This window comes from Micromonospora sp. NPDC049049, assembly GCF_040649115.1.
Classification (GTDB): Bacteria; Actinomycetota; Actinomycetes; order Mycobacteriales; family Micromonosporaceae; genus Micromonospora.
Map to the genome: position 1 here is coordinate 95360 of NZ_JBEZEX010000002.1, position 55216 is coordinate 150575.

Consider the following 55216-nt stretch of genomic DNA (forward strand, 5'->3'; position numbering starts at 1 on the left):
CCTGGCGGATCCGGCGCACGGAGGCCGACATGGACCGGCTCGGCGAGACCGAGTCGATCTTCGCGTTGGGCAACGGGTGGATCGGCTGGCGTGGGGTGCTCGACGAGGGTGCCCCGTGCGGGATGCCGGGCAGTTACGTCAGTGGCTTCCACGAGCGGCGTGAGCTGAGCTATCCCGAGGAGGGGTACGCGTTCCCGCCGGCCAGCGACACCGTCATCAGCGCACCGAACGCCGCACTGATCCGGCTCTGGGTCGACGACGAGCCGTTGGATCTCCGGACCGGGTCGCTGCGCAGCCATGAACGGGTGCTCGATCTTCGTACCGGCGTGCTGCGCCGGGAGACCGAGTGGATCTCACCGGCCGGGCGGGGCGTACGCATCCGCAGCACCCGGTTGGTGTCCCTGCCGCGTCGCCCGGTGGCTGCCGTCCGGTACGAGGTCGAGCCGTTGGACACCGCCGTCGAGCTGAGGGTCAGCTCGGACCTGCTGGCCAACGAGAAGGTGCCGGAGCGTTCGGACGACCCTCGGGCCGCCTCGGTGCCCAGCGACCCGCTGACCGCCGAGACGTACCGTGCGACCGGCCACGACGGCGTGCTGGTGCACCGTACCGAGCGCAGCGGCCAGCGTGTGGCGGTGGCGGTCAGTCACCTGCTGGAAGGTCCGAGCACTGTGACGACCAGCGGCGACTGCACCCCGGACCGGGTACGGCTGACCGTGGCGGGTCGCCTGCACCCGGGGGAGCGGTTGCGGCTGACGAAGTTCGCCGCCTACGAGTGGGCGACGGTCGACGCGACGCCCGCCGACGAGTTGGCCGCCCTGGTCGCCGCCGAGGCGGACGCGGCGCGCGCTGACGGCTTCGACGCCCTGCTCACCGACCAGCGCGCCGCCCTCGACGCGGCCTGGCAGGTCGCCGACGTGCGGCTCGACGGCGATCCGGAGCTTCAGCAGGCCGTTCGGTTCGCGATGTTCCACCTGATCCAGGCCGGTCGCCCGGACTCCGACCGGACCATCTCGGCCAAGGGGTTGACCGGCAACGGCTACGACGGGCACGTCCTGTGGGACACCGAGAGTTACGTCCTGCCGGTGCTCACCTACCTGGCCCCGGCGGTGGCCCGCTCGGCGTTGAGGTGGCGGCACGCCCACCTGCCCGAGGCGCGGGAGCGGGCCGCCGAGCTGCGGTTGACCGGCGCGACCTTCCCGTGGCGCACCATCGGCGGCCGGGAAAGCTCCGGCTACTGGCCGGCGGGCACCGCAGCGCTGCACGTCAACGCCGACATCGCCGACGCGGTGCTGCGCTACCTGGCGGCCACCGACGACCAGCGGTTCCTGGCCGAGGCGGGGCTGGAACTGCTGGTGGAGACCGCCCGGCTCTGGCACGGCTTCGGCCACTGGTCGGACGAGGGCGGCTTCCACCTGCACGGGGTGACCGGCCCGGACGAGTACGCCGCGCTGGTCGACGACAACGTGTTCACCAACCTGATGGCGAGGCGCAACCTGCGCGGCGCGGCGGACGCCGCCGAGGGGCATCCTGAGCTGGCCGACCGGCTCGGCGTGGACCTCGACGAGGTGGCCGGCTGGCGGGCCGCCGCCGACGCGATGGCCATTCCGTACGACAGCGAGCGCGGGGTGCACCAGCAGGCCGCCGGCTTCACCGAACAGCCCGAGTGGGACTTCGCGAACACCGGTGACGACGACTACCCGCTGCTGCTGCACTTTCCGTACCTGGAGCTGTACCGCAAGCAGGTGGTGAAGCAGGCCGATCTGGTGCTGGCCATGCAGCTCTGCCCCGGTGAGTTCACCGCCGACGAGAAGGCCCGCAACCTGGCCTACTACGAGGCCCGCACGGTCCGCGACTCGTCGCTGTCGGCGGCCCCGCAGGCCGTACTGGCCGCCGAGGTCGGGCACCTGGATCTGGCGTACGACCTGTTCGCCGAGTCGGTCCTTCAGGACCTGGCCGACCTGGGCGACAAGACCGCCGACGGTCTGCACCTGGCCTCGCTGGCCGGCGCGTGGCTGGCGCTGGTGCAGGGCTTCGGTGGGCTGCGCGACGACCGGCGGATGCTCTCCTTCGACCCCCGGCTGCCGCGCCGGATCGACAGGCTGGCGTTCAGCCTGCGCTGGCGCGGCAACCGGCTGCGGGTCACGTTGACTCCGGCCGAGGCCCGCTACGAGCTGCCCGACGCCGCCGCGGATGCCGAGGTCGAGCTGTTGCACCACGGCGAGTCGCTGCGGGTCACCGGCGCCGAACCGGTCACCCGACCGATGCCGCCGGTGCCCGACCCCGGTCCGGAACCGCCCTCCCCGCCCGGCCGCCGCCCCACCCGCCGCTCAGCCGACTGAGTCGCCCCGACCGGTTCGGGCCGGCGCGGCTTCGTCCCGAGTCGGCGCGGGCTCCAGCTCAGGTCGGGGCGGGACCGCCGGTCATCCGCTCGCGGACGGCCTCCAGCGCCTCGAAGGCGTACGCCCAGTTGTGGCACTTGAAGCTGCGCAGACCGTCGATCGCTGTGTGACAGTCGGAGCAGCGCACCCCGGCGATGGCGTCCGGGATCTCGGTGTTGACGTACTTGCGCTCGCCCAGGATGACCGTGGCGATCATGGCTTTGTCGTGCAGGCCGGAGAGCGCCGACGAGACGATGTCGTACCAGGTGACCCGTCGGCGGCACTTCGGGCAGTCAGGTTCGTCGCCGCTGACCCAGAGCGGGGCGCCGATGCTGCGCGCCGGCATGCCGAGCAGTTTCTCCAGCCGCCGGACGTCCGACTCGGGGGTGGTCCAGCGGTGTCGGCCGGGCAGTGATGCGGGCGAGTCGTACACGGCGCGGAACAGGTCGTTGTCGACCTGCACGGTCTCGCGCTGAGCGGTCATCGGCGTCCCTCCTCGTTGAGTCGGCGCCCTCACCGTGGCCAGCGGTGACCATGGGCGCAGCCGGATCAACGACACGAGGGGGCGGTGGGTCGTCGCTCCGCCGCTGACCGCTTTCGCCTCCGGTGGCCGGCCTCGGGTGGTACGACGGACGCAGGGCGTGCGTCGGCGGGAGGAGCGCCGATGGCGAGCAGACCCGAGCGGTTGCTGCGGGGCGGCAACTCGCCGCTGAGCGCCTCGTTCCTGGAGCTGTTCTTCGACCTGGCGTTCGTGCTCGCCCTCAGTCAGTTGGCCGCCCACCTGCTGCACGACCTCAGCCTGGCCGGCGCGCTGCGTACCGCCCTGCTGTTGACGGGCGTCTGGTGGATCTGGGTGCCCACCACCTGGTTCGCCGACTGGTACGACCCGGAGAGTCCGGCGGTGCGGTGGTTGCTGGTGAGTGCCGCGCTGGGCAGCCTGCTGGCCGGGGTGGCGATCCCGCAGGCGCTGGACGGGCGGGGCCTGCTCTTCGCCGGGGCGTACGTCTCGGTGCACATCGCCCGGGGCGTTGTCACCGCCGTCGGGTTGCGCGGTCATCCGCGACAGATTCGAACGCTGCGCATCCTCTGCTGGTTCAGCGTCTCCGCCGTACCGTGGTTGGTCGGTGGGTTTCTGCCGCAGTGGCGGGTGCCGCTCTGGCTGCTCGCCCTCGCCATCGACCTCACCGGCCCGCGGCTTCGCTGGCCCACGCCGGGGATGGGCCGGACCGGGCGGCAGGAGTTGCACCTGGCTGGCGAGCACTTCGCCGAGCGGTACCAGCAGATCATGATCATTGCGCTCGGCGAACTCGTCCTGGTCGCCGGCCTCTCGTACGCCGACACCGATCTCCACTTCCCGCAGACTGTCGCGTTCCTGTTGGTCTTCGCCACCGCCGTGCTGATCGGTCTGCTCTATGTCACGCCCGCCGGTCAGCGCCTCGGCCCCGCCATCGAGCGTGCCGATCCGGCCAGTCTCGGCGTCATCACCGGATATCTGCACCTGGTGATGATCGCCGGGCTGGTGGTCACCTCCGTCGGCGCCGAGCTGAGCATCGCGCACCCTCTGCGAACTGGTGACATCACAACGGTCCTGTTCATCCTGAGCGGCCCGATGCTGTTCCTCCTCGGGCGGATCCTCTTCTCGGCGGCGATCCACCGGCGACTCTCCTGGCCCCGGGTCGCCGCCCTGTTCGTGCTGGCCGGCGCGGCGGTTGTTCTGCGGATGCCGCTGCTGGCAGTCAGCGCGGTCGCCACCGGGGTAGCGCTCGCGGTGGTCGTCCTGGACCACGCCGGGATCGGCTCGTACCGACACCGAGCTGACGCGTAGCCAAGAATCCTGACTAAAGTCAGGTATATGGACTCGGCTCTCATCGCCGCCGTACGGCGCTTCAACCGGACGGTCACCCAACGAGTGGGCGCGCTCGACGACGAGTACATGGCCCAGGGGCGCCCTCTCGGGCAGGCTCGGCTGCTCTGGGAGATCGGCCCCGCCGGCGCCGAGGTCGCCACGCTACGGGCCCGGCTCGGCCTGGACTCCGGATATCTCAGTCGACTCCTGCGCACTTTGGAGCACGGCGGCCTCATCACCGTTGGACCGGCGGACCAGGCCGGTGGCGACGGACGGGTACGGGTCGCCACGCTCACCGACGCCGGCCGAACCCGGTGGGCCGACCTCGACCAGCGGTCGGACGAACTCGCCGCCTCGATCCTCGAACCGCTCAGCGAACACCGCCGCGAACGACTCGTCACCGCCATGGCTGAGGTCGAACGGCTGCTCATGGGCTCGATGGTCGTCATCGAGCCGTGCCCACCGAGCGACCCGCGAGCCCGTGCGTGCCTGCGGGCCTACGCCCGCGACATCGCACGACGATTCGACGACGGGTTCGACCCCGCACTGAGCAAACCGCTCCCCGACGAAGCGCTCGTCCCGCCCAACGGGGTGCTTCTGCTCGCCACGCTCAACAGCGCACCGATCGGCTGCGGCGCGGTCAAACTCCACCCCGACGCGCCCGCCGAGATCAAACGCGTCTGGGTGGCCGACACGGTACGCGGGCTCGGCGTCGGGCGGCGACTGCTGGGCGAGCTGGAACGGTACGCCGCCGAGCGCGGGGCGACAGCGGTCCGGCTGGACACCAACCGCAACCTCACCGAGGCCATCGCCCTGTACCGGACGACCGGTTACCGGGAGGTCGAGGCGTACAACACCGAGCCGTACGCCCACCACTGGTTCGAAAAGCAGCTGGGGCACTGACGGCCGCGGTCGTCCGGTGATCGGGCGTCGCGTTCGCGGCGGCTACAGCCGCTCGAAGCTCTCCATGCCGGCGAGTTTCAGCACCTCGGTCCGGGTCGCTGGGCATTCCTTGCGGGTCTGATTGTCGATGTCACGGCCGTTGGGCACCGGGCCCTGTTTCTCGTACCAGGAATAGAGGTTCACTGTGAGGTTCGCCATCGCGCCCGTCTCGGACCCGATTACCTTGAGCGTCGGCACCTGGCCGTCCAGGTAGGCGCACACGTCCTTCGCCGACACCGGAGAGCCGTCGGCCGGAGCGGATCCGGCCGCGCTGGTCGGTCCTGTCGTGTCTTGCACCGCAGTGGGCTCGGGCGCGTCGGCCTCGGTGCACGCCGTCAGGGCGAGCACGAGGCAGATTGCTGGTGCGAGCGGTCGGAACGTACTCATTGGATCTTGTCCTCACGGGGTTCGCGGTGGGTAGGGGTTCCGGCGGCGTTCGCGGCGACGAGCCAGAGGCCGGTGGGCAGCCGGTAGCCGACGCCGGGCTCACGGAACCGGTCGAGCAGCCGGGCGACCCCCGCCCGGGCCGAGGCCTGACCAGCCGGCGGAGCCGCCCGGTAGGCGGCACCGGCCGGGCCGACCTCGATGAGCCATTCGGCCACCGCGTCGGCGTCGTCTGGAGGTTCCAGGGCGACATCGCACGGTGTGATCGTGATGGCGGTGAAGCCGGCGGCGGTGAGGATCCGGGTGAGCCGCGCCGGGTCGGCCAACGCGAACGGACCGGGCTCGTCACCGACCGGGAGTGGTGGTAACGGCCCGAGATGCGGTGCGGCGCCGAGCATCGCCGCGGACAGCCACGGGTTGGCACCACTGTCGCGGAAGACGGTCGCGGCGAGGCGCCCTCCCGGGCGCAGTGATCGCCGGATCGTGCGGCAGCCGGCAACCGGGTCCGCCAAAAGCATCAGGGCCATTCGTGAGAACGCCGCGTCGAACGGGGCACCAGGCACGACATCGAGAGTGTCGATGTCGGCCACGTGAAATTGGATGCCTGGGTACCCGTCGGTGGGAAATCGGCGTCGAGCGGCGGTCACCATCGCCTCGTCGATGTCGACACCGATCGCCGCGCCGGTCTCGCCGACTGCGACGGCGATCTCGGCCGTGGTGCCGCCGCAGCCGCAGCCCACATCGAGGATTCGCTCGGCGGGTCGTGCGGCCAGTCGATCCATGGCAGCCGCGCCCAACGGCCGACCGGTCTCGTCCTGCCGATCGGCGTGGCGAATCCAGCCAGCTGCCGCGCCCGCCCAGAAAGCGGCGCCGCGAGCCCGCAGGCTGGCGGTGTCGGCCATCAGAACGGCATCTCGGCGCCGTCGACGCTCATCGAGCGGAAGTGAGCCGCCTTCGTCGGGTCGAAGCCGTCCTCCTGTGCCGCCAAGCCAGCAGCCCGGACCAGCCGTTCGGACTGGAACCGGCGGAATGCCGCCTCGTCCTGCCAGATGTTGATGATCCGCCAGCCGTCCTCCGTCGGCCCGGCGACATGCGCGAGAAGACCCGGCGGTCGGTCCGGTCCGAGGTGTCGTTCCACCTGCCGGTACTCCGCCTCGCTGACGCCGGGCATCTCCTGCAACACACCGAACGGCATGGCCGCCACCTCTCGATAGAGTTAGACTCTATCCAATAGAGCACTACACTGGAGAGGTGGTTGTCAAGAGACGTTATGACTCTTCCCGCCGACAGGAGCAGGCCCGACAGACCCGGCGAGCGATCCTCGAAGCGGCTGGCCGGCTGTTCGTCGACCCGGGCTACGCGGCCACACCGCTGACCGCTGTCGCCGTGGAAGCCGGCGTCGCGGTCCAGACCCTGTACGCGGTGTTCGGCAGCAAGCGGCAACTGCTCTCCCAGCTGGTCGACGTCACCCTGGCCGGCGACGACGAACCGGTGGCCCTGCCGGACCGGCCCTTCGTCGCCGAGATCCGCGCCCTCACCGACCCCCAGGCCAAGCTCGCCCGCTACGCACGTCACCTTGCCGAGGTCAACGCCCGGCAGGCCCAGGTGATGCTCGCGCTGGCCGGCGCGGCCACGGCCGATCCGGACGCCGCCGAGATCTGGCGCAAGAACGTCGACGACCGCCGTCGCGGCATGGCCATGTTCGCCGCCGAACTAGTCGGCACGGGAGGCGTACGCCCCGACCTGAGCGTCGATCAGGTGGCCGACATCCTCTGGTTGGCCCAGGACGTTCGCAACTTCGACTGGCTCGTCCGGCAACGCGGTTGGGCGATCGAGCAGTACCAGCGGTGGTATGTGGACACGGTCAGCGGCGCGATCATCGCCGGCGCCGAATAGCGGAGAGCGCCGGTCATGGCGTGCTGCCGAAGCTGTGGCCCCTTGGCCCGCCGACGCGGCGGGCTATTCGACGGGGTGAAGACCCCGCGCGTTGCTGGCGAAGGAGCGGATGAGTTCCGTCTCGCTGCCGGTACGCCAGATCAGCGCCCACCGGGCTGGAGGAGCGTCGTGGATGGGCACGTAGGCGATGTCCGGCCTTGCGTAGTAGCGCGCGGCCTGGGCCTGCACCGGCGAGACGGCTTCGCCCGTGACGAGGATGGGGATCATCTCCTGGAAGTTGGAGACCGACGGGCCGATCGGGATCAACCGTCCGCTGGGTGTGCGTACGGGCACCAGGATCTCCCGCCAGTAGTCCGGCCGGGCCCCGCCCATGACCGTCTCGTCCGCCAGATCCTCGTAGGAGACCGATGTCCGGCCGGCCAGCCGGTGCGTCGCCCCTACGGCCAGCACGATGGGCTCGGTGTAGATCACCGGGCCGACGGTGAGGTCCGGTTCCCTCACGGGCAGCCACAGGATCTGCACGTCGATGTCGCCTGCGCGCAGCCGACCGAAGGGATCGCTGAAGTCGACATGCCGGAGCTGCACCTCACACTCAGGGTGCTCCTTCGCGAACCCGTCGAACAACTCGCGGAAGTCATGGAGGTTGACGGCGATCGACCCGACCCGCAGCACCCCGGTCTTGCCGCGTGCGGCGAGCCTGGCCCGGTCCATGCCCTCGTGCAGTCCCCGGTACATGGGCTCGATGTCGTCGAAGAGCCGTTTGCCGATCGGTGTGAGTGCCACCTGCCGGTTGTTCCGCTCGAACAGCGCGGCACCGATCCGACGTTCCTGCTTCTTGATCGCCTGGCTGACCCGCGCCTGGGTCACGTGCAACCGCTCGGCGGTGCGGGTGAAGTGCAGTTCCTCCGCCAGGGTCAGAAAGATCTCGATATCGCGGAGTTCCATGTGCCGTTCCCGATCCACCTATTAGCGAAGGGTTATGGCACGTTACCAGTTGTGATCTTGTAGCCCGGTGTCTTGCCGGGCAGGCTGATGGACGTCGTCGCCGAACAGCGACCGGCAGCCTGAACGAGGAGATCGTCGTGCGCAAGCTCGTGTATTACATCGCCGCCACCCTGGACGGCTTCATCGCCGGCCCCGACGGCGCCGACCCGACCGGCCCCGGCGGGTTCTGGCCCATTCCGGACGACTACCTGCGCCACCTCGTCGCGGAGTACCCGGAGACCCTCCCCGGTCCGGCCCGGCAGGCGTTCGGCATCACCGATCAGGGCAGCCGGTTCGACACCGTAATGGAAGGGCGCAACTCCTACGAGGTGGGCCTGAAGGCCGGTGTGACCGACGCGTACCCGCACCTGCGCCACCTGGTGTTCTCCCGGACGCTGGGCAGCAGCCCCGACCCGGCCGTCGAGGTCATCGGCCAAGACCCGATCGCAACGGTACGGGAGCTGAAGCGGCACGACGGCAAGGACGTCTGGGTGATCGGCGGCGGCACGCTGGCCGGTGCCCTCTACCCCGAGATCGACCAGCTGATCATCAAGCTTGCCCCGTTGACCATTGGTGCCGGCATCCCGCTCTTCGGCCGTGACGCCGTCTTCGCACCTCGCACCTGGCGCCTGACCGACCACACAGTTCTGGACAGTGGCGCGCTCTTCCTCACCTACGCCCGCGCACAGACCGGAACCGAGACCGCGTGAGGGCACCGCACCCATGACCAACGTCCTCGCCCTGGCCATCAACATGACCTGGACGTGAGCGGCGGCCACGCATCCCGGCACCCGTTCCTGCTCTCCGCGGCGAGGTAAAGGTGCGCGACGACTCGGGGCTTGGCTCTACGCTCCGCACCATGTTCGCACCAGTGAAGATCATCTCGGGTGGTCTGGAGATCCGTGAGTTCGGCCCGCAGGACGCCACCCAGCTGGCGGCGTTCGTGGCCGCCGATGATCGGACCGGACTGCCGCCAGGCTCACCGCAAACCGCCGCCGACGTGGACGAGTGGCTGACCGGGATATCGCGCCAGCGGCTGGCCGGCGACGGGGTGCGGCTGGCGATCGTGGACACGGCCGAAGGCGAGATCGTTGGCAGCATCGGGTTGCGGGACATCGACTGGAGGGCGGGACGTGGCGAAATCGGCTACGGGGTGCGGGCCAGTCGTCGCGGCCGAGGCTATGCGACCACGGCCGCCCGTGAGGTCGGCCGATGGGCGCTCACCGATTGTGGGTTGCGCCGTATCCAGTTGCGCGCCCGGCTCGACAACATCGCTTCTCTGCTGGTCGCGGAGAGGGCCGGATACCAGCGGGAGGGCACCCTGCGAATGGCCGACTGGGATGGCGAGAAGGCACATGACATGGCCGTCTTCTCGATGATCGCGGCAGACGTGGAAGCGGTCCGAGTCGCTGGTTGACCCGACGCTCGCCGGAGCCGTCGGGGGGACGGTCCGTTGTCGGGCCGCTGGTGCGCGACGGCACCAGCGGCCCGTCGGCTCACCCCTTCACCGCGCCCGCGGTGAGCCCTTCGGTCAGGAAGCGCTGCCCCAGGGCGTACATGATCACCACGGGGATGCTGACCAGCAGCGACGCCGCGGCGAGTTGTCCCTGCGGCACGACGTCTCCGGCGATCATGGATTGCATCCCCACCGGGAGCGTCTTGTACTCGTCCTTCGTGATGAACACGAAGGCGAAGAGGAACTCGTTCCAGGCGTTGGTCAGGGTGAAGAGCGCGACCGCCAGCAGCCCTGGCTTGGCCAGCGGCAGCACCACCCGGCCGAACGCCTGGATGCGGCTGCAACCGTCGACGAGGGCGGCCTCCTCCAACTCGATGGGGATCGACGAGAAGTACCCCACCAGCAGCCAGGTGGCGAACGGCAGCGTGAAGGTCGGGTACGTCACCACCAGGGACCACAACGAGTCGGTGAGCCGGGCACCGATGAGCATCTGGTACAGCGGGATGAACAGCAGCGCGCCCGGCATCACGTAGGTGAGCAGCACCGTGACGGTGAAGCCCTGCGCCCCGCGGAACCGCAGCCGGGCCAGCGCGTAGCCCGCCAGGGCGGCGCAAACCAGTGCCACAGCGGTCGACGCCGCGGACACCAGCAGGGTGTTGAGATACCAGCGGCCGAACGGTTGGTTGTCGAACAGGGCACCGAACTGCTCAAGCGTCCACGGCGTCGGCCACAGGTCGTCGGTACGCATGACGACCTGACCCTCGGACTTGAAGGCCGTGACGAAGATCCAGTACAGCGGGCCCAGCACGAAGAAGAGCAAGCCAGCCAGCGCGGCCCAGGAACCCACACCCGAGACCGCTGTCGACGAACGGCGACCACCTCGGGACTGGAGGGTCGAGACCACCCGGCCGACCCCCGCCGCGATCAGCAGGATCACACCGAGGACCACCGCCGCCTTCCAGAAGATCTGCGGTGATGCCCAGAGCAGCAGACCGGTGACCAGTGCGGTGACGACCCACGGCAGCGCCCGCCGCGCCGTCCCGGCCCACCGCTGTGCCCCGATCCGCAGCGCTGTGCGGCGTCGCCGGGGCAGTTTGATGTTGGTGTCCTGGCGCAACAACCGGACCAGGACGAACACCAGCCCGCCGATGATCGGCAGCATGACGAGCGTGACCGCCGCGCCCGCGCCGTACTGCAGCTGCAGGATGGCCTTCGAGTAGGCGATGAGCACGTACGGCGCCGTCACGTCGCCCGGGCCGCCCTGCGTCAGCAACCAGACGAGGTCGAAGTTGTTGAACGTCCAGATCGACGACAGGGTCACCGTCACGGTGATCACGTGGCGCAGTCCGGGCAGCGTCACGCTTCTGAACCGCTGCCACGCCGAGGCGCCGTCGATGGTCGCCGCCTCGTAGAGGTCCGCCGGGATGGCCTTCAACCCCGCGAGGAAACACACGGTGAAGAACGGCACCCCCTTCCAGACATTGACGAGGATCACCGACGGCATGGCCAGCGACGGGTCGGACAGCCAGCCCGCGGGCCAGCTGTCGACAAGGTGCGCGCTGGCCAGGAGGGGCCCGATCCCGGTGGCGGTGAGCAGCGTGTTGACGCTGCCGAAGATCGGGTCGAGCAGCGCACGCCAGCTGAACGCCGTCACCACCGTCGGCACCACCCACGGCACCAGGAGCAGCCCGGCCAGCACGGCCCGCCCACGTCGGCGATGGTGCAGCAGCAGGGCGGCGGCCAACCCCAGCACAACCTTGAAAATCTCGGCGTACGCGGTGAATACGAACGAGTTCACCACGCCGGTGTGGAACTGGTCGTCGCCGACGAGCGCGAGGTAGTTGTCCAGGCCGACGAAGACGGTGTCCTGCCCGTGCCGTTCCGTGGTGCTGGTGATTATCGACCGGGCGATCGGCACGAGGACGAGCCCACCGACCAGCACCGCCATCGGTGCCAGGAACAGGGCCGCCAGTCGCCAGTCGCGACCCAGCCGCCGCTGGACAGCGGTGAGGGAGCCGGGCCCCGACGGCGAGGATTTTCTCGCCGCCGGGACCCGGGCAGGACGGACAGACCTCACTGCGGCAGCCCCTGCTGGTTGAAGATCTGCACCATCTTCGCGTGGGCGGCCGACACGGCCTGCGCCGGCGCGGTGCCCTGCACGACCTGCTGCATCATGTCGGTGAGGACGTACGCCGACCCCACCGCCTGCTGGCCCGCGCTGGCCTTCTGCGGGAAGGTCAGGCCGTTCTTCGTGTTCAGCGGCAGCTTCAATTCAGTGATTCTGCGCAGCATGGGGAACGCCGGGTCGCCACTGGTGAAGAACGGGTCGGCGTCCCAGACCTTCTCCCAGGCGGGCATCACCAGGCCGGGCGCCTCCTTCGCCACCCCGAGCAGCGCGGGCGCGCTGACCAGGTACTGCGCCAGGAGCTTGGCGAGCGCCGGGTTCTTGGCACCCTTGAAGACGACGAAGCCCTGCGACTGGCCGAGCAGCAGCGGATTGTCGGTCGCCGGCCCGATGCAGTCGGAGAACACGTGGGTGTTCGCGTGCACCGGGTTCTTCTTGGTCCTGGAGTCCGCGTACACGCTGAACTGGTTGCGGGTGTAGCCGAGGATGCCGGCGAGCCAGTTCTCGTTGTTGCTGGTGTCGGTCCAGCTCGCGATCCCCGGTGGCAACATCGGCTTGTACTTCGGGTTGGTGTAGATGTCGCCGAGGAAGGTCACCGCCTGCACGGTCTCCGGGGAGTTGAAGGTGACCTTCCGGCCGTCGTTGGCGGCGATCGACCCGCCGTAGGCGTTGATCAGCGCCTCGATCATGCCGTTGCCGTCACCGGACCGGTTCACCGTCATGCCCCAGCCGAACCGGCGCTTGGCCGGATCGGAAATCTCCAGGCACAGGTCCCGCAGCTCCTCCCAGCTGTAGATGTCCTTGGGGGTGATGCCCTTGTCCTGCATCCAGTCCTTGCGCAGGAACGACCCGATGCCGATGAAGTGGTACGGGATGGCGAACCACTTGCCGTCGAAGACGCAGAAGTTCTTGGCCTCGGCGCAGGGCTCGCCGTACTTGGCGGTCAGCGCGTTGACGACGTCCGTCACGTCCTCCAGGTCGCCCAGCGCCTGGAACTGGGCGACGAACCGCGAGTCGGTCATGAACGCCAGGTCACGGGCCACCCCGCCCTTGACCTCGGCGTCGATCTTGGCCACCACGTCACCGGCGTCGGCCTGGACCAGACTGTTCTCGATCTTCGTGCCGGTGGTGTCGGCGAACTTCTTGATCGAGCTGTCGAGGGCTTCGTTCGCCGCCGTCGAATACAACTTCTGCGACAGCATGCCCATCGAGGAGCCCTTCATCGCCGCCGCGGCGTCGATGAGCTCCTGCGGAACCTCCGGCTGCACCTTGCTGGGCGGATCGGAGTCGCCACCGCACGCGGCCAGACCGGCCGCGCCGAGCACCCCAACCCCCATCCCCAGAAAGCCGCGCCGTGACCACCCCGACTTGTCCTCCATGGACACTCGCCTCCTTCATCTCCCCGCGCACGGCTGCACGCCGAAGGCACAGCTGGCGGACACCGCGACGGTTGTGTTCCAGTTGGTTTCTGCCGGCGACCACCGAGGGCCGCCCGTCGAGATCAGTGCGTCGGTGGACCGCCATGGTGGTGAGCGGGCCCGCCCGTCACAGTGGGACGGCCACTGCCGCGCGCTTCGTCGGAGCCACCCGAGACATGTCGGGTGCCGCTCGTCGGATGGCGCGACGGGGTCGAGGCGATCGGCGACCGGGCCGAGGCAGTAGCGCTGACGTTCCAGTTCGGTCGAGCCACGGGACCACCGCCGTTCGAGATTTCGAACTAGGTTCGATATACCGGATCGAGTGGTCGCGACGCTAGAACAGTGCGAAGAGCGATGTCAATGTTTCGATGTTGTTTCGAACCGAAAGCGGGAGGCGGCCTATCGAGGCTGCGCGCGGTAGCCCATGCGAGCCGACAACGCGGCCGCCCCCTCGCGAACCAGCCCGGTCCATTCCACCTGCACCTGAGGCGTCCAACGGATGATCGGCGCGGACAGGCTCATCCCAGCGATGATGGCTCCGGTGTGGTCCCGGATCCCCGCGGCGACGCAGCGCATCGCAGTGTCCGACTCACCGATATCGACAGCGACGCCCTCCACCCGGACCCGGTCCAGATGCTCACGAAGAAGATCCGGAGCGGTGATGCTGTCCGGCGTCATGCCCGGCAGAGGGTCCTTCAGCAGGACGGCATCCAGGTCCGCCTCATCGAGGGCCGACAGCAGCACCTTGCCCACTGCCGTGCAGTGCGCGGGCAGCCGCAGCCCGACCCCGGAAACCATCCGAACCGGGTGGGTGCTGTCGAACTTGACGAGGTAGATGACATCGGCGCCGTCGAGCACCGCCACATGAACCGCCTCATCGCACGCGGCGGCCACGTCCCGCGCGACGCCCTGCGCCTCGCGTACCAGATCAAGCCGGCCCGCGAACGCCGCGCCCAACTGGAACAGCGGCATGCCGAGCCGATACTGCACGGGCTGACCCGGTATCGAGATCAGGTACGCGCGAGCCTCAAGCGTCACGAGCAACTCGTGGACGGTCGTGCGGGGCAGATCGAGTCGCTCCATCACCTGGCGGGCCGACAGTTGAGGGCAGTCCAGAAACAGTTCCAGGACGTCGAGTGCGCGGATGACCGCCGGTACCACACGGGGCATGTTCGATAGTCCCTTCGCAGTGCCGGACCCGTGTCAACGATCTCCACACGAGCCAGCACCTGAAGAGGATATCTACGTCAGCCCGCCGCGCCAGGTGCCAACCTCGTCGTTGATCCCCTGCAACGCGCCCGGATTCCGGGGCGTTCAGGACCCGGTCGTCTGGAATCTGTGAAGCGCGGCCTCGGTCACCCGGGTGAGGTGTTCGGCGCCCCCGGGCTTGTTGCCCTCCGCCTGAACCACCACCAAGGTGGTGCCGGTCCGGACGAGGATGACGTCCCACCCCAGGGTTTCAGGACCCGATGTCGTGGCGTTGGTGACGTGAAGGCTGTCATCGCCCAACTGCGGCCCGGCCGCGACCGCGAAGCGATAACTGCCGCCCTGGTCGGGCAGCACAACGGTCGGGCAACTGCCGATGAACGTCCGCAGGTCCGCCATCGCTCGCCGTGCACCGTCGTCGGTGTAGGTCCTGAGGACCTCCGTTCCCACCCACAGGTCATCGGGACCCGCGTCGAAGCTGAGGGTGGCTGCGGCTATCGCTGACGGAGTTCCGGTCAGCCGCCTCGCCGACAGCAGCGGGATCATGCTGCGCGAACACGCTGCGCCGACGTCTGGACGTCGATCGCCAGCATCGAGTGCCATGGTGGTCGCGATCTCCACGCTGAAGCCGGGCGGTAGCGACTCCGGGGTCACCAGGCGTGCGGACAGCGCGGCGGAGTACCCGGGCCCGCCGGTCGCCGGAACTGTTGGGGAAGGCGACTCCGTGACTGTCGCCTGCTTCCTTGCCTGCGCGGATTGATCCGGTGCGGGAGCCGCCGGAGAACCGCAGGCGGCCACCACGGAGACGGTCGCCACCGCGACCAATCCACGCAGCAGAATCCTGTGCACCGGACAGATTCCGCCTCTCGCCGAAAGGCGTCAGGCTACCAGCGCGACTTCAGCCGTCGGGCAGCGAATGTGGCCCACCGCGGCGCTGTCGATCAAACTGACGTTACACACGGCCGGTGTCAGTTGTGCCTGTCCCCTATGCTGCGCCAGGCAGTTGGTGTGAGCAGTCCACTCAGGGGGCGCGGAGCCGCATGGCCGACGAGATCAAGTACGAGTACAAGACGGTACGGCCAGTTCGCGGCACCGACGGCTGGGTCATCTCGAAGATGCAGAACGATGGCTGGGAGCTCGTGCAACAGGTTCCAGGCACGCTCCGCTCCACAGTCAACTTCCGTCGGCCGAAAAAGCCACAGCCGTGGCTCCTGATCGGCGCGGCAGCCGCCGTCCTCGTGATCCTGGCCATCGTCATCGGCACCGCCTCGGCACTCAGTGGCGGAGACGAAAAGAAGGACGGGTCGGAAAAATCGACGGCTGCGGTGGGTGAGAAACCATCTGCTACGCCGGCTCCGACCGCTGTCGAGTCGGCTGCCACTGAGGTAATCACGCCGCAGAACAATCCGGAGTTCGCCGCGCTGCTGAAGGCGGACGATTGCGACGACGCGAATCTGGCCTTCGCGACCAGGTACGAGGGCAAGACGGTCGCGTTCAACGGCTCGATCGTGAACATGGCGCCCCACGGTGACTACGACACCCGCTACGACTTCCTCCTGGGCCCAGGCGACATGGGACCGAACACGACGGTCGGCCCGGCCTTCAAGTACGAGGACGTCAACATCCTCGACCTGAAGCTGACCGGCAAGAAGATCCCCGCCACCGTCGGCGTAGGCGACAAGTTCCGCTTCGTCGCCGAGGTAGGTGAGTTCAACCCCGCCCAGTGCCTCTTCTTCCTCGACCCGGTCTCCACGGAAGCCCGGTAGTCAAGATGGACAGCCGTACCCTGCCGACTCCTTTGTCCGAAGCTCATGAAGTCGGCTTCGACTACAGGGACGGCGTCGGCGTCGACTTCGAGCCGTACCCGCACTTCCTCGACTCGGGCGAGATTGCCGAGTGGTGGAGGGCGTGGACCGGAAACGCGGAGCTGGACGGTTCCGAGTTCCGGGTCTTCGGGCAGGACGGCACCGGAGGCCTCGCCGCGTTCTGGCTGGTGCGTCACGGTGAGCCGATCGAGCAGCAGCCGGTGGTGTTTCTCGGTTCGGAGGGCGAAACGGGGGTCGTGGCGCAAACCCTGTGGGACTACCTGTGGCTCATCGCCGACGGTTTCGGCCCGTGGGAAGCGACGGCCTATCCCGATCACGAACACGAGCCTCGTACAAATGCCCGCCTCACGGAGATCGCCCAACGCTGGGCACCGTCGCGTCGCAGGTCGGCGGATGACGTCATTACCGCAGCGCGGGAAGAGTTCCCCGGCTTTGATGAGCTGATCGGCTCACTGTGCCGGTAGTTGGCGTGAGGGGTGCTCGACAAGATTGGGCAGGCGCTCCACCGCATCCGATGCTATGCCGACCACCGGTTTCCCGGAACGGCCGACCGAACGCCGGGGTAGGCGCGACGCTGGAACCGAACGGCAGTCAATCGGCTGACACGTGTGGAGGTGGCAACGCATGCCTGACGATCCCCGATACCAGCAGGCCCTCGACACCGCGGAGCGCCTCCTCGGCCAACCGTTGACCCTGCCGCTGGCCGACGGGGAACCCGCGGTCGGTCAGGACTTCCGGCGGCTGGCGACCGAGCACACCTTCGGCGACTCGTGGCCGCGACCGGGCCTGGACCTGCGGAGCCGCTGCCTGATCTCGGTGGCCGTCGCGGCGGCGCTGGGCACCCACGAGCCGCTGCGGGGGCAGTTGCGCATCGCGCTGACGTCCGGCGTGACCAAGGAGGAGATCGTCGAGCTCTTCATCCACCTAGAGGCGTACGCCGGGGCGGCCCGGGCGTTCGACAGCTACCAGGTGGCCGCGGCGGTCTTCGGCGAGCACCGCTGACGACGCTGCCACCATCCCGTCTGCCGCAGAGGAACTAGCCGCCTAACTCGTCACGCCTGAGTTGTGCCCTGGCTGTGCCCGATGATCTCCGGTCGGAGTTGTCGCAGCTCAGAGTCGGTGAATGGTGGGCCGCCAGGGACTCGAACCCTGAACCTATGGATTAAAAGTCCACAGCTCTGCCATTGAGCTAGCGGCCCGCGCGCTCAGGTTACCCGACCGTCTGCGGCCCGGCTGATGTCCGCCCCCGGTCCGGCGGAGCGATGCCGGTCTACGCCCGCGCCACAGGACCTCCGTCTACGGTGCAGGGCTCAGCGACCCGCTTGCGCACCGGCCTGACGTCTCCGCCAAACTTCCACACCGCTTTGTCGCCGGTATAGCTTCATCACCGATATATTGACGTCATGCCCACACCCACGCCGCTGCGGGAACCCACCTTCCTGATCCTCACCGCGCTCGCACGGGAACCCATGCACGGCTACGGCATCACCAGCGACGTCGCGGCCCTCTCCGGTGGGCGGTTGGCGCTGCGGCCCGGCACCCTCTACGGCGCACTCGACCGCCTCGCCGACGAGGGGCTGGTCGAGCGGGACCGCGAGGAGGTCGTCGAGGGTCGGCTGCGCCGCTACTACCGGCTCACCGAGGTTGGCCGGTCCGTGCTCACCGCCGAGACCGAACGACTGCGCCGCAACGTCGAGGCCGCCACGCAGCGGTTACGTGCTCGACCTGCGGGCACCCGCGCCGCCGGCGGCACCTCACGCGGCCCCCTGACGGTCGCCCGTCCCATCCTTCGACCGACCGGAGGCCCGGCATGAACCAGCCCAACGCCGCAAAGGATCAGGCCGGGTCGCCGCTGGAGTCCCGCTACCGGCGGCTGCTGTGGGCCTACCCGCGTAGCTACCGGGCTGAGCGGGGCGACGAGATCGTCGGGACGTACCTCGACACCGTGGATCCGGGGCGGCGCTGGCCATCCCCACACGACGCCGTCGACCTGCTCGGGGCCGGGCTCCGGGAGCGACTGCGCGGGTACGGCGCTCTCGGGCTGGTTGCGGCTCTCCCGCTGGCCGCGACCGCCGCGCTGAACACCCTGGTCGCGGTCTCCGTCTTCCTGCTCCTGCAGGTCGAGTTCGAAGATCCCCGCTTCGCCGGGCTGGATCCGGTCGGCCCGTTCCAGACCCTCGGGGCCGTGATCTGGCTGGGCTGGCTGCTCGTCGCCGTCACCGCCACGGCGCTGCCAGGGGCCTGGGCCCGCTCTGTCGCGGCCGGCGGTCTCCTGCTGACCGTCGTCGTGCCGCCCGTGGCCGCCGTCACCGGGCAGCCGGGGCCACCGCTGTTCGTGCTGGTTCCCGCCGTCGCGCTCGGCCTGGCCACGCTTGCGCTGCCCTCCCATCCCGGCTGGGTGGCGCGTGGCCTGCCGCCGCTCACTGCCGGTTGTGTGACTGTCGCATCGGTGGCATTCAGCGCCGCCGAGCACGGCGGGAACATGTTCACCTCGTACGGCTCGATCCCCGAACTGTTGGCGATGGTCGGGGGGTTGATGTTCGCGCTGGTCCTGCTCGTCGGCCTCGGTCGCGCCCTGCGAGCGGACGACGCCGGCCTCTGGGCGACAGTGCTGCTCGCCACCCCGGCCGCCCTGTTCGGCGCCAACCAGCTCAGCCAAGGGATCTGGGGCAGCCAGGGAGGTGGACCGACCTCGGCGGCCTACGCCACCACGACCGGGTCGATCCTTCTTGTCGGCGCGGCGCTGCTGGCAGCGGCCCTCGCCGGCCAGGCCGCACGACACCAGACCGTACGTCGGCGAGTGCTCGACGACGCCTGCCCGACCTGCGGACACCGCTCGACCGCGACGGCACGGGCCTGACTTCGGGCAGGACCTCCGGGTGGGCGGGGTCCGAGGTGTGGGGTCGGTGATCTGGAGTGGTCCGCACGGTGGCGCATGGGTGGCGGCCGGTGGGGAACCAGGACCCGCATGGGATCGAGCCGACTGCCGGCCGTGGCGGCCTCCGGGGAGGAGGTCGGGCGCGATGGCGTACGCCAGCCGGGTGGCGAGGTGCACGCCTGGTTGCCCGGCCAGAACCAGACGGTCTGCGGCCTGGCGTTGAGCCGGACCCGTCTGCGTCGCTTCCCGCATGTGCGCTTCGACTACTCGGGTACCGACGTGCTCACCGAGGCGGACGCCGTGGGCTGGATCTGCCCACGCTGCCTGGCCGCCACCGCCGGTAGGCGGGGCAAGGAAAAGCACGGCTGGGTACGGGAGTCTCCTCGCCCTTGATCGACTCGGGATCCCGGTAGTCGGGGTGTCCTGGGCGCGCGGATGCCGCGACTTTCAGGAAGTCGAGTGGATCAAGCGGCGGGTCACCGCGCTGGTGGGTGGTTGAGCTGCTGCTGGGCGGGTACGGGGTCGGGCATGCGGATCGTGGTGGTGGGGGCGAGCGGCAACGTCGGTACGGCGCTGCTGCGGCGGCTGCGCCGGGAGCGGGGCGTTGAGCTGGCCGGTGTCGTTCGACGGTTGCCCGGCCCGGATGCCGGCGAGCCGTACGACCAGGTGGAGTGGCACTCCTGCGACATCGGCGCGCCGGGCGCGGCCGGGCAGCTCGCCGAGGTGTTCGCGGGTGCGGACGCGGTGGTGCACCTGGCCTGGCAGATCCAGCCCAGCCACGACCAGCGGGTGCTGCGCCGGACCAACGTCGAGGGCAGCCGGGCGGTGATCAACGCGGTGGTCCAGGCCGGCGTGCCAGCCCTGGTGTACGCCTCGTCGGTCGGCACCTACGCGCCCGGCCCGAAGGACCACCCGATCAGTGAGCGCTGGCCGGCCACCGGTGTGCCCGGTTCGTCGTACAGCGAGCACAAGGCGGAGGTGGAGGCGCTGCTGGACGGGCTCGAACGGGATCACCCGAAGCTGCGGGTGGTACGGATGCGCCCCGGGTTGATCTTCCAGCGGGCCGCCGGTGCCGAGATCACGCGTTACTTCCTCGGCCCGTTGGCGCCGGTGCGGCTGCTGCGCTTCGGCCGGATCCCGCTGGTGCCGGCGAACCGCCGGTTGCGGATGCAGGCGGTGCACGCCGATGACGTGGCTGACGCGTACACCCGGGCGGTGTTGGGTGATGCGCGCGGAGCCTTCAACGTCGCCGCGGACCCGGTGCTCACCCCGGAGCTGGTGGCCCGGCACTTCCATGGTTGGACGGTGCCGGTCGCCGCGCCGGTGCTGCGGGCGGCGGCGGCGCTGACCTGGCGGGCGCGGCTGCAACCGGTCGACGCGGGCTGGGTGGAGCTGGGTCTGAACGCCCCGCTGATGTCCAGCGAGCGCGCGGAGACCGAGCTGGGCTGGCAGCCGAAGATCAGCGCGCTGACGGCGCTCAAGGAACTCTTCGCCGGAATGGCCGACGGCGACCACACGCCGAGCCCGCCGATGTCCGGCGCACCGAACCTGCCCGGCCGCCCCGCTGCCCTCCTCCACGCCCGCCCCCCAGGCGAAGGAAACCCCTACTGACCCCACCCCACCCCGCCTGCTCCGCCCCTCAGCTCGTTGATCAAGAGCTTTCGGTCAGAGAACGCCGCTCCGATGACCGAAACCTCTTGATCACCGGCGCCGGGGCCACGAGGGCAGGGGCGGGGTTGGGTTAGGAGAGGTTGGAGTTGGTGAGGGTGGGGTTGCGGGCGCCCAGGAAGAAGATGCCGGGGAAGCCACGGGTCTCGAACGTGGCGCTGGGGTTGCGCCGCAGGGTCGAGTTTTCGACCCTCATCGTGCCGGTGCGGTTGTTGCTCACGAAGAAGACCGCGCCGCCGCCCTCGTTGGCAGTGTTGTTCTCGATGATCGTGCCGGCGATCCGTACGGTGAACTCGTTGCCGTCGCAGTAGATCGCGCCGCCGCTGCCGCCGCCGGGCGTACCGGACTTGGCCGGGTTGGCGCCGCTGCCGATTGCCTCGTTGTTCCTGAGCAGGCTGTTCAGCACCACCCACGACACACCGATGCTGCTCAGCGCCCCACCGTTGGAGCAGGAGCCGCCGTCGAAGGTGCTGCCCACCACGTACACCGGCTTGTTCTCGTACTGGCTCAGCACCCGGACGGCCGCGCCACCCAGGTCGGGGCCGGTGCGGTCGCAGCGGTTGCGGACGAAGCGCGAGTTGATCACCTTCAGCCGGCCGCCGCGTACGAAGATCGCCCCACCGCCGCCGCCCTCGGCCTTCTCGCCTGTGGAGTTGCCGTCGGCGAAGGTGAGGTTCTGCACGGTGAGCTGCGGGTGATCCTGGTTCTGGCAGTGCGAGGTGGTGAAGCCCTGGGCCTCGTCGCAGGTGTTCATGTAGAGGATGCGGCGCTGCCCCTGGCCGCTCAGCGTGACGGTGCCGCCGCCGTCCAGCACGATCTTCGGCCCGTTGGCGTTGCGGACCTTGGCGGTGGCGGCCATCTTGATCGTCACCGGGGCCGGTCCACAGTTGAACGTGATGACTCCGCCGGCCGCGACGGCCTTCACCACCGCCGCGGAGGTGCAACTCGCCGGGGTGCCAGTGCCGATTCTCCGGGTCGGCTTCGAGGTGTCCACCGCTCGCGCCTCGGCCGGCACGGTGGCCCTGCCGTTCGGGTTGCCGGCGGCGAGCACCTTGCTGGCGGGCTTCGGGCTGGCGCTGACCCCCGGGCCGCCGAGGCCGTCGCGAGCCCCCGGCGTCTCACCCTGACCGCCGGTGGGCAGGGCCGTCGGCGAGGCGGTCGAGCCGGCCTCGAAGGTGGGGGCCGGGTCGTTGGGCGCGCAGGCGGGCAGGGTCGCGGTGGCGACACCGAGGACGAGGAGAGCGGCAAGCGACGTCATGCGCACCCCGTGATGCTAGGAGCCGCTACGGCGTCGCGACGAATCCGCCGGGCCGGTTTAATGCACCGCTAAGACGCCGTCATCAGGTGTGGGAGAGGGCGAAGGCGGTCAGGAAGCCGGCGACGGTGATCAGACCGACCAGCAGGTGCGCGTTCTCGAACGCCTCCGGGACCATGGTGTCGGTGATCATGGCGAGGATCGCGCCGGCGGCCAACGCGGTGATGGCGGCCATCACCTCCGGCGGCGCGCCCCCCAGCAGCGTGTTGCCGACCAGCGCGGCGACGCCACTGATCAGCGCGATCCCGGTCCAGAGCAGGAACACGTACCGTCGGGTGCGGCCGGCCTGGCGCATGCCGGCGGCGCTGGACAGCCCTTCCGGGACGTTGCTGAGGAACACCGCCGCCACCGTGACCAGGCTGACCGCGCCGCCGCCGAGCAGGCTGGCGCCGATCACGACCGATTCCGGTACGCCGTCGAGCAGCGCGCCGACGGCCAGCGCCGAGCCGGAACCAGGCTGCTCGCTCTCGGAGGGTTGCTGGTCGCCGGACCGCTTCCGGTGCCGAGCGCCGTGCCGGGCGAGAGCCAGGTTGGCCACTGTGTAGACCACCGCGCCGGCGGCAGCGCCGAGAGCGGTGGGCAGGAGCCCGCCCTGCGCGTGCGCCTCGGCGATCAACTCGAACGACACGGCGGAGAGCAGCACTCCCGCGCCGAACGCCATGATCGACGCGATGAGGCGCTGCGGCACCCGGGCGAACCAGCCGACCGCCGCCCCGACCAGCAGAGCCGACCCGGCCAGCAACCCCCATCCACCCGCCTGTAACCACTCCGGCATTCGCGGGACCGTACCCACGCTCGCCGAGGCGACAAACCCGTTTGTGAGGAGGGCTCAGAAGTCGGCGAAGAGGTACGGCACCCGGCGGGGGAAGAGGCCGCGCAACTCCGTGGCGGCGTCCACCGGCACCTCGCCCAGACCGCGCAGTGGCAGCTCGGCCGGGTCCAGCACCCCGTACGCGAGGGCGGAGAGACCGGCGGCGGTGAGCGTGGCGGTCGGCGCGCGGCCGGTGGTGTCGTCGACCAACTCCAGCGCCCCGGTCGTGCCGTCGAGCAGGTGGGTGCCGGCCAACCAGCGGTCCCCGGTCAGCTCGATCCGCACCCGGCCCGGGCCGGCGGGCAGCCCGCTCAACGCGTCCAGCGACAGCAGCCGGGCCATCGGCGCGGACGAACCCGGCACCTGGGTACGGGCCTCGACGTGCACGTCCAGGTCGGTCAGCCACAGCTCGGGCAACTCGTCCGGCGGAACCTGAACGGTGATCCGCTCGATCTGGTCGACGTGCCGGGCGAAGAACTGCAACAGCAGCGCCCGCGCGAGCGGGTCGGTGACCAGCAGCTCGTTGCCGTGCAGCGTGCCGCCGTAATCGTCGATCCGGTACGTCACCGCGCCGGTGACCTCCCCGCCGACCCGGGCGGTGAGCAACCAGTACTCGTCGCGGTCACGCATCCCGACCGCCCGGTTCTCCGGGAAGATCGCGAAGCCGTGTCGTTCCTGGAGGTTGCGTTCGGTGAACGCCCGCCACGCCGGATAGCCGGCGGCAACGCGCTCCCAGCCGACCTCGCCGGGCAGGTCCACCCGGAGCAGCGAACCCAGGTTGGCCGGGGTGAAGGTGACCCGGCGCGGCTTGGGCAGCCCGATGTAGCCGAACCGGGCGTAGAAGCTGGGCCGGAACGGATAGAGCGCGCTGAGCGGATGGCCCTCGTCGCGCATCTCGTCGAGGAGTTGGTGCAGCAACGTCCGGACGTGTCCCTGCCGGCGGGCCAGCGGATGGGTAGCCACCCCGGCGACACCGGCCATCGGCAGCACCACCCCGCGCAGGTTCTGTCGCATCGGGATGGCCGAGACGGCGGCCAACGTGGTGCCGTCCTCCTCGGCGATCAACGTCCGGTTGCCCTGGTTGTAGGGCAGGTAGTCGCGAAACTCCGCCGTCCGGGCGGCGCTGAGCGGCGAGGACTCGAAGGCGTACGCGGCAAGCGGAAAGCTGGTGGTGAGACGGTCGTCGTCGGTCACCCGGCGAATGGTCATTCGCCCATCTCAACCCGCCGCGCGGGTCGCAGCAACCGGATTGGCCCGATCCGCGGCCGGCCCGGCGTCAGCCGACCGGCAGGTGCCGCAGGTGGCGACGGCGGCGCAGGCGGACGCTGGCCACCGCGGCCACGCCCAGAGCCAGCAGGGCGGTGACGGCGACCCCGTGCAGCAGGCCACGGGAGAGGTAGCCCTGGTCGGTGTTGTCGACCGTCCAGGTGGCGATCTCCCGGCTCGACCAGAACGGCGTCAATCTCGCCCCCGACCCGGCCGGGTCGATCAGCATCTGCACCGTCACCACTGTGAGCAGCAGCAGCGTGCCCTCCAACTCGCGGGGCAGCAGCGCACCGATCAGCATTCCGAACGGCGCCGCCACCGCGACGGAACAGAGCAGCGCCGCCGCCAGGCCGCCGTACCGCAGGTCCGCGCCGTCGATCATCGGGAGCAGGAAGAAGGGTACGGAGATGACCAGCCCCACCGTCCACAGGCCGAGCATCCGACCGAGATAGAGATGGTGTGGGCGGTAGCCGGCCAGCCGCAGCCTCGGCTCCAGCTCGCGGGCCGCGGTCGTGGCGAACAGCGCGGCGGTGCTCACCGCCCAACCCACGCCGAGCAGCAGCGAGCGAACCGACTGCCCGAGGTAGGCGTCCCGCCGGATCAGGTAGAAGGTCAACGGCATCAACAACAACAGCAGGAGTACGCCTCGACGCCGCAGCAGCTCCCGCAGGGTCATCTCGGCGACGGTGACGAGCCGGTTCACGGGCGGCCTCCCTGGATGCCGGGCGCGTGCCACCCGGACTCGTGTGCCGGGGTCAGGTCGAGCACGATGTCCACCCGGTCGAGTTGGTTGAGCAGGTGGGTCACCACGACGATGGCCGCGCCGGCGTCGCGCAACCTGCTGAGCTGGTCCCAGAAGTTGACGTACGTGCCCTGGTCGAAGCCCTGGTACGGCTCGTCGAGCAGCAGCACGTCGGGGGCGCTGAGCGTGGACATGGTCAGGTTGAGCTTCTGTCGAGTGCCGCCGGACAGGTGGCGGGCCTGCACGTCGCCGCCCGCTTCCCAGCCGAGCTGCCGTGCCGCCGCCCGACCGGCGCGGCGGGCCGGGCCCCGGGCCACACCCTGACCGGCGCCGACCAGCACGAAGTGCTCGTCGGCGAGCAGGAAGTCGGCGGTGCCGCCAGACTGCGGGCAGTAGCCGAGCCGCCCGGAGACGGTCACCTCACCGGCGTCCGGTGACATGAGGCCGGCGCAGATCCGGAGGAAGGTGCTCTTGCCGCAGCCGTTCGCGCCGACGACGGCGGCGATCTGTCCGGCCCGGACGGTGAGCGTGGCGTCGCGCAGCACGGTTCGCCGTCCGTACCGCTTGGTGATGCCTGCCGCGTGCAGCCGGACCGGCCCGGGGCGCGGGCCGGGCGCGGTGCCGATGCTCTCCACGACAGCGCCCGCGTACTGCTGGGGTGGGCCGAAGACGACCCAGGGGTCGCCGCCGCCCTCGCGTAGGTGCGTGGCGGCCTCGGCGACCACGTGCCGTGCGGCGTCCGCCGCGACCCGGCGCTGGTGCAGCTCGGCTGTGAGCGTGCGCAGCCAATCGTCGGCGTTCACCGGGTGACCCCCTTCGTGACGATGTCGTTCACCGGCCGGACGAAGGTGAGCCAGGCGCTGCCGCCCGCGTGGAGCGCCGCGTGCCCGTCGTCGGTGAGCCGGTAGTACTTGCGGGCCGGCCCGGCGCTGCCCTCCCGCCACTGCGCGGTCACCAGGCCGGTCTTCTGTAGGCGCAGCAGCACCGGGTAGAGCGTGCCGCCCTGGATCGGCCCGACGCCCGCCGCGTCGAGCGCCTGGGCGAGTTGGTAGCCGTAGGACTCGCCTTTGGACAGCAGGGCCAGGACGCAGATGTCGAGCACCCCCCGCAGCCACTGCCCGCGCCGGTCGGAATCCACGCGTCGGACAGTAGCGGCGCTAGCTAGATGGCACAACCACCTACTGTGGCAGCGGTACCCGAACCAGTCGGTTCGGGTGAGCCGCCGAGGGAGCCGTACGGGTCAGCGGGCGACGACGTCGGAGACCACGACTGTGACGTTGTCCGGTGCGCCGGCGTGGTGAGCCAGCTTCACCAGCTGCTCACCGCACTGCTGGCGGTCGGCGTACATGCCCAGGGCCGCGGCGATGGCCTCGTCCTCGACGTAGTCGGAGAGCCCGTCGCTGCACAGCAGCAGCCGGTCACCGGCGACCACGGTGAGCACCCCGACCGCCGGTGGGGTGTCGGCGCCCTGCACGGCCCGGGTCACCAGGGACCGCTGCGGGTGGTGGCGGGCCTGCTCGGGAGAGAGGGTCCCCTGATCGACAAGCGCCTGCACGAACGTGTCGTCCCGGGTGAGCTGGGTCAGCTCCCCCTCACGCAGCAGGTAGCAGCGGGAGTCGCCCACCTGGGCCAGCACCAGCGTCTCCCCGGCCAGTAGCGCCGCGGTGAGCGTCGTACCCATGCCGTCCCGGCTCGGGTCGACGGTGATGGCGGCGTGGATGCGCTGGTTGGCGGTGCTGACCACGGCACGCAGCGCGTCGGCGGCGCCGTCGGGGTCGGTGGGGGGAGCCAGCTCGTCCAGGATCCGGATCACGATCTCGCTCGCCACCTCGCCCGCAGGCAGCCCACCCATGCCGTCGGCGACCGCGATCAGGCGGTCACCGGCGAGGGCGGAGTCCTCGTTGTTGGTGCGCACCAAGCCGATGTCGTTGAGGATGACCGAGCGGAGGATCAGCGTCATGGGGTCAAGCTTGCCAAGAACAACCGGCATTCGTCTCTACGCCTCCTACCTAGGTCGAGAAATGATTGCGATTATCGTCGACGAGGTCGACGGTCCGTGACCGATCCGCGCGGTCTCAGCGGCGCGGATAGCGCAGCAGCAGGCTCGCGGCGACCTCCTCGTCGCCCACCGCCGCGTAGCTGTGTGGCACGTCCGACACCCAGCGGAGGTGGCCACCGGCCGCGGCCGTCAGCGGTGCGTCGGCCGGCCCGGCGCGCAGCACCCCGGCGAACACGGTGACGTGTTCGGTGACTCCCGCCGGGTGGGCGGGCGAGAGCTGGCCGGCGCCGGGCGCGACCCGCATCCGGTACAGCTCGTAGGTCGCGTCGGTGTCGGTGAAGACCTCCAGCAGGGTGGCGGTGACCGCGGTGCCGTGCACTGTGGGCCCGGCGGCCGGCTCCGCCAGCACCGCCGTCAGCGGTACGCCGAGCTGCGCGGTGACCGCCCAGAGCGTCTCCAGGGTCGGGTTGCGGGTGCCGTGCTCCAGGCCGGAGAGGGTGGCCTTTCCGACACCGGCGAGCCGGGCGAGTGTGGACAGCGACATCCCCTGCTCCTCGCGCAGGGTGCGGACCCGGCGCCCGACGACGGCGGGATCCACGTCGAGGCCCGGGCGCGGGGCTGGTGGTGGGTGCGGCACCCGGCTATCGTGCTACACGCTTCCGTTCCGTAAACGGAACAGTCGGGAGGAGTGTGGTGGCCGGACGCGTGCAACCGGTGCTGGCAGGGGCGGTGACCGCGCTGGTGGGCTTCGCCAGCTCGTTCACCGTCGTGCTGGCCGGGCTCCGAGCGGCGGGCGCGTCGGACGCACAAGCCGCCTCCGGCCTGCTCGCTCTCTGCGTGGCATGTGGGTTCGCCGCCGCCTGGCTGGGCTGGCGGTACCGGATACCGATGAGCGTGGCCTGGTCCACTCCGGGCGCGGCGCTGCTGGTGGCGACCGGGCCGCCGCCGGGAGGATGGCCGGTAGCGGTGGGCGCCTTCCTCGTCTCCGGTGTGCTGATCGTCGCGGCCGGGTTGTTCCCGCCGCTCGGCCGTGCGGTAGCCGCCATCCCCAAGCCGGTGGCCGGCGCCATGCTCGCCGGGGTGCTGTTGCCGCTGTGCACCGCCCCGGTCCGCGCGCTGGTAGAGCTGCCGGTGGTGGCCGGATCGGTGGTGGTCGGTTGGCTACTGCTGCACCGGTTCGCCCGACGCTGGGCGGTGCCCGGTGCGCTGGTGGTGGCCGTGGCAGCGATCGCACTGACCGCACCGCCGACCGGCCTCACCGCTGCCGCGCTGATCCCGTCGGTCACGCTGACCGCGCCAGCCTGGAACGCGTCCGCGCTCGTCGGGGTGGCCCTGCCGCTGTTCCTGGTCACCATGGCCGCGCAGAACGTGCCCGGCATGGCGGTGCTGGTCGGCCACGGCTACCGGCCGCCGTTCGGCGCCGCACTGCGGACCACCGGCCTGGCCAGTCTGCTCGCCGCCCCGGCCGGTGGGCACGCGGTGAACCTCGCGGCGATCACCGCCGCGCTGGCCGCCGGCCCCGACGCGCACCCCGACCCGGAGCGGCGATGGATCGCCTCGGTCACCGCAGGTGTCGGGCTGGCCGTGCTCGGACTGGGCGCCGGCGTGGCCACCACGCTGGTGGCGGTCGCCCCACCGATCCTCATCGAGGCGGTCGCCGGGCTGGCGCTGCTGGGTGCCCTCGCCACCGCGCTCGCTGCGGCGGTGACCGACCCGGCGACCCGGGAGGCCGCCGTGGTCACCTTCGTGGTGACCGCGTCCGGGGTGACGCTGATCGGCGTGGGCGGCGCGTTCTGGGGCCTGGTCGCGGGCTGCCTGATGCTGCTTCTCTTCCACCGCCGCCAACCCGCGCCGGCCGCGCCCGCTCAGGCCGCGCCGGGCGGGCCTGCTCCCGCCGCGTCGGGCAGATCCACTCGGGTTTCATGAAGTCGGGCCGTCCCGAGGCTCCGGACACCCCGATTTCCGTGAACCTGAGTCGATCAGGGCGGTTGGGTCACTCCTCGGGCGGCAGGTCGGCCACCCCGACGGCCAGGAGGACCCGGCCGTCAGCCACCGACCCGATCCGGTCGGCCGGTACGTAGACCGCGCCCGTGCGGGTCAGGTCGGTCGAGACCTTCAGATAGCCGCTGTGCAGCAGTCGCGCCGCCAGATCGGCTGGGACGTCCGGCTCCTCGACCGCGGTCGCCTCGATCAGCTCGTCCAGGCTGCTGCCCGGGTCGGCGGTCGGTGTCTGGACGGTCACCGCGTTCGGGTCACCCCGCTGGACGAGGTCCACGGTGCCGACCTCGGTGCCAGCTGAGTCGATCACCGGCATCCCGGTGGTGATCCGCGAGATGGTCGCCTGCTGCTCGTCCTGCTGGTCCATCCCGCTGCGGTTCCCGGAGCAGTGCGCCGCTAAACGCCGCCGTCCACCCACCCCGCCCGTCCGCTGCCGGCCCGCCTGCCCGTCCCTCCCACCCGCCGCGCAGCGGCAGCGGTGGCCTCGGTGTGGTCGCACCTCGTTCCAGAGCAGTGGCTCGGAGGTGACCGGTCCGGAGGCGATGGGCTCGGAGGTGGCAGGTCCGGAGGCGATGGGCTCGGAGGCGGGGGGTCGGGGAGGCGGTGGGCTCGGAGGCTGTGGGCCGGGGGCGATGGGCTCGGAGGCGATGGGCTCGGGAGCGTGATGACTGTGAGTCATATTGATGCCTCACAGTCATCACCGCCAAAAGCAATGCCGCCTCCACGGCCCGCGCAAAAGGTGGCGGCGGCGGGCCGCCACACCAGTGGCACGCAGCAGACGGCACCCAGCACGCAGCAGACGTCAAGCAGCGGCACGCAGCAGGTGCCCCCAGCACCCAGCAGAGACGGCCCCCAGCACCCGGCACGCAGCAGACGGCCCCCAGCACCCGGCACGCAGCAGGCGGCCTCCAGCACCCGGCACGCAGCAGGCGGCCTCCAGCACCCAGCAGAGACGGCACGCAGCAGACGCATCCGGCACCCTCGCGCCCGTGCACGGTGTTCCGCGCACTCAGGTGTTCGGGAGGGTCCAGCCGCCGGGCGGGCGGGGGGACAGCTCCCGCCAGGTGTCCGGGCCGTCGAGCAGCGCCCGGACGGTGTCCTCGGCCTCGTCCGCACTGCCGTACTCGTAGAAACGGGAGATGCCCTCGGCGCCGCCGGCCCGCTGCTCGACGTGCCAGCGGTCGGCGTCCACCCGCAGGAAGACGTCCCGCCGGGCCAGCCGCCCCCACTTCCCGTTCCACCAGTGCTTTCGCTGCTCCATGGCGGGACTCTATCGAACACACGTACGAGAAGATGCGGCCCCTGCGGGAATCCCGCAGGGGCCGATGTGCATCCGTTCGGGTCAGCGCTGCGTCGGCGGCTCCGGGCGGCGGCCCAGCACGTCGTCCAGCGCCCCACGCTGCTGGCCGGGGGTGGTGTGGCCGGCGGAGACCAGGGCGTCCCGGATCTCGGTGAGCAGCTTGACCTCCTCGCTCGGCGCCGAGGGCGGCGGCTCCTCGCCCCGCTTGCGCCGCTCGGCCAGCCGGTTCATCGGGTAGACGACCAGGAAGTAGAGCGCCAGCGCGGTCAGCAGGAAGGTGATCACCGCATTGACGAAGGCGATCCAGTCGAACGGGATGCCACGGAAGCTGGGTGCCGTGCCGGCCAAACCCTTGTCGCTGCCGGTGATGAGCAGCACGAAGACCCGGATCAGCGGGTCGAGGAACGACTTGGTCAGCTGGGTGACCACGCCCGTGAACGCGGCGCCGATGACGACACCGACCGCCAGGTCGACGACGTTGCCGCGCATGATGAAGTCTTTGAAGCCCTTGAGCATTCGTACTCCCGAGGTGTCCGCTTTTCTGTCGGGCACAACCTATGCCCGTTCGGCGGGTTCCAGAAAAGCGCCGGCTTCGAGCGCCGCCCGGCCGGGATCGCCAGCCCGGATCGCCTCGACCAGCCGGGTGTGGTCGACGTAGCGCTCGGGCGTGAGTTCCTCGCCCATGGCCTGGGCGACAGTGCTGCGCAGGGCGGTGCCTACCGAGGCGTACAGCTCGGCGAGCATGGCGTTGTGCGCGGCGGCGACCACCGCCGTGTGCAGTGCCGCGTCGGCCTCGACGAACGCGTCGACCCGGCCGCCGTGCCAGGCGGCCTCGCGCTGGGCGAGCGCGCCGTCGAGCGCCGCCAGGTCCTCCGGGGTACGCCGCAACGCGGCGAGCCGGGCGGCCTCCACCTCGAACGCGCGGCGCACCTCGATGACCTCGGTCATCCGGTCGTCGCCGAGTCGGCGGGCGACCACCGGGGCCAGTTCGTCGGTGGACACCACGTAGGTACCGGAGCCCTGCCGGCACTCCAGCACCCCGGCGTGCACCAGGGCGCGGACCGCCTCACGGACCGTGTTGCGCCCGACGCCCAGCGCGGCGACCAGTTGTGGCTCGGTGGGGATGCGCCCTCCGACGGGCCATTCGCCGCCGAGGATGCGGGCGCGGAGCTGCTCGGTGGTCTGCCGGACCCGGTGGCCGCGCGGTGGCACGGCGGGCTGGCCGCGGGGCGGTGCCGGCGGCGCGGAGGGGAATTCAACCGACGGTGGCACTGGTTACATCACCGGTCCCAAATTCATCCCATGATTGTAGGTTAAGGGTCATGACCCCGCCACCAACCGCCGCTCCGGCGCTGCCCGCCCCCGTCGCCATCGATAGTCGTCCGACGCGGGACCCCGGCACCGGCCGGCGGACGCACCCGGCGACCGGTGGCGCGCTGGTGCTGGCCGGGATGCTGCTGGTCGCGCTCAACCTGCGCGCCGTGGTGACGAGCCTCGGCGCACTGCTCGACGAGGTCCGCGACGGGCTGGGCCTCTCCGGCGTCACCGCCGGCCTCGTCACCACCCTGCCGACCATCGCGTTCGCCGGGCTCGGCGCGCTCACCCCGTGGCTGGTCCGCCGGGTGGCGCCGGCCCGGGTGCTGATGGTCGCCATGCTCGCCCTCGCCGTCGGCCAGGTGCTCCGGGTCGCCACCGACTCCGCCCTGATCTTCGTGCTCACCAGCGCGCTGGCGCTGTCCGGCATCGCGGTCGCCAACATCCTGCTGCCGATGCTGGTCAAGCAGCACTTCCCGCACCGCACCGGCCTGGTCACCGGCGCGTACACGATGGCGTTGACAGTGGGTACGACGGTGGCCGCCGCCTCCGCGGTGCCGATCGCGCACGCCTTCGGGTCGTGGCGGGCCGGGCTCGGCGTGTGGGCCGCGATGGCCGCGGTGGCCGTACTCCCGTGGGTGCCGCTGGCGCTGCGGGCCCGCGCCGCGGCGCGGCGGGTGACCCCGACGGCGGTCGTCGCCACGCCCACGCGGGTCCGGCCGGCGCGGACCCGGCTCGGTTGGGCGATGGCCGTCTACTTCGGGGCGCAGTCGCTCAGCGGGTACGCGATCATGGGCTGGCTGGCCCAACTGTTCCGTGACGCCGGCTACCAGCCGGAGTCGGCCGGGCTGCTGCTCGCCGGGGTGACCGCGCTCGGCGTGCCGATCGCGCTGCTGATGCCCACCCTGGCCGGTCGGCTCGGCAGCCTGCGGCCGCTGGTGCTCGGGCTGACCACCGCGTCGGCACTGGCCTACCTGGGCTTGGCGCTCGCACCGCACGGCGCCGCGCTGCTCTGGGTCGCCCTCCTGGCGATCGGGCAGGGCGCGTTCCCGATGATCCTGACCGCCATCGGCCTACGCGCCCGCACCGCCGAGGGCACCGTGGCGCTCTCCGCGTTCGCGCAGAGCACGGGGTACGTGATCGCCGCCCTGGGCCCGCTGATGGTCGGCATCCTCTACGAGGCCACCGGCGGCTGGACCGCGCCGATCGGGTTCCTGCTGGGTGCCCTCGCCGTGCAGACGACGGCGGGCATGGCGATCGCTCGTCCCCGTTACGTCGAGGACGAGTGACGCACGCCGACGGTCAGGTCAGGAGGAAGCCGGCGTCGGTTCGCCGGCGACTGCCTCATCCACCGTCGGGTAGGTGTGCAGCACCTCGACCAGCCCGCTCACCTCAAGGATGCGCAGCACGCCGCGCTGCGGGGCGGCCAGCCGGACCACGCCGCCGGCCTCGTCGCAGCTGTTCTTGGCGCGGACGAAGACCGACAGGCCGGTCGAGTCGCAGAACGAGACGTCCGCCAGGTCGAACACCAGCCGGTTGCGGCCCTTGTCGAGCAGGTCGGTGATCTGGTCCTGCAGCTGCGGTGCGGTGGCCATGTCCAGCTCGCCCGCGACCGCCACGACGACCACGTCGCCGCGTTGTTCCGTGTGCACCGTCAACGACATTCGCCAGACCTCCTGTTATCGGGGGAACGGTATCCCACGACCATCTCCGGAGGTAGAACGGGAGCCGTCCTCCGGTGGCCATCGTCATTCCGTTGCTACGGGGCAAGTAGTTGATCAGACCCCGGTGATAGAGTCCGCCCGGTCCAGGTCAAGGGGGTTCGAAATGGCGTTGAGCACCGAAGAAAGTGGTCGGCTCGCCGCGCTGCTCAGCGGGCAGGACGAACGGGTCACGACTCGGTGGACCGAGATCGTCACCAGTTCGTTGCGGGGCCGGCTGAGCCAGGCAGAGCTGCGCCGGCAGGTCCAGGATCTGCACGGCGCCATCGTCGCCACGAGCGAGCAGGGCACCATCGACCTGTCCGCCGAAAGCGCCGCCGAACTGCGCGCCGCGCTCTCCGAGCTGTCTCGTGGCCGGGCCCGGCAGGGCTTCTCCGCCACCGAGACCACGATCAGCGTCTTCGCGCTGAAGGACGTGCTGGCCGAACTGTTGCAGGAGGCCGGGGGTCCGAACGCGCTGTCGGACTACGTCGCCTTCTCCAGGCTCGTCGACGAGATGGGCCTGTTCACGTTCGAGAGCTTCGTCCGCACCCGGGAGAGCCTGATCGCCGACCAGGCCGAGCAGTTGCTCGAGCTCTCCACACCGGTGGTCAAGCTCTGGGAGGGCGTCGTCGCCGTGCCGCTGGTCGGCACCCTGGACTCGGCTCGGGCCCAGGTGGTCATGGAGCGCCTGCTGCAGACCCTCGTCGACACCGGCTCGCCGTACGCGATCATCGACATCACCGGCGTACCGGCGGTGGACACCCAGGTCGCCCAGCACATCCTGAAGACCGTGGTGGCCGCCCGACTGATGGGCGCCGACTGCATCATCTCGGGCATCCGCCCGCAGATCGCGCAGACCATCGTGGCGCTCGGCATCGAGTTCGGTGACATCGCCACCAAGGCGAGCCTCGCCGACGCGCTGCGCCACGTGCTGCGGCTCAACGGGGTGGAGACCGCCCGTCGCCAGCCGCGCCGGGGCTTCTGATGGAACGCGTACCGATCCTCAAGATCGGCGACATCCTGCTCGTCTCCATCCAGCTCGACATGTCCGACCAGACGGCGGTCCAGCTCCAGGAGGATCTGGCCGAGCGGATCGTGGACACCGGCTGCCACGGCGTCATCATCGACATCACCGCGCTGGACATCGTCGACTCCTTCGTGGGGCGAATGCTCTCCGCCATCGCGTCGATCTCCAAGGTGCTCGACGCCGAGACGGTGGTGGTCGGGATGCGTCCGGCCGTCGCCATCACCCTTGTCGAACTCGGGCTGTCGCTGAACGGCATCCGTACCGCGCTAAACGTCGAGCGCGGCATGGAACTGATCGCGGCTGCCCACGCCGACGAGCTCGACCACCAGCTCGACGACGATCCGGACGCCGAGACGGCCACGCCATGACCGCGGGCGTCGACCTGGGCCAGCCACAGGCGCAGTCGGTCCGCAGCGATGAGGACGTGGTGCGCGTCCGGCAGTTGGTCCGCGCCGTGGCGGTGGCCAGCAAGCTGTCCCTCGTCGACCAGACCAAGGTGGTCACCGCGGCGAGCGAGTTGGCCCGCAACACCCTGGTGTACGGCGGCGGCGGTTCGGTCGAGGTGACGATCGTGGACAACGGTCGACGCAAGGGCGTGCAGATCGTGTTCGCCGACTCCGGGCCGGGTATCGCCGACCTCGATCTGGCGATGACCGACGGCTACACCAGCGGCGGCGGCCTCGGCCTCGGGCTCAGTGGGTCGCGACGCCTGGTCGACGAGTTCCAGATCGAGACGTCAGCGGAGACCGGTACGCGGATCACCGTCACCAAGTGGTCCAGGTGAACGCCGACGCGGTCACCGACAGTGGCATCTGGTTCCGAGTGGAGTCCAGCAGCGCCGCGAGTGCCGTCCGGCGTGCCGCCGAACGGCTCGGCGCGCAGGTGGAGATGAGCGGGGCGCGCATCGCCGACCTGGCCATCGTTGCCGCCGAGCTGACCAGCAACCTGGTCAAGCACGCCGACGACGGTGTCCTGCTGCTCCGACCGGTACGCCGGGACGGGCTGGCCGGCGTGGAGCTGGTGGCGATCGACTCCGGGCCCGGCATGGCCGACCTGACCGTCTCGTCCCAGGACGGGCACTCCACCACCGGCACACTCGGTATCGGTCTGGGTGCCATCGTCCGGCAGGCCAGCTGGTTCGACGGATACTCGCTGCCCGGCCGGGGCACAGTCCTCGCCGTGCAGGTCTGGCCTGCCGAGGCACGGCCGTCCCCGTCCTGGGCGGGCGCTCTCACCCGACCGCTGACCGGCGAGACGGTGAGCGGCGACGGGTACGCCGTCCGGGTCGCCGACGGGCGGCACCAGGTGCTGGTCAGCGACGGATTGGGGCACGGCCCGCTGGCCGGGGCCGCCACCGATGCGGCGCTCGCCGCGTTCCGCAACGCCCCGGCCGGCCCACCGGCGACGGTGGTCGGTCACCTGCACCGCGGCATGTCGCACACCCGTGGTGCCGCACTCGCGGTCGCCGAGTTGGCACCCGAGGCCGGGGTGCTGCACTACGCGGGCCTGGGCAACATCTCCGGGGTGGTCGTCGATGCTGACGACAAGCGTCGCGGGCTGGTCTCGCTGCCCGGCATCGCCGGGCACCAGCGGCCGACGATCCGGGAGTACGCGTACCCGTTCGGTCCGGGCGCCAGGCTGGTGATGCACAGCGACGGGGTGGCCGACCGGTGGCGGTTGGCCGACTACCCGGGCCTGACGGAGAAGTCACCACTGGTGATGGCGGCGACGCTGCTGCGTGACGTGGGTGTGCGGCGCGACGACGCCTGCGTACTTGTCGCAAGGTCCTTGGTATGACCGACGAACCTTCGGCCCAGCCGCTGCTGCAGATGGCACTGCGGGTCGAACAGGACATCTTCGTGATCCGCCAGCGGGGGCGCGAGGTGGCCGCGGTGGTCGGCCTCGAACACCAGGACCAGGTGCGGATCGCCACAGCGCTCAGCGAGGTCGCCCGGGACCTGCTGCGGACGGCCGGGGGAGCGGACGTCTCCTTCCACGTCGACGCGGGCGCCGACGGCCGGTTCCACCTGCGCGCCGACCTGGCCCCGGTGTCCCCGCTGCCGGACGACCGCTACCAACCGCAGTCCGGCGCGGTGTCCCGACTGGTCGACACACTGAGCGTGTCGACCGTCGAGGGGGTTACGGTCGTACGGATGTCCCGACGAGTCCCGGCCAACGCGCCGATGCCGACCCCGGAGCGGCTCGCCGAGTTCCGTACCGAACTCGGCCGCACCGCGCCGAGCAGTGCGCTGGACGAGTTGACGGTGCAGAACGGCCAACTCATCTCCGCACTGGACGAGGTGCGCAGTCAGCGCGACGAGTTGGCCGTGCTGAACGAGGAGCTGGCCGAAACCAACCGCGGCGTGCTGGCGCTCTACAACCAGCTCACCGAGGAGTTGGAGGAGACCAACCGGGGCGTCGTCGCCCTCTACGCCGAGCTGGACGAGAAGTCGGCCCAGCTCCGCGCGGCGAGTGAGTCGAAGAGCCGGTTCCTGGCCAACGTGAGCCACGAACTGCGCGCGCCGGTCACCGCGATCATCGGCCTGGGGCGGCTGCTCACCGACTCCGCTTCCGACCCGCTCACCGACGAGCAGGGCCGCCAGGTCGATCTGATCCGCTCATCGGCGGCGGACCTGCTCAACCTGGTCAACGAACTCCTCGACCTGGCCAAGGCGGAGTCCGGTCGGATCGAGCCGGACGTGACCGAGGTCGACCTGCGGCCGCTCTTCGGTCAACTACGCGGCACCCTGCGCGCGCTGGCCACCCGCCCGGAGGTGGAGCTCGTCGTGGAGGAGCTCACCGGGCCAGCCCTGCTGCGCACCGACGAGGTGCTGCTCGGTCAGGTGCTGCGCAACCTGCTGCACAACGGGTTGAAGTTCACCGAGCGCGGCGAGGTGCGGCTGCGGGCCAGCCAACACGGCGACCGTTGGCAGTTCGAGGTCAGCGACACCGGGCCGGGCATCGCCCCGGAGCTGCACGACCGGATCTTCGAGGAGTTCTACCAGATCCCCGGCGCCACCCGGGTCGGCGGCACCGGCCTCGGTCTGCCGTACGCCCGGCGGTTGGTGACGCTGCTCGGCGGGTCACTGGAGCTGACCAGCGCGCAGGGCGAAGGCAGCACGTTCACCGTCTCCCTACCCACAGGCGGGGCGTGACGGCGTGGACGGCATGCCGACAACCATCCTGGTGGTCGACGACAGTCGTACCAAGCGTTACCTGCTGGTCAGCTGGCTGACCCGGGCCGGGTTCACGGTGCTGGAGGCCGAGAACGGCGCCGAGGCGTTGGCTCGGGTCGAGGTGGACCGGATTGACCTGGTGGTCCTCGACGTCCGGCTGCCCGACCTGAGTGGCTACGAGGTCTGCGAACAGATCAAGATGCGGCACCCGGCGATGCCGGTGATCCACGTGTCGGCGCACGCCGTGGACGTGGCCGACCGCGCCCAGGGGCTGACCCGGGGCGCTGACGCGTACCTGACCGAGCCGATCGAGCCCGAGGAGCTGATCGCCACCACCCGGGCGGTGCTGCGCTACTACCAGGCGCGGCAGCGCGCCGAACTGCTCGCCGAGCGGCTGCTCGGGTTGGCCGACACGACGGTCGCGGTGCACGCCGCGCCGACCTTCGCGCGTCTGCTGGAGGCCGCCGCCGAGGGCGCCGCCCAGATCTTCAGAAGCCCGGCGGCGGTGGTCGCCGAAACCTTCGACGGTGACTGCCTCGCGGGCGTCTGCGCCGGTCCCGGCACGGCGGCCAGCGTGGTGCCGTGGGTCGTCGACGACACCGGGGTACCCACCGGCGCCACGGTGCGGGTGGAGGCCCCGGAGAGCTGGGCGCTTGTCGACTGGCCGGCGGACGACACAGTGACAGTCGCCGCCGCCCGACTGCGCGAGGACCGGGCCCCGCTGTACGTGGTGGTTCCGACCGCCACCCAGACCGCGCAGACCCCGGTGCTCAAGCAACTGGCCCAGGCGGTGGCGGCGGCCGTCGAGGGGCAGCGCTCGTTCGACGAGGAGCACCGGATCGCTGTCACGCTCCAACGCAGCCTGCTCCCGCGAGGGCTGCCCACGGTGGCCGGCCTGGACCTCGCGGTGCGCTACGAGCCGGCCAGCGCGCAGACCGAGGTGGGCGGCGACTTCTACGAGCTGGTGATGCTCGACGGTCACCTGCTGCTCGCGATCGGGGACGTCGCCGGCCACTCGCTGCACGCGGCGACAGTGATGGCCGAGCTGCGGCACGCGGTGCGGGCGTACGCGGTCGAGGGCCACCAGCCCGGCGAGATCCTGCACCGCGTCAACGAGCTGATGCGGACGCTGCTGCCGAACGAGATCGCCACGCTCTGTGTCCTGCTGCTGCACCCACCGACCGGACGGGTCCGGCTGGCCAGCGCCGGGCACCTTCCGCCGCTGCTGATCATGGACGGCAAGGTCGAGTTCGTGCAGCACGCCGCGCCGCTGCTCGGCGTCCGCGCCCCGCGCCCGGCCGACCTGGAGTTCGTGGTGCCGGCCGGAGCCACGCTGGTCTTCTACACCGACGGGCTGATCGAGCGACGGGACGCCACCATCGACGAAGGGCTGGCCGCGCTGGCCGCGAGCGCAGCGACCGTCGACGGTGACCTCGACCACTTCTGCGCCCGGCTGCTGGCGGAGTTGGCCCCACCGGAGATCCAGGACGACGTCGCCGTGGTCGTCCTGCGGCGTCGCTGATCTGCGGCTTTCTCAGCTCTGGCAGCTTCCCGGCTTTCTCAGCGCACCGAGCGGGCGTACGCGGCGGGGGACACCCCGGCCACGGCGGTGAAGTCACGGACCAGGTGGGCCTGGTCGCTGTAGCCGAGGTCGGCGGCGAGATCGGCCCAGCTCAGCGGGCCACCGGTGGCCTGTTCGACCGCCTCCTGGAGCCGGTAGCGGCGGATTACCCACTTCGGCCCGACCCCCACGTACTCGATGAACAGCCGCTGCAACCGGCGGACCGGAACGTCGTGCCGCGCGGCGAAGTCGTCGACGCGCAGCACAGTGCGGTCGGTACGGATCGCCTCGGCCAGTCGGACGGCCTCCTCGGCCAGCGGGTCCGGCTCGGGCTGCCAGGCGGTGAGGAGGGTGTCCAGCGCCCGGCAGCGCTCGTCGTCGCTGGCCGCCGAGGTGGGGGATGCGCCCGCGCCCACCGGGACGTCCGGGTGGTCCAACCGGCCGAAGGGCAGCGGCTCCCTACGGCCGGTCAGTTCGCTGACCGACCGCCGCCAGAACGGGTGGAAGCCGCCGGGGCGGAACTGCACCCCGGACACCCGGCCGGTGCCGTTGAGCGTGATCCGGAACAGGTCGCGGCCCACCCCGGCCACCTCGCCGGACTCGGGCCCGTCGTCGTCCCGTCGGAACACCACGTTCACCGCCGGGTGCGGCACGACCCGTTGCTCGAACGGCGCGCTCAACGCCCAGTCGATCAACCAGTAGTGCTCGACCCACTGGCGCAGCGACTCCGCCGGCAGGTGTCGGCGGAAGCGCATCTCGCGCAGCAGGCGTCCGGGGTCGAGAATTCCCCGGCTGTCGCCACGCGGTCGCTGTCGCATTTGTTCAAGACCACCCTCATACGCTGGCCCTATGTCCACTCAGACTAGCGAGCTGCTGGCGGCCGCCGCGCCGCGAACCGTCGACGTCGTACGGGGTGTCTCCGACGATCAACTGGACCTGCCCACCCCGTGCAGCGACTATCTGGTCCGTGATCTGCTCAACCACCTCTTCCAGGTGGTGGTCAACTTTCAGGACCTGGCCGAGAAGCGACAGGTGGAGTGGGCCGAGAAGCCCGATCACCTGGGTGACGGCTGGCGGGACCGCTTCGAGGCGGAGACCGGCCGGTTGGTGGCCGCCTGGTCGGATCCGTCCACCCTGGAGGGCGTGTCGCCGGGCATGGGCATGCCGCAATCCGTCATCGGCGGCATGGCCCTGCTGGACCTGACAGTGCACGGTTGGGATCTCGCGGTCGCCACCGGCCAGCCGTACCAGCCAGCCCCGGAGGCGGTGGCCGAGCTGCACGCGCTGGTGGAGCGGTTGGGCCCCACCGCCCGCAAGATGGGCGTCTTCGCCGACCCACCCGCCACCCCAACCCCCGACCCACCCCCCGACCTGGCACCCAACCTGGCCCACCTCCTGACCCAGACCGGCCGCACCCCCACCTGGCCCCAAACCCCCTAACCCCCTAACCCCCCCCGGGGGGTACGCCCTTCTCTCGTTGATCATGAAGTTATTGCCCTCGATCTCGGCGTGTCGGCGCAATAACTTCATGATCAACGGGGTGGGGGTGGGGGTGGGTGGGTTGTTGACTTGGGTATTCGCTGGGTGAATAGTGGGCGGGGTGTCTACGCCGCATGTTCTGCTCGGGTTGCTCGCTGGGGGCAGCCGGCACGGGTATGAACTGAAGCGTGCGCACGACGAGCGGCTGCCGCGCGCTCGGCCGTTGGCCTTCGGGCAGGTCTACGCCACTCTCGGCCGCCTCGAACGGGACGGGCTGGTGGCTGCCGCCGGCCAGGACCGCGTGGCCGGACCGGATCGCACGGCGTACGAGCTGACCGACCAGGGGCGGGACGCGCTGGACCAGTGGTTGTCCACTGTGGAAGCACCAATGCCGTACGTGGCCAGCACGCTCTTCGCCAAGGTAGTGGTCGCGCTGCTGGTCGCCGATGTCGATCGGGCCCGGTCGTACCTGATCGCCCAGCGGGCAGCGCACACCGCACGGCTGCGTGAGTTGACCGCGGTCAAGGGCGAACCGGCCGCCACCCTCAGCGACGTGGTCGCGGCCGATTTCGCGATAGCCCACCTCGACGCGGATCTGCGGTGGCTGCACGCCACCCTGCTCCGGGTCGCCGACTGGCACCGGGAGGTGCATCCGTGACGCAACTCCAGGCTCGCGGCGTGGTTCGGGCGTACGGCCCGACGCCCGCACTGCGCGGCGTGACGCTCGACCTGGCCGAGGGCGAGATCGTCGCCGTCACCGGGCCGAGTGGCTGCGGCAAGTCGACACTGCTGCACTGCCTGGCCGGGATTCTCCGGCCGGACGCCGGCGAGGTCACCTGGCGTGGGCACCGCATCGACACCTGGTCGGAGGCGGCCCGGTCCCGGCTGCGGCGCACCGAGTTCGGGGTGCTGTTCCAGTTCGGTCAGCTGGTGGCCGAGTTGACCGCCGCCGAGAACGTCGCCCTGCCCCTGCTCCTCGCCGGCACGGGGCGGCGAGAGGCACGGACGGCGGCGCTCACCTGGCTGGAACGGTTCGGGGTGGCCGAGGTGGCCGACGTCCGGCCAGGTGAGATGTCCGGGGGTCAGCAGCAACGCTGCGCCACGGCGCGGGCGCTGGTGACCGAGCCTCGGGTGCTCTTCGCCGACGAGCCGACCGGCGCACTGGACACGCTCACCGGCGAGCAGGTCCTCACCCAACTGGTCCGGCTCGCCCGCGAGCAGCGCACCGCGGTCGTGCTGGTCACCCACGAGCCGCGGATCGCCGCGTACGCGGATCGGGAGATCGTGCTGCGTGACGGCCTGGTGGACCACACCGGCCTGGGGCTCGACGTGCCGCTGGCCGGCGGCGCCCGGTGAGGCCGACGACGCTGCTCCGCCTCGCGCTCGCCGGCACCCGCACCGACACCGCCCGGGTGGTGCTCACCGCGCTCAGCGCCCTGCTGGCCACCCTCGCCGGGCTCGCGGCGCTCACCGTGCTGGCCATCGAGAAACCCGCCGGTGATGCCTGGGAGCAGTCCGAGCAGTACCGCAACGCGCTGCTGCGGGAGCCCGGGTTGCGCGGCGGTACGGCGTTCGCGCTGCTGATGCTGATGGTCCCGGTGCTGGCGCTGGCCGGTCAGTGCGCGCGGCTCGGCGCGCCGGCCCGGGACCGCCGGTTGGCCGCGCTGCGGTTGGCCGGTGCCACTCCGGGCCAGGTCACCAGACTGGTGGTGTTGGAGACCGGCGTGGCCGCGCTGCTCGGCACGCTCGTCGGGCTGGGTGTCTACCTGGTCGGCCGCGACCTGCTGCACCGCCCGGACGCGCAAGGTCGACTGGCCCTGCCCACCGACGTGCTGCCGTCGACCGGCGCGCTGGCCGGCGTGGTGCTCGGTCTGCCGGTCGTGGCGGCGCTGGCCACCGCCCTGATGCTGCGTACGGTCACCACCAGCCCGCTCGGGCTGAGTCGTAAGGCCGCCCGCGAGCGCGGGCCGGGCCCGTGGGCCGGGCTCCTGATCGGGTTCGGCGTGGTCTCGTTCGCGCTGATCCGGCCGGTGGTCAACAGGGTCGCCGACGTGCAGATGGCGGACCGGCTGGTGCCACTGCTGTTCGTGGTGGGCGCGCTCGCGGCGATGATCGGTGTGGTGATGGGCACCGGCTGGCTGTCGTACCACTGCGGGCGGTTGTTACGTCGGCACGCCCGCAGGCCGGCTGCCCTGCTCGCGGCGGGCCGGCTGATGGCCGATCCGTGGGCGGGCAGCCGCACGTTCGCGGCGCTGCTCGCCGCCCTGATCTTCGGCGCGGGTGCGGCAGCCCAGCGCGCCTACTTCGCCACCAAGGACCAGATCGAGCGGGAGCAGAGCCGACTCGCCGGGGCGGACGGTGGCGCCAACCCCTTCTACCTGTCGACGATGGATCTCGTCGACGGCGCGATCGCCGTGGCCATCCTGATCGCGACGGGCGGGCTGATCGTCGCGCTGGTCGAGGGGATCGTCGCCCGACGCCGCGCCTACGCCGCGTTGGTCGCCACCGGGGTGCCCCGCGCCACGCTGGGCCGTTCGGTGGCCTGGCAGGCGTTGGTGCCGGCCGTGCCGGCGATCCTGCTCGCGCTCACCGTTGGCACGCTGCTCGGCCGAGGGCTCGTCGCGGACGTGTCGGAGGGCGGCGGGTCGACGTTGATCTGCGATGCCCCGGCCGCGCTCTGCGACGACCCTGCCACCCGGGACCAGTACTCCCGGATCGTGTACTACCCCGCGGTGCAGCGAGCCGTTCCCGTACCTCTGGAGCACCTGGCGTGGCTCGGCGCCGGCGCCCTGGCGGCGGTGCTGGTGACGGTCGGTGTCGGCCTGCTCTTCCTGCGCGCCAGCACCGCGTTGGACGAGCTGCGGACGACCTGATCCGAACCGCCCCCGCCGGCCGGCCTGACCCAGCCCTCCGGTCAGGCGGCGAGCAGGCCGGAGGAGAGTGCGATCAAGGCGCCGACCACTGCCGAACAACAGCAGACCAGCAGCCCGGCGACCACCGCGAGGATCAGCCAGACCCGGCGGTCCCGCGCCAGCGCCGCCACGCTCGGTCGGCGGACGTTCTCGGCCGCTCCGCCGTCACTATCCGTAGCCCCGGTCACCCCGGAAGTCTAGGCCGCGACATCCGCCACGACCCGGAAAGGCCGGGCCGCGGCTGCGCGACCCGGCCATGATCGCGCCCGATCGTCGGAGTGGGTGGTCTCCCCGAGCTGCCGAGGGGACCACTCCCACCACCGAACGCGATCATGCCGACCCGTCGGGTCAGGCGTGGCCGATGCGGTCCAGGATCCAGGCGTTGATGAACGCCTCCTCGCGCCACGAGTCGTAGCGACCGCTCGGGCCGCCGTGCCCGGCACCCATCTCGGTCTTCAGCAGGTAGTCGCCGCCCGGGGCGACCGCTCGCAGCCGGGCGATCCACTTCGCCGGCTCGGAGTAGAGCACCCGGGTGTCGTTGAGGCTGGTCACCGCGAGGATCGCGGGATAGTCAACAGCGGCCACGTTCTCGTACGGGGTGTAGGACTTCATGTACGCGTACACCTCGGGGTCGTCGAGGGGGTTGCCCCACTCCTCCCACTCGGTGACGGTCAGCGGCAGCGACGGGTCGAGGATCGACGTGAGCGCGTCCACGAACGGCACCTGCGCCACGATCCCGGCGAACGCGTCCGGCGCGAGGTTGGCCACCGCGCCCATCAGCAGGCCACCAGCCGATGCGCCCCGGGCGACAAGCCGGTCGCTGGCCGTCCAGCCGGCCTTGACGAGGTGCTGTGCGCACGCCACGAAGTCGGTGAAGGTGTTCTTCTTGGCCAGCAGCTTGCCCTGGTCGTACCACCGTCGGCCCAGTTCACCGCCGCCCCGGGTGTGCGCCACCGCGAAGACCACGCCCCGGTCCAACAGGGACAGCCGGGCCACCGAGAACCACGGGTCCATGCTGGCCTCGTAGGAGCCGTAGCCGTACAGCTCGCAGGGCGCCGAGCCGTCCCGGGGGGTGCCGACGCGGCAGACCAGTGAGATCGGCACCCGGGTGCCGTCGTCGGCGAGCGCCCAGTCACGGTGCTGCTCGTACTCGGCCGGGTCGTACGGTCGCCCGTCCGGACCGGGCAGCACCGGCTTCTGCTTGAGCAGCACCATCTGCCGGGTGACCAGGTCGTAGTCGTACACCGAGTCGGGGGTGATCAGCGAGGAGTAGCGCAGCCGGACCTGGCCGGTGCGGTACTCCGGGTTGGCGTCCAACCCGACGCTGTAGAGCGGCTCGGGGAAGTCGATGTCGTACCCGTCGTCACTGCCCACCGGCAGCACCCGCAGCCCAGTGAGCCCGTCGGTGCGCAGCGACACCACCAGGTGATTGGCGAAGGCGTCGACGGCCTCCAGTCGGGTGCCGGGGGTGTGTTCGATCAGCGGCACCCAGTCGCCCGGTACGTCCGCCGAGGTGAACGCCAGCGCGAAGTCCTCCGCGCCGTCGTTGTGCAGGATCAGGAAACGGTGGCCGTGGTGCTCCACCGTGTATTCGACGCCCTGTCGGCGGGGGGCGATCACAGCCGGCGCGCCGGTCGGGTTGCCGGCGGGGATCACCAGCACCTCGCTGGTCACCTTGCTGTGCACGTCGATGAGGATGAACTTCTCCGACCGGGTCAGCTCCACCCCCACCCAGAACCGCTCGTCGTCCTCCTGGTGGACCACCACGTCGTCGGCGGCGGCGGAGCCGATGGTGTGCCGCCAGACCCGGTTCGGTCGCCAGGCGTCGTCCACAGTCACGTAGAACAGCACCGAGGCGTCCGACGACCAGGCGGTGCCGTAGAACGTGTCAGGAACCTCGTCCGGCAGCAGCTCGCCGGTGGTCAGGTCCTTCACCCGCAGGGTGAACCGCTCGTCACCGGAGAAGTCGGTGGAGTAGGCCAGCCAGCGACCGTCCGGGCTGACGTCGAACGCGCCGAGCGAGAAGAAGTCGTGCCCCTCGGCCAGCAGGTTGCCGTCGAGCAGCACCTCCTCGCCGTCGAGCGGGGCGCCGTCCGCGCTGACCGGCGGGTCGGTCTCACCGTCGCGGACCGCCCGGCGACACTGCACTCCGTACTGTTGTCCCTCGACCGTCCGGGTGTAGTACCAGTGCCCGCCCTTGCGGGTCGGCACTGACAGGTCGGTCTCCTGGGTGCGTCGGCGAGTCTCCTCGAACAGGTCGGCCCGCAGGTCGGCCAGGTGTGCGGTGCGCGCGTCGGTGTACTCGTTCTCGGCGGTCAGGTAGGCGATCGTCTCCGGGTCGTCCTTGGCGGCGAGCCAGGCGTACTCGTCAACGACGGTGTCGCCGTGGTGGGTGCGCTCGCTGGGCACCCGCTTCGCCGCGGGCGGGGCAGTCTCGGTGGTCACGGCGGCCACGTTACCGGCCGGCAGCCGCAGCGCGCCGGACCAGCGGCATCCCGATACTCGCCTCCACGGCTTTCGAACACATGTACGATGGCCGGCATGGCGGCAGCAGCGAGTTCCCTAGGCCGGTCCGGAGCCCTCGAGATCACCCGGCGGTTGGCGGCGATCTGCGGTCCACCGTTCTCCCGGCTGGCCGGGCCCGCCGACGAGGTGGCGGGGCGACCGGCGCGCTGGGTCGCCGTCCCGGGCGGCCCGCACGCCGCCGCCGAGGTGCTGCGGCTGGCCGCCGTGCACGATCTGACTGTGGTGCCCCGAGGCGCGGGCACGAAGATCGACTGGGGCGCCGCCCCCGTTCAGGTCGACATCCTGCTCGACACCGGTCGGCTGGCCGGCATCGGTCACGAGCCGGTCGACTCGCTCGTGGCCGACGTGGGTGCCGGCACTCCACTGCGGGCGGTGCAGGCCACCCTGGAGCGCACCGGGCAGCGGCTCGCCATGGATGCACCCTCACCCGGCGCGACACTGGGCGGTGTGCTCGCCGCCGGCGAGGCCGGCCCGCTGCGCCACCGCCACGGCAGCCCCTGCGACCAACTGCTCGGTGTGCGTTACCTCGCCGCCGACGGCGAGCTGATCAGCGTCGGCGGCGGCGCGCCCGGGCTCGACCTGGCCCGCCTGCTCTGCGGCTCCCAGGGCGCTCTCGGCGTGCTGGTGTCGGCGAGCCTGCGGGTGCAGCCGGTGCCGGCGAGCAGGCTCTGGGTGTCCCGCCCGGTGTGGACGCCGTTGGAGGTGCACGACCTGGTCCGGACGATCCTCGCCGCTCGGCTGGAGCCGTCGGCCATCGAGCTGGACCTGCCCGGAGGCACCCCCCGCCCCCGCACGTCGTACCCGCCCGGTCACCCGGCCGCCACCGCCCGGGAACGCCACCCGTCGATGTCTGGCCGGGCCGGCGCCCCGTCCCGGGCCGGCAGCCTGGTGGTGCTGCTGGAGGGCGGTCCCGCCGACGTCAATGAGCGCGCCGAGCGGCTGGTCGGGCTGCTGCACGGGGAGGCGACGATCGCCCACTCCGCGCCGACGTGGTGGCGCCGCTACCCGTTCGCCCCCGGCGACACGGCGCTGCGGCTGGAAGTGCCGATCGGCGACCTGCACGCCGCCGTCTACGCGCTGCGCGACGCGGCCGGAGCGCCGGTGCCGGTGCGCGGCTCCGCCGGGCTGGGCGTGGTGCACGCGGCACTGCCCGGGGCGCTGGCAGCCGACCGGGTGGCGTCCATCCTGGCCGCCGTCAGAGGGGTGCTGTTGGCCCGGCAGGGTCGCTGCGTGGTGGTCTCCGCTCCGGCGGCGGTCCGCCAGGCGGTCGACCTCTGGGGCGAGTTGGCCGGCCTGGCCCAGTTGCGGGCCGCGAAGCGGCACCTGGATCCGGAGCACCGGCTCGCGCCCGGCCGACTCCCCGGGGGCCTGTGAGGCCGGGCCGGCAGAGGGTCAGTCCAGCCACCACCGGTGCATGTCCAGCAGCGGCGGGGTGAGACGGGCCACCATTACCAACAGGCCGCCCACCGCACCGGCCAGCAGCAGTGACCGGGTCACCCGGGGCAGGACCGCGCGCTCCCGGGCGACCACCGCCCCCGCGACGATCGCCAACGGCAGCCCGAGCACCGCACCCGTCAGGTAGAGCACCGCCACCACGGGGTGGAGCACACCGAAGAAGGCGATGTCCTTCGGGTCGTACGCGCCGGTCAGCATCTCGGCCGGGCCGATGCCGGCGCTCGTCATCCGTCCGACGTAGAGCAGCAGCACGGCGAGGAACCCGCCGATGGTCGCGAACTGCGCGGCGATCAGGGCCCGGACCGCCGGCCGAGAGTACGACGTGACCTGCGCAACGCTCGTCATGGCCGTCAATCTACCCAGCGGGCCGACGTCCGGGGGCCCGTGCGGCGGTCAGGTCGCGTCGTTGCGGAGCACCAGGACGGCGATGTCGTCCCGGGGCGGCTCGACCGAGAAGTTGATCGCCGCGGCGCGCAGCCGGGCGGCCACCACGTCGGCCGAATATCCGGCCAGGGGCGCGGCGGCGTCCCGCAGCCGGTCGGTGCCGAACAGCTCCCGGCCGCGCCTCCGCTCGGTGACGCCATCGGTGTAGAAGATCAGGGAGTCGCCCGGCGCGAGCGTGATCTCCGCCGTCGGCGAGGTGATCGTGTCGAGCAGGCCGAGCGCGGTGCCGCCGGTGCCGACGAACTCGGCGCCGCCCGCTGCGGCAAGCAGCACCGGCCGGTCGTGCCCTGCCAGGTGCAGCGAGACGTCCAACTGGTCACCCTCGCCCGGCCCGACCGCTGCCAGCGCCAGCGTGCAGTAGCGACCGCCACCGCGCTCGACAAGTGTCTCGTTGAGCCGCGCCAGCGCCTCCGGTAACGGTTTGCCGTCGCCGACCAGCACCCGGATCACGTCCCGGACCAGCCCGGTCACCGCGGCGGCCTGGACACCCTTGCCCGAGACGTCACCGATCACCACCAGCCAGCGCCCGTCGGGCAGCGGCACCACGTCGTAGAAGTCGCCACCCACCTCGGCGTCGTCGCCGGTCGGGACGTACTCGGCGGCGAAACCGATCCCGTCCACCAACGGCAGCACCGGCGGCAGCAGAGACTGCTGGAGCGTCTGCGCCACCCGACGGCGTTCCGCGTGGATCCGGGCGTTCTCGATGGCCAGCGCGGCCCGCCGGGCCACGTCCTCCAACACGGCCACCTCGTCCGGGTCGTGCCGGTGCCGCTGGTGCCGCCCCACCGCCAGGGTCCCGAGCCGCTGCCCGCGCGCGATCAGCGGAACGGCGAAACCCTCCATCGGCCCGCCCAGGGGAATCTGCGCCGCGCTGCGGGACGCCTCGCGCAGGCGGGCCTGAATCGAGTCCGGACCGGTCTCGGCCAGCACCTTGTGCAGTTGCGGAAGCATCGACTCGTCGGCGTGGCTGGCCGCCGCCAGCCGGAGCCGACCCCACTCGTCGGTGGTGTGCACCGCGCACCACTGACCGAGTCGCGGCACCACCAACTGCGGCACCAGCGCCATGGTCAGGTCGACGTCGAGCGACTGGGCCAGCAGCTCGCTCGCCTCGGCCAGGAAGGTCAGCCACACCTGCCGGCGGACGTCGGCCCGGCGCAGCCGGTCGTTCTCCAGGTGCAACGACAGCCGCTCGGCGGTGAGCACCGCCAACGGTTGGGCGTACGCCGACGGCGCGGCGTCCAACTCCAACTCCCCGGCGTACGGGCGCTGCACAGTCAGTGGCACCCGGAGCAGTTCGCTGCCGGGGCGGGGTGGCCGACCGAAGCGGGCCAGCACCTGGCTGCCCTGCCCGTCGCCCCGGTCCAGGCGGATCGTGCCGCCGGCTGCGCCGACCATCTCGGCGACCCGGCTGAGCAGGCTGGTGGCGAAGTCGGGCAACGGGTCGTCCCCGTACAGGTCGGGGGCGGTCTGCATGAGTTCGCTCATCGCGCTGGCGCTCGGCGCGGACCCGTCGGTGCCCGTCCGGGGGCCGGCGTTGGCCGGCGTCGATTCGCTGATGGTTCCGCTGGTGGGCAGGTCGGTGCCGGGGCGGTCCAGCCGGAACCAGACGCCCTTGCCGGTGGGCAGGTACGTGGTGCCCCAGCGGCTGGCGAAGTGGTCGACGAGCAACAGGCCCCGGCCGCGCACGGAGACCTCGTTGATCTCGGCGGAGTCGTTGCGGTCGCCGACGGTCAGCTCGTCGCCGGAACCGGGGGCGAAGTCGGAGACCGTGACGGTCAGCCCGATCTCGTCCGCGACGACCTCGATGTCCAGTTCGGTGCGGGCGTGCTCGACGGCGTTGGTGGTCAGCTCGGTGGTGAGCAGCAGCGCTTCGTTGGCCAGCTCGTCCAGGTGTGACTCGGTCAACACCGAGCGGACCACGGCGCGGGCGGCGGCCGGTGTGCGCCGGTCGGCGGGCAGCCGGACGCGCCGGACGGCCCCGTCCTGGGCCCCGGCCGTCGCGGGCCCAACCTCGCCTGACACCCCCGTATCCTCCACCGTCGCACCGCCGGGTGCCAAGCCGATCAACGATCCGGTGCTGTCGCGTCGCTCAGCGGCACCGCTGGGGGCGGACGCGTCGAAACGACTGGCACGGGAGCCGGGCGAGGTTTGCGGCGCGGCGTGCCGGCCCGACGCCGATCGGGCGGGTCGACGGGGCGATCGATGGCACCTGGCGGGTCGCGCACCCTGGCACCACGGCGCGCGCGGGCACAATATGGGGTGCCGGTGTGTCCGCACGGACCGGCGCCCCCCGAGTTGAGCGAGGAATGATGACCACGTCGAAGCAGTCGGTGGCGGATCCGTCCGCGCTCGACAACGAGGCGCTCCTCGGTGAGTTGACCGAGGCACTGCGACGGATCGGGCGGGGCGACCTGAAGGTCCGGCTTCCCCGCCGGGCCGGCGCGGCCGGTGAGGTGGCGGACGCCTTCAACGAGGTGGTCTCGCTCCAGGAGCGGCAGTATCTGGACCTGCGGCGGATCAGCCGGATCGTCGGTCGGGACGGCCGGCTCACCGAGCGGCTCGACGACGAGGGGCTGGACGGCTCCTGGGCGGAGGGGCAGCGGGCGATCAACTCGCTGATCGACGACCTGGGTCGGCCGACCACGGAGATCGCCCGGGTGATCGTTGCGGTCGCCGACGGTGACCTGTCCCAGCACATGGCGTTGGAGATCGACGGTCGGCCGCTGCGCGGTGAGTACCTGCGCATCGGGCGCACCGTGAACACGATGGTGGACCAGCTGTCGTCGTTCTCCAATGAGGTGACCCGGGTGGCCCGTGAGGTGGGCACCGAGGGCAAGTTGGGCGGCCAGGCCGACGTGCGGGGCGTCGCCGGCACCTGGAAGGACCTCACCGACTCGGTGAACACCATGGCGTCGAACCTCACCGGCCAGGTGCGGTCGATCTCGCAGGTGGCGACCGCGGTGGCCAAGGGCGACCTGTCGCAGAAGATCACCGTCGGCGCGCGTGGTGAGGTGGCCGAGCTGGCCGCCACGATGAACTACCTCACCGACACGCTGCGGCTCTTCGCCGAGCAGGTGACCCGGGTGGCCCGTGAGGTGGGCACCGAGGGCAAGTTGGGCGGCCAGGCCGAGGTGCCGAACGTGGCCGGCACCTGGAAGGACCTGACCGACAGCGTCAACTCGATGGCGTCGAACCTGACCGCCCAGGTCCGTAACATCGCGCAGGTCTCCACGGCGGTGGCGCGCGGCGACCTGTCGCAGAAGATCACGGTGGCGGCGCAGGGCGAGATCCTGGAGCTGAAGGACACCGTCAACACGATGGTGGACCAGTTGTCGTCGTTCGCCGACGAGGTGACCCGGGTCGCGCGTGAGGTGGGCATCGAGGGCAAGCTGGGCGGCCAGGCCCAGGTGCGCGGCGTCTCCGGCACCTGGCGGGACCTCACCGAGAACGTCAACCAGTTGGCCGGCAACCTGACCAGCCAGGTCCGCAACATCTCCCAGGTCTCCACCGCCGTGGCGAAGGGTGACCTGTCGCAGAAGATCACGGTGGACGCCCAGGGCGAGATCCTGGAATTGAAGAACACCGTCAACACGATGGTCGACCAGTTGTCGTCGTTCGCCGACGAGGTGACCCGGGTGGCCCGTGAGGTGGGCACCGAGGGCAACCTGGGCGGTCAGGCGCAGGTCAAGGGCGTTTCCGGCACCTGGCGTGACCTGACCGACAACGTGAACTCGATGGCGTCGAACCTGACCAGTCAGGTTCGCAACATCGCCTCGGTGACCACCGCTGTGGCGAAGGGTGACCTGTCGCAGAAGATCACGGTGGACGCGCGGGGCGAGATCCTGGAGCTGAAGTCGACTGTCAACACGATGGTGGACCAGTTGTCGTCGTTCGCCGACGAGGTGACCCGGGTCGCGCGTGAGGTGGGCACCGAGGGCAAGTTGGGCGGTCAGGCGCAGGTGCGCGGGGTCGCCGGCACCTGGCGCGACCTGACCGACAACGTGAACTCGATGGCGTCGAACCTGACCGCCCAGGTCCGCAACATCGCCCAGGTCTCGACGGCGGTGGCGAAGGGTGACCTGTCGCAGAAGATCACGGTGGACGCGCGGGGCGAGATCCTGGAGCTGAAGTCGACAGTCAACACGATGGTGGACCAGTTGTCGTCGTTCGCCGACGAGGTGACCCGGGTGGCCCGTGAGGTGGGCACCGAGGGCAAGCTCGGTGGTCAGGCGCAGGTGAAGGGTGTTTCCGGCACCTGGCGGGACCTGACCGACAATGTGAACTCGATGGCGTCGAACCTGACCAGTCAGGTCCGCAACATCGCCTCGGTGACCACCGCCGTGGCGAAGGGTGACCTGTCGCAGAAGATCACGGTGGACGCCCAGGGCGAGATCCTGGAGCTGAAGTCGACAGTCAACACGATGGTCGACCAGCTGTCGTCGTTCGCCGACGAGGTGACCCGGGTGGCCCGCGAGGTCGGTATCGAGGGCAAGCTCGGTGGTCAGGCGCAGGTGAAGGGCGTTTCCGGCACCTGGCGCGACCTCACCGAGAACGTCAACCAGCTCGCCTCGACGCTGACCACGCAGTTGCGGGCCATCGCCCAGGTGTCCACGTCGGTGACCCGGGGCGACCTGACCCAGCGGATCGCGGTCAAGGCCCAGGGCGAGGTCGCCGAGCTGAAGGACAACATCAACCAGATGATCGTCACCCTCCGGGAGACGACCAAGAAGAACGCCGAGCAGGGCTGGCTGGACTCCAACCTCGCCCGGATCGGCGGCCTGTTGCAGGGCCAGCGCGACCTCGGCGAGGTCTGCCGCATGATCATGACGGAGGTGACCCCGCTGGTCGACGCCCAGCTCGGCGCCTTCTTCCTGGCCGACGACACCGACGGCAGCATGCGGCTGCGGCTGACCTCCTCGTACGGGTACGTGGCGCGGGGGCACGACGTCACCTTCGGGCCGGGTGAGGGGCTGGTCGGGCAGACCGCGCTCTCCCGTCGCACGATCCGGGTCAGCGCCTCCCCGAACAGTCGGCTCACCCTGCGGTCCGGCCTGGCCGAGACACCCCCGTCCGACCTGGTGGTGCTCCCCGTCCTGTTCGAGGGCGAGCTGCTCGGGGTGATCGAGTTCGCCAGCGTGTCGGCCTTCTCCGAACTGCACCTGTCGTTCCTGGAGCGGTTGGTGCTCACCATCGGCATCGCGGTCAACACCATCCAGGCCAACCGGCGTACGGAGGAGCTTCTGGCCCAGTCGCAGCGGCTGGCGCACGAGATGCAGGAGCAGTCGGCGGAGTTGCAGCGCACCAACGCCGAGCTGGAGGAGAAGGCCACTCTGCTGTCCGAGCAGAAGGGCAACATCGAGACGAAGAACCGGGAGATCGAGCTGGCGCGGCTGGGTCTGGAGGAGAAGGCGCAGCAGCTGACCAGGGCGTCGGCGTACAAGTCGGAGTTCCTGGCCAACATGAGCCACGAACTGCGGACTCCGCTGAACTCGTTGTTGCTGCTGGCCCGTCTGCTGGCCGAGAACTCGGAGCAGAACCTCAGCCCGAAGCAGATCGAGTTCGCCCGGACCATCCACGGGTCCGGCTCCGACCTGCTGCGACTGATCGACGACATCCTCGACCTGTCCAAGATCGAGGCGGGCCGGATGGACGTCGAGCCGACCGAGATCCGCTTCACCGAGCTGCGCGGCTACGTCGAGCAGGCGTTCGCGCCGCAGGCCGAGGAGAAGAACCTGGACTTCCAGGTACGGGTGAGCAAGGATCTGCCGCCGGCGTTGGTGACCGACGCGCAGCGGTTGCAGCAGATCCTGCGCAACCTGCTCTCCAATGCGGTGAAGTTCACCGACAACGGTGCGGTGACGCTGCGGATCGCCCCGGCGGCGGAGAACGCGGTGTTCGACGTGCCGGCGCTGACGAACGCTCAGCAGGTGATCGCGTTCACCGTGATCGACACCGGGATCGGCATCTCCGACGACAAGTTGTCGATCATCTTCGAGGCGTTCCAGCAGGCCGACGGCACGACCAGTCGCCGGTACGGCGGCACCGGGCTGGGCCTGTCGATCAGCCGCGATCTGGCCCGACTGATCGGCGGCACCATCACCGTCTCGTCCGCGCCAGGCCAGGGCTCCACCTTCACGCTGTTCGTGCCGCAGGTGCTGGCCCCGGACGCGGTGGTCGTGCCGCAGATGCCGTCGCCGCAGCGCGCCGGGCTGCCGTCGTCGCTGCTGATGCCGCCGCTGGAGCTGCTGCCGGAACGGCCGGAGGCGCCGGCCACCCGTCAACTCGACGGTGCCACGGTGCTGATCGTGGACGACGACGTACGCAACGTCTTCGCCTTGACCAGCGCGTTGGAGCTGCACGGGATGACCGTGCTGTACTCGGACAACGGGGCGGACGGTGTCCGTCTGCTGGCCGAGCATCCGGAGGTGGACATCGTGCTGATGGACGCCATGATGCCCGACCAGGACGGTTACGAGACCACCCGCCAGATTCGCCGCAACCACCGGTTCGCCGACCTTCCGGTGGTCTTCCTGACCGCGAAGGCGATGCCGGGTGACCGTGAGTCGGCGCTCGCTGCCGGGGGCAGCGACTACATCACCAAGCCGGTCGACCTGGACGACCTGATCGAACTGATGTCGTCCTGGATCAACGGCAGCCGGACCGAGGAGACTTCGTGACCCAGATGGCCAAAGCGCTGCTCGTTGACGACCGGCGGCAGAACCTGACGGCCCTGGAGGCGATTCTTCAGGGCCTGCCGGTCCAGTCCGTGGCGGTGGAGAGCGGCGAGGCGGCGCTCAAGCAGCTGCTGGTGGACGACTTCGCGGTGATCCTCTTGGACGCGCAGATGCCGGACATGGACGGCTTCGAGACGGCGAGCCACATCAAGCGCCGCGAGCGGACCCGGCACGTGCCGATCATCTTCCTCACGGCCGCCGACCGGGACGCCCAGCTCGCCCTCCGGGGTTACCAGGTGGGCGCGGTGGACTACCTCACCAAGCCGTTCGACCCGTGGGTGCTCCGGGCCAAGGTGTCGGTCTTCGTCGAGCTGTGGGTGAAGACCCGCCAGTTGGCCGCCCAGTCGGATCTGGTCCGGGAGCGTGACACGCAGTGGCGGCGGCTCACCGAAGCGGTCGACGAGGCGACCGCCCAGCTCCGCTCGGACGACCCGGAGGTCCGCGACC

The 55216-nt window shown here is 70.9% G+C and carries 55 protein-coding genes and 1 tRNA gene (1 of these 56 only partly in view); 28 read left to right on the plus strand and 28 right to left on the minus strand.

The window, feature by feature from the left end:
• Window positions 1-29: 29 nt before the first annotated feature.
• Window positions 30-2339 carry a glycosyl hydrolase family 65 protein gene (locus AB0B68_RS02815; protein ID WP_357203841.1) on the plus strand — a complete coding sequence of 770 codons (2310 nt, stop codon included), beginning with the start codon at window positions 30-32 and terminating at the stop codon, window positions 2337-2339.
• Window positions 2340-2397: 58 nt separating this feature from the next.
• Here AB0B68_RS02815 and AB0B68_RS02820 read toward each other — a convergent pair whose 3' ends face one another.
• On the minus strand, window positions 2398-2862 hold the full coding sequence (locus AB0B68_RS02820) for a hypothetical protein (protein WP_357203820.1): 465 nt from the start codon (window positions 2860-2862) through the stop codon (window positions 2398-2400).
• 180 nt (window positions 2863-3042) lie between these two features.
• Between AB0B68_RS02820 and AB0B68_RS02825 the strand changes: the two genes are divergently transcribed.
• Both AB0B68_RS02825 and AB0B68_RS02830 read left to right on the plus strand, forming a co-directional pair.
• A complete protein-coding gene (locus AB0B68_RS02825) occupies window positions 3043-4203 on the plus strand; it encodes a low temperature requirement protein A (RefSeq protein ID WP_357203819.1) in 1161 nt (386 codons plus the stop codon).
• Between the two features lie 27 nt (window positions 4204-4230).
• Complete coding sequence (locus tag AB0B68_RS02830) at window positions 4231-5127, plus strand: helix-turn-helix domain-containing GNAT family N-acetyltransferase (RefSeq protein ID WP_357203817.1); 897 nt, start codon at window positions 4231-4233, stop codon at window positions 5125-5127.
• Between the two features lie 42 nt (window positions 5128-5169).
• Here AB0B68_RS02830 and AB0B68_RS02835 read toward each other — a convergent pair whose 3' ends face one another.
• The 3 genes from AB0B68_RS02835 to AB0B68_RS02845 are packed head-to-tail and all read right to left on the minus strand — an operon-like array spanning window position 5170 to window position 6745.
• Entirely contained in the window at window positions 5170-5553 is a 384-nt protein-coding gene (locus tag AB0B68_RS02835) for a hypothetical protein (protein WP_357203815.1), read from the minus strand.
• Window positions 5550-6452, minus strand: a complete 903-nt coding sequence (locus AB0B68_RS02840; protein WP_357203813.1) for a methyltransferase domain-containing protein — start codon at window positions 6450-6452, stop codon at window positions 5550-5552. The genes AB0B68_RS02835 and AB0B68_RS02840 overlap by 4 nt, the downstream gene beginning before the upstream one ends.
• Window positions 6452-6745: a hypothetical protein gene (locus AB0B68_RS02845; RefSeq protein ID WP_112624669.1), complete on the minus strand. Its 294-nt coding sequence runs from the start codon at window positions 6743-6745 to the stop codon at window positions 6452-6454. Before AB0B68_RS02845 ends, AB0B68_RS02840 begins: the two co-directional genes overlap by 1 nt.
• 56 nt (window positions 6746-6801) lie before the next feature.
• Here AB0B68_RS02845 and AB0B68_RS02850 point away from each other — a divergent pair, with 56 nt between their 5' ends.
• Window positions 6802-7446, plus strand: coding sequence for a TetR/AcrR family transcriptional regulator (locus tag AB0B68_RS02850; RefSeq protein WP_357203811.1), 645 nt, complete (start codon window positions 6802-6804; stop codon window positions 7444-7446).
• 63 nt (window positions 7447-7509) lie between these two features.
• On the opposite strand, the gene AB0B68_RS02855 is transcribed toward AB0B68_RS02850, so the two are convergent.
• Window positions 7510-8391 (minus strand): LysR family transcriptional regulator, encoded by an 882-nt coding sequence (locus tag AB0B68_RS02855; protein WP_357203809.1) that lies wholly within the window; start codon window positions 8389-8391, stop codon window positions 7510-7512.
• 137 nt (window positions 8392-8528) lie between these two features.
• Between AB0B68_RS02855 and AB0B68_RS02860 the strand changes: the two genes are divergently transcribed.
• The gene (locus AB0B68_RS02860; protein WP_357257588.1) at window positions 8529-9140 is read left to right on the plus strand and encodes a dihydrofolate reductase family protein; all 612 of its coding nucleotides are present in this window, start codon (window positions 8529-8531) and stop codon (window positions 9138-9140) included.
• 110 nt (window positions 9141-9250) lie between these two features.
• Window positions 9251-9847, plus strand: a complete 597-nt coding sequence (locus AB0B68_RS02865; RefSeq protein WP_357203805.1) for a GNAT family N-acetyltransferase — start codon at window positions 9251-9253, stop codon at window positions 9845-9847.
• A gap of 79 nt (window positions 9848-9926) precedes the next feature.
• Here AB0B68_RS02865 and AB0B68_RS02870 read toward each other — a convergent pair whose 3' ends face one another.
• The 4 genes from AB0B68_RS02870 to AB0B68_RS02885 all read right to left on the minus strand — a co-directional run bounded on the left by AB0B68_RS02870 (window position 9927) and on the right by AB0B68_RS02885 (window position 15451).
• On the minus strand, window positions 9927-11834 hold the full coding sequence (locus AB0B68_RS02870; protein ID WP_357200983.1) for an ABC transporter permease subunit: 1908 nt from the start codon (window positions 11832-11834) through the stop codon (window positions 9927-9929).
• A 125-nt stretch (window positions 11835-11959) separates the two neighbouring features.
• Window positions 11960-13390, minus strand: coding sequence for an extracellular solute-binding protein (locus tag AB0B68_RS02875; RefSeq protein WP_357200987.1), 1431 nt, complete (start codon window positions 13388-13390; stop codon window positions 11960-11962).
• Window positions 13391-13828: 438 nt separating this feature from the next.
• On the minus strand, window positions 13829-14599 hold the full coding sequence (locus AB0B68_RS02880) for an IclR family transcriptional regulator (protein WP_357200990.1): 771 nt from the start codon (window positions 14597-14599) through the stop codon (window positions 13829-13831).
• A 144-nt stretch (window positions 14600-14743) separates the two neighbouring features.
• Complete coding sequence (locus AB0B68_RS02885) at window positions 14744-15451, minus strand: hypothetical protein (RefSeq protein WP_357257590.1); 708 nt, start codon at window positions 15449-15451, stop codon at window positions 14744-14746.
• Window positions 15452-15675: 224 nt separating this feature from the next.
• On the opposite strand from AB0B68_RS02885, the gene AB0B68_RS02890 reads away from it, so the two are divergent.
• The 3 genes from AB0B68_RS02890 to AB0B68_RS02900 all read left to right on the plus strand — a co-directional run bounded on the left by AB0B68_RS02890 (window position 15676) and on the right by AB0B68_RS02900 (window position 17463).
• Window positions 15676-16401 carry a DUF4839 domain-containing protein gene (locus AB0B68_RS02890; protein WP_357257592.1) on the plus strand — a complete coding sequence of 242 codons (726 nt, stop codon included), beginning with the start codon at window positions 15676-15678 and terminating at the stop codon, window positions 16399-16401.
• A 5-nt stretch (window positions 16402-16406) separates the two neighbouring features.
• On the plus strand, window positions 16407-16925 hold the full coding sequence (locus AB0B68_RS02895) for an SMI1/KNR4 family protein (protein WP_357200999.1): 519 nt from the start codon (window positions 16407-16409) through the stop codon (window positions 16923-16925).
• Window positions 16926-17085: 160 nt separating this feature from the next.
• The gene (locus AB0B68_RS02900; RefSeq protein WP_088986731.1) at window positions 17086-17463 is read left to right on the plus strand and encodes a carboxymuconolactone decarboxylase family protein; all 378 of its coding nucleotides are present in this window, start codon (window positions 17086-17088) and stop codon (window positions 17461-17463) included.
• Window positions 17464-17585: 122 nt separating this feature from the next.
• On the opposite strand, the gene AB0B68_RS02905 is transcribed toward AB0B68_RS02900, so the two are convergent.
• Window positions 17586-17660: transfer RNA gene (locus AB0B68_RS02905), tRNA-Lys, on the minus strand.
• A gap of 204 nt (window positions 17661-17864) precedes the next feature.
• Between AB0B68_RS02905 and AB0B68_RS02910 the strand changes: the two genes are divergently transcribed.
• From AB0B68_RS02910 to AB0B68_RS02925, 4 genes are all read left to right on the plus strand, one after another.
• Complete coding sequence (locus AB0B68_RS02910) at window positions 17865-18275, plus strand: helix-turn-helix transcriptional regulator (protein WP_357201003.1); 411 nt, start codon at window positions 17865-17867, stop codon at window positions 18273-18275.
• On the plus strand, window positions 18272-19321 hold the full coding sequence (locus AB0B68_RS02915) for a GlsB/YeaQ/YmgE family stress response membrane protein (RefSeq protein ID WP_357257594.1): 1050 nt from the start codon (window positions 18272-18274) through the stop codon (window positions 19319-19321). Before AB0B68_RS02910 ends, AB0B68_RS02915 begins: the two co-directional genes overlap by 4 nt.
• Before the next feature lie 108 nt (window positions 19322-19429).
• Window positions 19430-19732, plus strand: coding sequence for a hypothetical protein (locus AB0B68_RS02920; protein WP_124861128.1), 303 nt, complete (start codon window positions 19430-19432; stop codon window positions 19730-19732).
• A gap of 135 nt (window positions 19733-19867) precedes the next feature.
• Complete coding sequence (locus AB0B68_RS02925; RefSeq protein ID WP_357257596.1) at window positions 19868-20950, plus strand: NAD-dependent epimerase/dehydratase family protein; 1083 nt, start codon at window positions 19868-19870, stop codon at window positions 20948-20950.
• Between the two features lie 130 nt (window positions 20951-21080).
• Here the strand turns inward: AB0B68_RS02925 and AB0B68_RS02930 are convergent, their stop codons facing one another.
• The 8 genes from AB0B68_RS02930 to AB0B68_RS02965 form a co-directional block, all read right to left on the minus strand.
• Window positions 21081-22265 carry a hypothetical protein gene (locus AB0B68_RS02930; protein ID WP_357257751.1) on the minus strand — a complete coding sequence of 395 codons (1185 nt, stop codon included), beginning with the start codon at window positions 22263-22265 and terminating at the stop codon, window positions 21081-21083.
• An 82-nt stretch (window positions 22266-22347) separates the two neighbouring features.
• Window positions 22348-23097 carry a ZIP family zinc transporter gene (locus AB0B68_RS02935; protein ID WP_357201013.1) on the minus strand — a complete coding sequence of 250 codons (750 nt, stop codon included), beginning with the start codon at window positions 23095-23097 and terminating at the stop codon, window positions 22348-22350.
• Between the two features lie 54 nt (window positions 23098-23151).
• Window positions 23152-24327, minus strand: a complete 1176-nt coding sequence (locus tag AB0B68_RS02940; protein WP_357201015.1) for a GNAT family N-acetyltransferase — start codon at window positions 24325-24327, stop codon at window positions 23152-23154.
• A gap of 82 nt (window positions 24328-24409) precedes the next feature.
• The gene (locus AB0B68_RS02945) at window positions 24410-25102 is read right to left on the minus strand and encodes a hypothetical protein (protein ID WP_357201018.1); all 693 of its coding nucleotides are present in this window, start codon (window positions 25100-25102) and stop codon (window positions 24410-24412) included.
• Window positions 25099-25944 carry an ATP-binding cassette domain-containing protein gene (locus AB0B68_RS02950; RefSeq protein ID WP_357201021.1) on the minus strand — a complete coding sequence of 282 codons (846 nt, stop codon included), beginning with the start codon at window positions 25942-25944 and terminating at the stop codon, window positions 25099-25101. Before AB0B68_RS02950 ends, AB0B68_RS02945 begins: the two co-directional genes overlap by 4 nt.
• Window positions 25941-26279, minus strand: a complete 339-nt coding sequence (locus AB0B68_RS02955) for a PadR family transcriptional regulator (protein ID WP_357201024.1) — start codon at window positions 26277-26279, stop codon at window positions 25941-25943. The genes AB0B68_RS02950 and AB0B68_RS02955 overlap by 4 nt, the downstream gene beginning before the upstream one ends.
• 102 nt (window positions 26280-26381) lie before the next feature.
• On the minus strand, window positions 26382-27101 hold the full coding sequence (locus AB0B68_RS02960; protein WP_355004776.1) for a protein phosphatase 2C domain-containing protein: 720 nt from the start codon (window positions 27099-27101) through the stop codon (window positions 26382-26384).
• Window positions 27102-27216: 115 nt separating this feature from the next.
• Window positions 27217-27777 (minus strand): XRE family transcriptional regulator, encoded by a 561-nt coding sequence (locus AB0B68_RS02965; RefSeq protein WP_357257598.1) that lies wholly within the window; start codon window positions 27775-27777, stop codon window positions 27217-27219.
• A gap of 56 nt (window positions 27778-27833) precedes the next feature.
• Here AB0B68_RS02965 and AB0B68_RS02970 point away from each other — a divergent pair, with 56 nt between their 5' ends.
• A complete protein-coding gene (locus AB0B68_RS02970) occupies window positions 27834-29066 on the plus strand; it encodes a benzoate/H(+) symporter BenE family transporter (RefSeq protein WP_357257600.1) in 1233 nt (410 codons plus the stop codon).
• 67 nt (window positions 29067-29133) lie between these two features.
• Here AB0B68_RS02970 and AB0B68_RS02975 read toward each other — a convergent pair whose 3' ends face one another.
• The 4 genes from AB0B68_RS02975 to AB0B68_RS02990 all read right to left on the minus strand — a co-directional run bounded on the left by AB0B68_RS02975 (window position 29134) and on the right by AB0B68_RS02990 (window position 31650).
• Window positions 29134-29505 carry a hypothetical protein gene (locus AB0B68_RS02975; RefSeq protein WP_091395802.1) on the minus strand — a complete coding sequence of 124 codons (372 nt, stop codon included), beginning with the start codon at window positions 29503-29505 and terminating at the stop codon, window positions 29134-29136.
• A 642-nt stretch (window positions 29506-30147) separates the two neighbouring features.
• Window positions 30148-30399, minus strand: coding sequence for a hypothetical protein (locus AB0B68_RS02980; RefSeq protein ID WP_030332357.1), 252 nt, complete (start codon window positions 30397-30399; stop codon window positions 30148-30150).
• Window positions 30400-30480: 81 nt separating this feature from the next.
• Window positions 30481-30954 (minus strand): large conductance mechanosensitive channel protein MscL, encoded by a 474-nt coding sequence (gene mscL / locus AB0B68_RS02985; RefSeq protein ID WP_355004779.1) that lies wholly within the window; start codon window positions 30952-30954, stop codon window positions 30481-30483.
• A gap of 39 nt (window positions 30955-30993) precedes the next feature.
• The gene (locus AB0B68_RS02990; RefSeq protein ID WP_357257602.1) at window positions 30994-31650 is read right to left on the minus strand and encodes a FadR/GntR family transcriptional regulator; all 657 of its coding nucleotides are present in this window, start codon (window positions 31648-31650) and stop codon (window positions 30994-30996) included.
• A 110-nt stretch (window positions 31651-31760) separates the two neighbouring features.
• On the opposite strand from AB0B68_RS02990, the gene AB0B68_RS02995 reads away from it, so the two are divergent.
• Window positions 31761-33041 (plus strand): MFS transporter, encoded by a 1281-nt coding sequence (locus tag AB0B68_RS02995; RefSeq protein ID WP_357257605.1) that lies wholly within the window; start codon window positions 31761-31763, stop codon window positions 33039-33041.
• Window positions 33042-33059: 18 nt separating this feature from the next.
• Here AB0B68_RS02995 and AB0B68_RS03000 read toward each other — a convergent pair whose 3' ends face one another.
• Window positions 33060-33416 (minus strand): STAS domain-containing protein, encoded by a 357-nt coding sequence (locus AB0B68_RS03000; RefSeq protein ID WP_030332365.1) that lies wholly within the window; start codon window positions 33414-33416, stop codon window positions 33060-33062.
• Window positions 33417-33579: 163 nt separating this feature from the next.
• On the opposite strand from AB0B68_RS03000, the gene AB0B68_RS03005 reads away from it, so the two are divergent.
• The 6 genes from AB0B68_RS03005 to AB0B68_RS03030 are packed head-to-tail and all read left to right on the plus strand — an operon-like array spanning window position 33580 to window position 39180.
• On the plus strand, window positions 33580-34440 hold the full coding sequence (locus AB0B68_RS03005) for an STAS domain-containing protein (protein WP_357201041.1): 861 nt from the start codon (window positions 33580-33582) through the stop codon (window positions 34438-34440).
• Window positions 34440-34850, plus strand: a complete 411-nt coding sequence (locus AB0B68_RS03010; protein WP_355004782.1) for an STAS domain-containing protein — start codon at window positions 34440-34442, stop codon at window positions 34848-34850. The genes AB0B68_RS03005 and AB0B68_RS03010 overlap by 1 nt, the downstream gene beginning before the upstream one ends.
• Window positions 34847-35266, plus strand: coding sequence for an anti-sigma regulatory factor (locus tag AB0B68_RS03015; protein ID WP_357201045.1), 420 nt, complete (start codon window positions 34847-34849; stop codon window positions 35264-35266). The genes AB0B68_RS03010 and AB0B68_RS03015 overlap by 4 nt, the downstream gene beginning before the upstream one ends.
• Entirely contained in the window at window positions 35263-36279 is a 1017-nt protein-coding gene (locus AB0B68_RS03020; RefSeq protein ID WP_357201058.1) for a SpoIIE family protein phosphatase, read from the plus strand. Before AB0B68_RS03015 ends, AB0B68_RS03020 begins: the two co-directional genes overlap by 4 nt.
• Window positions 36276-37637, plus strand: a complete 1362-nt coding sequence (locus tag AB0B68_RS03025; protein WP_357201048.1) for a sensor histidine kinase — start codon at window positions 36276-36278, stop codon at window positions 37635-37637. The genes AB0B68_RS03020 and AB0B68_RS03025 overlap by 4 nt, the downstream gene beginning before the upstream one ends.
• A gap of 13 nt (window positions 37638-37650) precedes the next feature.
• The gene (locus AB0B68_RS03030; RefSeq protein ID WP_357257607.1) at window positions 37651-39180 is read left to right on the plus strand and encodes a SpoIIE family protein phosphatase; all 1530 of its coding nucleotides are present in this window, start codon (window positions 37651-37653) and stop codon (window positions 39178-39180) included.
• A 38-nt stretch (window positions 39181-39218) separates the two neighbouring features.
• Here AB0B68_RS03030 and AB0B68_RS03035 read toward each other — a convergent pair whose 3' ends face one another.
• On the minus strand, window positions 39219-40037 hold the full coding sequence (locus tag AB0B68_RS03035; RefSeq protein ID WP_357257609.1) for an AraC family transcriptional regulator: 819 nt from the start codon (window positions 40035-40037) through the stop codon (window positions 39219-39221).
• A 31-nt stretch (window positions 40038-40068) separates the two neighbouring features.
• Here AB0B68_RS03035 and AB0B68_RS03040 point away from each other — a divergent pair, with 31 nt between their 5' ends.
• From AB0B68_RS03040 to AB0B68_RS03055, 4 genes are all read left to right on the plus strand, one after another.
• A complete protein-coding gene (locus AB0B68_RS03040) occupies window positions 40069-40659 on the plus strand; it encodes a TIGR03086 family metal-binding protein (protein ID WP_357257612.1) in 591 nt (196 codons plus the stop codon).
• A 160-nt stretch (window positions 40660-40819) separates the two neighbouring features.
• On the plus strand, window positions 40820-41356 hold the full coding sequence (locus tag AB0B68_RS03045) for a PadR family transcriptional regulator (RefSeq protein WP_357197860.1): 537 nt from the start codon (window positions 40820-40822) through the stop codon (window positions 41354-41356).
• Window positions 41353-42054, plus strand: a complete 702-nt coding sequence (locus AB0B68_RS03050; protein ID WP_355004789.1) for an ABC transporter ATP-binding protein — start codon at window positions 41353-41355, stop codon at window positions 42052-42054. Before AB0B68_RS03045 ends, AB0B68_RS03050 begins: the two co-directional genes overlap by 4 nt.
• A complete protein-coding gene (locus tag AB0B68_RS03055; RefSeq protein ID WP_357257614.1) occupies window positions 42051-43571 on the plus strand; it encodes an FtsX-like permease family protein in 1521 nt (506 codons plus the stop codon). The genes AB0B68_RS03050 and AB0B68_RS03055 overlap by 4 nt, the downstream gene beginning before the upstream one ends.
• Before the next feature lie 41 nt (window positions 43572-43612).
• Here the strand turns inward: AB0B68_RS03055 and AB0B68_RS03060 are convergent, their stop codons facing one another.
• On the minus strand, window positions 43613-43798 hold the full coding sequence (locus tag AB0B68_RS03060) for a hypothetical protein (RefSeq protein WP_357257617.1): 186 nt from the start codon (window positions 43796-43798) through the stop codon (window positions 43613-43615).
• A gap of 160 nt (window positions 43799-43958) precedes the next feature.
• Entirely contained in the window at window positions 43959-46055 is a 2097-nt protein-coding gene (locus AB0B68_RS03065; protein WP_357197868.1) for a S9 family peptidase, read from the minus strand.
• A 96-nt stretch (window positions 46056-46151) separates the two neighbouring features.
• On the opposite strand from AB0B68_RS03065, the gene AB0B68_RS03070 reads away from it, so the two are divergent.
• Window positions 46152-47510, plus strand: a complete 1359-nt coding sequence (locus AB0B68_RS03070) for an FAD-binding oxidoreductase (RefSeq protein ID WP_355004793.1) — start codon at window positions 46152-46154, stop codon at window positions 47508-47510.
• 18 nt (window positions 47511-47528) lie between these two features.
• Here the strand turns inward: AB0B68_RS03070 and AB0B68_RS03075 are convergent, their stop codons facing one another.
• The gene (locus AB0B68_RS03075) at window positions 47529-47936 is read right to left on the minus strand and encodes a hypothetical protein (protein WP_357257619.1); all 408 of its coding nucleotides are present in this window, start codon (window positions 47934-47936) and stop codon (window positions 47529-47531) included.
• Between the two features lie 48 nt (window positions 47937-47984).
• Complete coding sequence (locus AB0B68_RS03080) at window positions 47985-50057, minus strand: SpoIIE family protein phosphatase (protein WP_357197874.1); 2073 nt, start codon at window positions 50055-50057, stop codon at window positions 47985-47987.
• 287 nt (window positions 50058-50344) lie between these two features.
• On the opposite strand from AB0B68_RS03080, the gene AB0B68_RS03085 reads away from it, so the two are divergent.
• Entirely contained in the window at window positions 50345-54712 is a 4368-nt protein-coding gene (locus AB0B68_RS03085) for a HAMP domain-containing protein (RefSeq protein ID WP_355004796.1), read from the plus strand.
• Window positions 54709-55216: the 5' portion of a response regulator gene (locus tag AB0B68_RS03090; protein ID WP_357197877.1), read on the plus strand. Its footprint extends 47 nt past the window's final position; only the first 508 of its 555 coding nucleotides appear in the window; the start codon lies at window positions 54709-54711; its stop codon lies beyond the right edge, outside the window. The genes AB0B68_RS03085 and AB0B68_RS03090 overlap by 4 nt, the downstream gene beginning before the upstream one ends.

Excerpts from the sequence above, each read along its gene's own strand:
- AB0B68_RS02815 (WP_357203841.1), top strand. The coding sequence starts at position 30 with ATGGACCGGCTCGGCGAGACCGAGTCGATCTTCGCGTTGGGCAACGGG.
- AB0B68_RS02820 (WP_357203820.1), bottom strand. The coding sequence starts at position 2,862 with ATGACCGCTCAGCGCGAGACCGTGCAGGTCGACAACGACCTGTTCCGC.
- AB0B68_RS02825 (WP_357203819.1), top strand. The coding sequence starts at position 3,043 with ATGGCGAGCAGACCCGAGCGGTTGCTGCGGGGCGGCAACTCGCCGCTG.
- AB0B68_RS02830 (WP_357203817.1), top strand. The coding sequence starts at position 4,231 with ATGGACTCGGCTCTCATCGCCGCCGTACGGCGCTTCAACCGGACGGTC.
- AB0B68_RS02835 (WP_357203815.1), bottom strand. The coding sequence starts at position 5,553 with ATGAGTACGTTCCGACCGCTCGCACCAGCAATCTGCCTCGTGCTCGCC.
- AB0B68_RS02840 (WP_357203813.1), bottom strand. The coding sequence starts at position 6,452 with ATGGCCGACACCGCCAGCCTGCGGGCTCGCGGCGCCGCTTTCTGGGCG.
- AB0B68_RS02845 (WP_112624669.1), bottom strand. The coding sequence starts at position 6,745 with ATGCCGTTCGGTGTGTTGCAGGAGATGCCCGGCGTCAGCGAGGCGGAG.
- AB0B68_RS02855 (WP_357203809.1), bottom strand. The coding sequence starts at position 8,391 with ATGGAACTCCGCGATATCGAGATCTTTCTGACCCTGGCGGAGGAACTG.
- AB0B68_RS02870 (WP_357200983.1), bottom strand. The coding sequence starts at position 11,834 with ATGGCGGTGCTGGTCGGTGGGCTCGTCCTCGTGCCGATCGCCCGGTCG.
- AB0B68_RS02875 (WP_357200987.1), bottom strand. The coding sequence starts at position 13,390 with ATGGAGGACAAGTCGGGGTGGTCACGGCGCGGCTTTCTGGGGATGGGG.
- AB0B68_RS02880 (WP_357200990.1), bottom strand. The coding sequence starts at position 14,599 with ATGCCCCGTGTGGTACCGGCGGTCATCCGCGCACTCGACGTCCTGGAA.
- AB0B68_RS02890 (WP_357257592.1), top strand. The coding sequence starts at position 15,676 with ATGGCCGACGAGATCAAGTACGAGTACAAGACGGTACGGCCAGTTCGC.
- AB0B68_RS02895 (WP_357200999.1), top strand. The coding sequence starts at position 16,407 with ATGGACAGCCGTACCCTGCCGACTCCTTTGTCCGAAGCTCATGAAGTC.
- AB0B68_RS02900 (WP_088986731.1), top strand. The coding sequence starts at position 17,086 with ATGCCTGACGATCCCCGATACCAGCAGGCCCTCGACACCGCGGAGCGC.
- AB0B68_RS02910 (WP_357201003.1), top strand. The coding sequence starts at position 17,865 with ATGCCCACACCCACGCCGCTGCGGGAACCCACCTTCCTGATCCTCACC.
- AB0B68_RS02915 (WP_357257594.1), top strand. The coding sequence starts at position 18,272 with ATGAACCAGCCCAACGCCGCAAAGGATCAGGCCGGGTCGCCGCTGGAG.
- AB0B68_RS02920 (WP_124861128.1), top strand. The coding sequence starts at position 19,430 with ATGGGATCGAGCCGACTGCCGGCCGTGGCGGCCTCCGGGGAGGAGGTC.
- AB0B68_RS02925 (WP_357257596.1), top strand. The coding sequence starts at position 19,868 with ATGCGGATCGTGGTGGTGGGGGCGAGCGGCAACGTCGGTACGGCGCTG.
- AB0B68_RS02930 (WP_357257751.1), bottom strand. The coding sequence starts at position 22,265 with ATGACGTCGCTTGCCGCTCTCCTCGTCCTCGGTGTCGCCACCGCGACC.
- AB0B68_RS02935 (WP_357201013.1), bottom strand. The coding sequence starts at position 23,097 with ATGCCGGAGTGGTTACAGGCGGGTGGATGGGGGTTGCTGGCCGGGTCG.
- AB0B68_RS02960 (WP_355004776.1), bottom strand. The coding sequence starts at position 27,101 with ATGACGCTGATCCTCCGCTCGGTCATCCTCAACGACATCGGCTTGGTG.
- AB0B68_RS02975 (WP_091395802.1), bottom strand. The coding sequence starts at position 29,505 with ATGGACCAGCAGGACGAGCAGCAGGCGACCATCTCGCGGATCACCACC.
- AB0B68_RS02980 (WP_030332357.1), bottom strand. The coding sequence starts at position 30,399 with ATGGAGCAGCGAAAGCACTGGTGGAACGGGAAGTGGGGGCGGCTGGCC.
- mscL (WP_355004779.1), bottom strand. The coding sequence starts at position 30,954 with ATGCTCAAGGGCTTCAAAGACTTCATCATGCGCGGCAACGTCGTCGAC.
- AB0B68_RS02995 (WP_357257605.1), top strand. The coding sequence starts at position 31,761 with ATGACCCCGCCACCAACCGCCGCTCCGGCGCTGCCCGCCCCCGTCGCC.
- AB0B68_RS03000 (WP_030332365.1), bottom strand. The coding sequence starts at position 33,416 with ATGTCGTTGACGGTGCACACGGAACAACGCGGCGACGTGGTCGTCGTG.
- AB0B68_RS03005 (WP_357201041.1), top strand. The coding sequence starts at position 33,580 with ATGGCGTTGAGCACCGAAGAAAGTGGTCGGCTCGCCGCGCTGCTCAGC.
- AB0B68_RS03010 (WP_355004782.1), top strand. The coding sequence starts at position 34,440 with ATGGAACGCGTACCGATCCTCAAGATCGGCGACATCCTGCTCGTCTCC.
- AB0B68_RS03015 (WP_357201045.1), top strand. The coding sequence starts at position 34,847 with ATGACCGCGGGCGTCGACCTGGGCCAGCCACAGGCGCAGTCGGTCCGC.
- AB0B68_RS03025 (WP_357201048.1), top strand. The coding sequence starts at position 36,276 with ATGACCGACGAACCTTCGGCCCAGCCGCTGCTGCAGATGGCACTGCGG.
- AB0B68_RS03030 (WP_357257607.1), top strand. The coding sequence starts at position 37,651 with ATGCCGACAACCATCCTGGTGGTCGACGACAGTCGTACCAAGCGTTAC.
- AB0B68_RS03035 (WP_357257609.1), bottom strand. The coding sequence starts at position 40,037 with ATGCGACAGCGACCGCGTGGCGACAGCCGGGGAATTCTCGACCCCGGA.
- AB0B68_RS03040 (WP_357257612.1), top strand. The coding sequence starts at position 40,069 with ATGTCCACTCAGACTAGCGAGCTGCTGGCGGCCGCCGCGCCGCGAACC.
- AB0B68_RS03070 (WP_355004793.1), top strand. The coding sequence starts at position 46,152 with ATGGCGGCAGCAGCGAGTTCCCTAGGCCGGTCCGGAGCCCTCGAGATC.
- AB0B68_RS03075 (WP_357257619.1), bottom strand. The coding sequence starts at position 47,936 with ATGACGAGCGTTGCGCAGGTCACGTCGTACTCTCGGCCGGCGGTCCGG.
- AB0B68_RS03085 (WP_355004796.1), top strand. The coding sequence starts at position 50,345 with ATGACCACGTCGAAGCAGTCGGTGGCGGATCCGTCCGCGCTCGACAAC.